A 42,306-nucleotide genomic window follows, 5' to 3' on the forward strand; every position below is an offset into this window, starting at 1 on the left:
AAGCCGTTCCAGGGATTAGTTCTCCTTCCGGTAAGGGCCCAGGTAGACTACCTGGTCGATAGACGGCAGGTGCAAGGCTGGCGACAGCCTCAGCCGAGCCGCACTAATCGCCCGAGCTCTTCCGGAACCGCACCTCGCGGCCCGCGGGACCCAGCGCTCACGCGCGGTCCGGGCACGAGGATGCCCCCGAGTCAGTTCCCTTTCCTATACGCCATGCGGCCCCCAGGGCACGTGTATGCGATACCGGACACCGTAACGGTGGGCGCCGCCCACCGGTCAGCGGCCAGAGCATGGGGGGCACGCCCGGTCCCGTTCCGAACCCGGAAGCTAAGCCCCATCGCGCCGAGAGTACTGCGGGGTCAGCCCGTGGGAGGCCAGGGCGCCGCTGACCGGTGGACGGCACCGAGCCGTCATCCGAAACTGGAGAAGGGGGAGGCCTCGCGGCCTCCCCCTTTTTACGTTATATACACGTTGTACTTTGAGACCTAGTTCCCCCGTATGCGCTCTTACTGTTTGGCTGTATTTTGAGTCCTTCTAGTGTATTTGAGCGATAATTACTCGCATTGGCGTTAGGGAGGGCTTGATGTTTACCGTATTTGTCTTGGGCAATATTGCTTCGGGTAAGTCGACTGCCTGCCGCTATTTCGAATCTCGTGGCGCTATGCTAATCGATCTGGATGAGCTTGCAAAATCGCTGTATGTTCCGGGCTCTGATATCGTCAATGCTCTCGCGGATGAATTCGGTTGGGACATTTTGGATGAGGATGGCGGCATTCGCCGCAACATCCTCGCTTCTCGAGCTTTTGCTTCTCCTGATTCGGTCGCACGGCTCAATGGCATTGTGCATCCCGTTCTGATTGAACAGCTTTCGCTTAGGATTCTCGATCCGGTTTGTTGTACGGTTTCATCTCCTCGTTATCGCTTTGCAGTGGTCGAGGTTTCTGCTCCGACTGGTTTTGAGGATGCATTTGGCTTGGCTGATGAAATTTTGGTCATCAGCGCCCCTTTGTCAGTTCGTCGCGAGCGCGCTATTCAACGTGGCATGGAGCCATCTGATTTCGATGCCCGTTCTGCTTGCCAGCCCGAAGAGTCTGCGCTGTGCAATCTCGCTACAACTGTGATTGACAATGCGGCAGACGATAACTCGCTCTTTGAACAACTGGACGCATGGCTTTCGCGCCATGGGTTCGGGGATGTAGTGGATAAGGAGGAGGCCGATGCCTAAGACACGTTTCCTTACGTGGTATCGCCTTATACCGCTGGCTGCCGTTTTTGCCTTCGGCCTCATCTCATTCGTTTACTCGTATGCTCCTGCCGCTTTCTTTAAGCCGCTGTATCCGATTGACTACGAGGCGTATGTAAAGCAATCCAGTATTTCGCATAATCTGGATCCGTATCTGGTGTGCGCTGTCATTAAGTCTGAATCGAATTGGGATCCCGAGGCCGAGTCGAATCAGGGTGCTCAGGGATTGATGCAGCTGATGCCCGAGACTGCCCAGGATATGATCGCCAAGGGCCTTGTCGACGGTGGCGAGTATTCGGCCGACAACCTTAACGATCCGGCTACGAATATCGAGTTTGGCTGTGCGTATCTCTCGTATCTTCTAGCGTATTTTAACGGGTCGACTGACAGTGCCATTGCCGCCTATAACGCCGGCATGGGCAATGTCGACGGATGGGCGCAGCAGAGTACGTCGCTTCATAATGCAATCACCTTTCCCGAGACGCAGGCGTATCTGATTCGTGTCAATAATGCCTGGGTTCGCTACAAGACCCTCTATCCCGATCGGTTCGTATAGGACTATGCCTGCCGCCTGCGTATACTGCAGATATATGAGTTAGGAGTATCCATGGCGGAATTTGAAGTAGAACGCGTTGGTGGTGAACTTAAGCGCTTTGGCGTTGAAGGCTCTGACGTGCCGTTTAAGGTCGTGTCTCCCTATGAGCCTGCCGGTTCCCAGCCTAAGGCCATTGAGTCGCTTGTTCAGGGCGTGAGGGACGGAGACCGCTATCAGGTTTTGTTGGGCGTGACTGGTTCGGGCAAGACCTTCACGATGGCAAAGACTATTGAGGCCCTGGGAAAGCCGACGCTGGTCATGGCTCCGAATAAAACGCTCGCCGCTCAGCTTGCGAGCGAGCTCAAAGAGTTCTTTCCCAACAACGCTGTGGTCTACTTCGTCTCGTACTACGACTACTATCAGCCCGAGGCGTATGTGCCGCAAAGCGATACATATATCGAGAAAGACTCCTCGATTAACGAAGAGGTTGAGATGCTGCGACATCAGGCGACCGCATCGCTGCTCTCTCGACGCGATGTGATCGTTGTCGCATCGGTCTCGTGTATCTATGGCATTGGCTCTCCTGAGGACTATGCGGGTCTGGCTCCAAACGTCGACAAGAAGGTGCCGCTCGAGCGCGATGACTTTATCCATGCACTTATCGACATTCAATATGATCGCAATGACTATGACCTTGCACGCGGCACGTTCCGCGTGCGCGGCGATGTTGTCGACGTGTATCCGCCTTATGCCGAGCATCCGTTGCGGTTTGAGTTCTTTGGCGACGAGGTCGAGCTGATTGCCGAGATCGATGAGGTCACCGGTGAAATGCTGCGTGAGTACGAGGCCATCCCCGTATGGCCGGCATCGCACTACGTGACCGAGAAGCCGAAGGTCAAGGCGGCTCTGAAATCGATCAGCGAAGAGTGCGAGAAGCGCGTGGCGGAGCTCAAGGCGACCGACAAGTTGCTCGAGGCGCAGCGTCTGCAGCAGCGCACCGATTATGATCTTGAGATGCTCGAGACGATGGGCTTTTGCAACGGCATCGAGAACTACTCGCGTCATCTGGACGGTCGCAAGCCGGGTGAGCCGCCGTTTACCCTAATCGATTACTTTCCCAAGGATATGCTCTGCATCATCGATGAGAGCCATGTGACGGTGCCGCAGATTCGCGGCATGCACGAAGGTGACCGCTCGCGTAAGGTGACGCTGGTGGAACACGGTTTTCGCCTGCCCTCGGCGCTCGATAACCGCCCGCTTCGTTTCGATGAGTTTGAGGCAAGGATACCCCAGTTTATCTATGTTTCGGCCACGCCGGGCGATTACGAGCTGCGGGTGAGCCAAAACGACGTGGAGCAGATTATTCGTCCGACCGGTCTGCTCGATCCCAAGATCGATGTGCGTCCGGTTCGCGGTCAGATTGACGATCTTGAGGACGAGATTCGCGAGCGCGTTGCCCGCAAGGAGCGCGTGCTGGTGACCACGTTGACCAAGCGCATGGCCGAGGACCTGACCGACCATCTGCTTGATGCGGGCATTAAGGTCAATTACATGCATTCTGATACGGCGACAATGGACCGTGTCGAGATCCTGCGAACGCTGCGCGAGGGCAAGATCGATGTTCTCGTTGGCATCAACCTGCTTCGCGAGGGCTTGGATCTTCCCGAGGTCTCACTGGTGGCAATTCTCGATGCCGATAAGGAAGGCTTCTTGCGCAACCGCCGTTCGCTGATTCAGACGATTGGCCGTGCGGCCCGTAACGCCGATGGCGAAGTCATCATGTATGCAGACGTTGTGACCGATTCGATGAAAGAGGCCATCGAGGAGACGCAGCGCCGTCGCGAGATTCAGATGGCATATAACGAAGAGCATGGCATTGTGCCCAAGACAGTGCGCAAGGCCATCAACGACATCTCAAGTTTTATTGCCGAGGCCGAAAAAACCGTGGGTTCCAAGGGGCGCTCGAAGGGCGACTCCCTTGGCCATGGCGCATTCTATACGCCCGATGAGTCGGGCGAGGGCGGCGTGCCGGAAACGGTGGCACCCGAGCAGACACTTGCGGAGCAGTTGGAAGAACTGCCGCATGACGAGCTTGTGCGGATCGTCGAAACCATGGAAGAGGATATGCGCAACGCTTCTGCCGCCATGGACTTTGAGGAGGCGGCGCGCCTGCGCGATGCCGTCGTTCAGATTCGGGCGATGCTCGAGGGCGCGTCTGAGGACGAGACGATCGAGCGCTTACGTTCGCAGGCCCGCAAGGGTTCCACGTTCGCATCGGGCAGAAAACGCCAGGGTGCACGGTTTAAGAAATAGCGAACAGGCCCCGAGTTCCCTGTGGAGCTCGGGGCCTGTGTCTTTTGCGCGCTGGAATTCGTGCGCTAGAGGTCTGCGATCAGGGCTTCGGCACAACGGATGCCGTCGGTGGCCGCGCTCATGATGCCGCCAGCATATCCAGCTCCCTCACCACAAGGGTAGAGGCCCGGGGTCGACACGGCATGGCACGTTCGGTCTCGGGTGACAGTGACAGGTGAGCTCGAACGAGTCTCCACGCCGGTAAGAACGGCATCGGGACGGTCGTAGCCTCGTAGCTTTTTTCCGAGTAGGGGAAGTCCCAGGCGGAGCGACTCGACGATATGCTGCGGCAGGGCTTCGTCAATTGCCGTCCAGGTCACACCGAGCGGATAGGTGGGCTTTACCTTTCCGGGCGCCTTGCTGGCGCGTCCTGCGAGGAAATCTCCGACGAGTTGTGCCGGTGCGTTCCAGTTGGAACCGCCCAGGCGATAGGCGGCCGCCTCGCAGGCACGCTGGAGCTCGATGCCGGCGAGCGGGTCATCGTTGGGAAGGTCCTCAGGCGTGACGTTAACGAGCAAGGCGGCATTTGCGTTGCGTCCGTCGCGGGCATTGAGGCTAGCGCCGTTGACGCACAGGTGGCCCTGCTCGGAAGAGGCGGCGACAACCTGTCCGCCGGGGCACATGCAAAACGAGAACACGCTGCGGCCGTTGGGAAGATGGGCGACGAGCTTGTAGGGGGCTGCTCCGAGGGCAGGATGTCCCGCCAAGGCTCCATATTGGGCTCGGTCGATGTCGCGCTGCGGATGCTCGATGCGAACGCCCATGGCAAAGGTCTTTTGTGCGAGGGCCACGTTGTGGTCCTTAAGGAGCTCAAAAATATCGCGAGCAGAATGCCCGCAGGCGAGGATGAGGTGCTTTGTCTCGATTGGCTCGCAAGCGGCGTCTTGGGACGATTGGACATCAATACCGGTAATGGCGCCAGACGCGTCGATGTGAATGTCGACGAGCTTTGTTCGATAACGGACGACACCTCCGAGCTGCTCGATGCGCTGGGATATAGCGGTGACAACCGTGGGAAGGATGTCGGAGCCAATGTGCGGCTTGGCATCCCACAGAATATCGCGGGGCGCGCCCGCCTCGACGAAGGTTTCGAGGATAAGGCGATGGGCGGGATTTTTGGTTCCCGTATTGAGCTTGCCGTCCGAGAAGGTCCCCGCGCCGCCTAGGCCAAACTGGATATTGCTCTCGGGGTCGAGAATGCGCTCCTTTAGAAAGAGATCGATCGCATGCGAGCGGCGAAATGCTGGGTCGCCGCGCTCGATAAGCAAGGGCTTAAGACCTGCTTTGGCGAGCGTGAGCGCAGCGAAAAGGCCGGCGCATCCGGCGCCGACAACGACAGGGCGTTCTTGAGGTGCGTCGGAGACGGGGGAGGGGAATGAAGGCTCATCGTCTTCTATCGCGCGTACGCGCGAGCGGTCACGCTCGGCAACGCTGTCGACCGCTTCTCGCTCGAGGTGGGGACTAGTCAGCTCAACACGAAAGCTCAGGATAAAATGGACGTCTCGTTTTTTGCGAGCGTCGATTGACTTGCGGTGGAGTTCGATGGACTTGATCTCGGAGTCCTTGCAACGTAGGATGCGCTTGGCGACTCGCTTGCCAACAATGAGGCAGGCATTTTCATCGCCGGCTTCATCGAGCGACGCGTTGACTTGGGTGATTTCGATCATCGAGGTCTCCTTAGAGGCAAGAAAGAGGCCGTCCGGTATTCCAGACGGCCCGAATGCGTTTTTGATTATAGACTGCGCGGCTACAAGCTGCTTGCAGCGCGAATGCCCGAGAGCCAGGCCCACGCAAGGTTAAAGCCTCCGCAATCGGCGTCGATGTCGAGTGCTTCGCCGCAGACGTAAAGCGGGGCGTCGACAACGCAGCGCGCGCGTAGACTGGGTGTTGAGATGCTCTCGACAGATACGCCACCACGCGTGACTTGCGCCGAGCGCTCCTCGGCTGTTCCCTCGACGAGCAACTTAAAGTGCTTGAGAATCGAGACCAGGTGGATGACATCGTTGGAGCCTGGATGGCACTGCTCGAACGCCGTACAGACGACGCGGGAGAGTTGCGGGGCGAGCATGCCGTCGAGCCAACGGGGATCGCGGGGCGAAAAGCCGCCGAGCAGCTTAACGCGCCGGTTGAGCATATCGAGCAACTCGTCTTTAGAGAGGTCGGGGAAAACGTCGAGCAGGATCGTATCGCCGCGCTGGATACGACGGGAGAGGTTGAAGACAGCGACGCCCGAGATGCCGAAGGTTCGAAACAGTACTTCACCGTCTTCGTGCCAGAGCTCACTATGGTTACGGGTGAGCGTCAAGCGGGCGCGGACGCGCAGACCATCCAACGTCTTGAGTGCTGCCCGATCGCCGACGACCGTTGCCGATACGGGGCAGAGGATGGGGCGCAGCGAAGTGAGGGGGAGGCGAAACGTATCGGCGATACCGGTGGGGTTGCCGCCCGTGGCGATAATTACGGCATGCGCCTGCAGGGCCTCGTTCTTGCGAGGGACATCGGCGAGTGCCTTCCGAAGCGAGCGGAGCTCCGATTTTCGGTCGTCGTGCTTTTTTGCCTTGAGCGCCCGCGCAGGACGGTCTATTTGGAGTGCCCAGCCTTCGGAAACTTTGTGCGCCGAGGCAACGTTGGCTCCGCAGATTAAGGTGATACCTAGGCGGTCGCAAACGTTGAGAAGCGCGTCGCGCACCGATTCTGCGCGAAGGGAGCGCGGGTACAGCCGGCCTTCCTCGGAGGTTGTCATGATGCCCAGCGAGGAGAAGAAACCCATAAGCTCTTGTTCGGGTTGGGGGCCCATGACGGATTCGACGAATGCGGGGTGGTTATACCGCTGAGGATCAATCGATTCGTTGGAGAGGTTGCAGCGGCCGTTACCGGTCGCAAGGAGCTTAAGGCCACAGGCGACATCGCGCTCAACGATGCAGACGCTTTTGCCAGCGCGTGCGGCCGTAATGGCAGCGGCGAGGCCTGAAGCCCCGCCGCCGATTACCAGGACGTCATAGAAGGCGCTCGCGTTCACTTAGGCCTCGTCGGTCTCGTGCGGGGTAATGGCCTCGACGGCAGAGACTGCCTTGGGCAACATGTCATCGGGCAGCGCGGTCTCGACCTCGCCCTTATCGCAGGCCTCGGCGAGTGCCGGATTAATGGGAAGCTGGCCCAAGATGTCAAGGTTATAGCGATCTGCGACCTCGGGGAGCTTGCTCTTGCCAAAGACCTCAATCTTCTTGCCGCAGTCGGGGCACTCAATATAGCTCATGTTCTCGACAATGCCCAGAATGGGGACGTTCATCTTCTCGGCCATGTTGACCGCCTTGGCGACGATCATCGAGACCAGATCCTGCGGGCTCGTGACGATGACGATGCCGTCGACGGGCAGTGACTGGAAGACGGTGAGAGCGACGTCGCCTGTTCCCGGAGGCATGTCGACCAACAGGTAGTCGATGGGGCCCCACGAGGTCTCGCTCCAGAACTGCCTAATGGCGCCTGCGATGACCGGACCGCGCCAAAGGACGGGGTCGGTCTCGTTTTGGAGCAGCAGGTTGGAGCTCATGACCTTGACGCCGTGCTCGGAGATTTCGGGCAGCATAAGGTTGCCAAGGGCATGGACGTGGCGTCCACTCATACCGAACATCTTGGGGATAGAGGGACCGGTAATGTCGGCATCGAGGACGCCGACCTTGTGGCCGTGACGGGCAAGCTCGGTGGCGATGGCACCGGTGACAAACGACTTGCCGACACCGCCCTTGCCGGAAAGCACGGCGATGACGCGTTTGACCTCGGACAGCGTGTTCTCCTCAAATTGCGACGGCGACGTTTGTCCGCCGGCGGCCTGTGCGTGCTCGCAACCCATGTATGACTCCTTTGTATATGTTGGGGCCGGGGCCCCGTGGTGTGACACGAGCGTCATTGTACCCTCGTTTGCGAGCGGGAGTCATTTGCGATGCATTTGGGCCGAGCGTGCTTGCAATACGATGGGTCCAAGCGAATGGGCGGGCTTACTGAACTTTGCTGGCGAACTCGAGGTATTGCATGCGCTGCAGCTTGTCGATCGTCGAGGCGTATGGGCTGTCTTCAGATTCCAAGTCGTAGCGCAGCCCGTCGGCACCAAGGTAGCCGGCGACATTGATGGTGGGCACATCTGACCTTGTTGCAAGCAGAGCCTTTTGATAGTCGGTGAGCGGGGCGCCGATCTTATTAAGGGTAATGGCTGCAATCTCGTTTGCCCCGACGGTGTCGTAGACGTTGAGCTCGGTATTGCCGGCGATTTCATAGTTAGCCCAGACGAAATATGTCGACTGATAGATACGGAAAGCGTGGCTTGCCGTATCTTCCTGAGGGTACAGCTCGTCGTTGAGAGTCGTTGCGGCGCTCGGCTGATGGTCGCCAAAAAAGACAAGGACAACCGGTCTGCCGATATTGCGGAGCTCGTTGATAAAGTACTCGAGGTCCCGGTCGGATGCGTTGATGCAGGTAAGATAGGTGTTGAGCGCGCTATTGGCACCCTCGCTGGCTCCCTCGACCCAATAGTTTGTCAGCTCCTCGGCGGGAACGGTGCCATAGTCGTAGCCGCCGTGATTTTGCATCGTGACGTCAAAGATGAACTGTGGGGCTTCGTCGGTTCTAAGCAGGTCGAGTATCTTGTCGTAGGTGGCGTAGTCGCATACGCCGGCATGGTAACAGGGCGCACCTTCGAAATTGCCGATTGAAAGAAAGTCTCCAAAGCCCAGCTGCTGATAGATTTTATCTCGATGGTAGTTGACGGGGTTTTGCGGGTGCATAGCCGTAACGGTATACCCAAGCTCTTTAAGGTCCTTTGCCAGGCTGTTGACGCCATTCATCTGATACAGCTGATAGGGGATTTTGCCCAATCCGACAAAGGCCGTTGTCGCTCCGGTTAAAAATTCGAATTCGGAGTTCGCCGTTCCGCCACCGGCGACCGAAGCGAGCATGGTGCCGCGAACAAGTGTGTCGGGAAGCGAGTTGTAGAATGCGGGGCCGGTGTACCCGGCCGCCTGGAGCTGCTCAAAGCACGAAAGGTCGCTAAAACTCTCGTTCATGACGGCAACAATCGTCGGCTTGATTTCATTGAACTGGGCAACGGCCGCCGCGCGCTGCTCGCTCGAGCCATACGTGCTGTCGTAGGTGGCGGCGAGCTCCTGCTCGATGCTCTGCGCCTCATCGGGCGTATAGTCTTCGGGTTTCTCAATGGGCAACTCGTTGACCATTTCGGTGAACGAAGTGATAAAACCCTGAGACGCATACGTGGTGATGGGCTGCCAACGGTCAAATCCAAAATTCAGCGCCTGCTCCAAGTCGATGCTGGAAAAGCCCGAGAGCCCCACAACGGTCACTAGCAGAAAAGCGCAGAGGTTGGCGGCGATTGCGGGGAAGACATGGGTGGGCGTACGGAGCTTTCTCGGTCGGATAAGCGAAAGAAGCCCCAGGGAAATCTCCAGCAGGGCGAGAGAGGTTACGATTCCGGCGGTAAAGGTAAACTCGTATCCCTCGCTCACCTCCATTGCGGTGCCAAGGGCCAAGATATCGCTTGGCAGGATGGCCTCGCCTTTAAACGTTATGACGAAGTGCTCGGCAATGCCAAGGATGCAACAGGCGACGGGCACGAGGGCCATGACGCCTCCATGACGCTGTCCCAGCAAATAAAGGGAGAGCAGAACCGTCGCGAGCAGCCCGACGGAAAACCCGAATGAGTTGGCGGGAATGCGATAGAACGTTTCGTTACAGGCAATTTCGAGTGAAACGAACGAGAGCGCTGAAACAGCGGCGATGACAAGGATGTCACGGCAAATACAGGCAACCGTTCCCGTCGCAAGATCGGTTTGGTCGATAAGTCCCGAAACCAAGGGTTCGACAAGAAGTATGACGGCGGCAGCACCGAGCGCCGAATAAGAAAGGACCCATAGGGAACTGTCCTCATTTACGAGCAATTGATTCGTAATCCATGCAGCTACCACGCCGAGCGGGATGAGGAGCGTCGCGCACCAAAAGACGCGGGCAATGGGCGGCTTTTCATTGTGTTTGATTGAAAAATACACGCGCACGACGACGGTGGCCACGATAAGGACGGCGATGAATATGGGCAGATTGGCCATGTCGCTCGAAGTGATTTCAAGGGGGATATCTTCGGTCATGGACGTTCCTCTGTTACAGCAAATTAAGTTCAGTATTAGGTTACTGTAACCTTTCCACGGCATTTCGAGAAACGAAGCACCCGATACGCAAAGCTAAAGGTCTGCGAATCTTGTATTACGAACATCTGTGCGCGTCGAGTGCGCTAAACTCATCGGCAGTATGATTCGATGCAATAGGAGGCAAGGAGCTTCCATGTCTGATTCTTCTATCGTTATTCGCGGCGCTCGTGAGCACAACCTCCGTGATATCGATGTTTCCATTCCGCGTGACCAACTCGTGGTCATTACCGGTCTTTCTGGCTCGGGCAAGAGCTCGCTGGCATTTGACACTATCTATGCCGAGGGCCAGCGTCGATACGTCGAGAGCCTTTCGAGCTATGCGCGCCAGTTCTTGGGCCAGATGGACAAACCCGACTTGGATTCAATCGACGGCCTTTCGCCGGCGGTGTCGATCGACCAAAAGACGACGTCTAAAAACCCTCGCTCGACGGTTGGCACCGTAACCGAGATTTATGACTATCTGCGCCTGCTGTTCGCCCGTGTGGGCACCCCGCACTGTCCCGAATGCGGCCGCGTCATTGAGCGCCAGACGACCGACCAGGTTGCCGACAAGGTCTTGGCGGCGGGGGAGGGCCGCCGCGCGTTTGTGCTGGCACCGGTGGTGCGCGGGCGAAAAGGCGAGTTCACCAAACTGTTTGAGGACCTTCGTGCCGAGGGCTTTAGCCGCGTGCGTGTCGACGGTGAAGTGCGCTCGCTCGACGATCCGATCGATCTGGACAAGAAGTTCAAGCACGATATCGAGGTCGTGGTCGATCGCATCGTGATCCGTGAGAACTCTCTGGGCCGTATCGCCGAGTCTGTTGAGCAGGCGACCGCGCTGGCTCACGGCAATGTAAACGTGTACATGCTGCCCAATCGTGATGCTCCCGAGGGGACCGAGGGCGAGCTGCTGGAGTATTCGTTGGCCTTGGCGTGCCCGGAGCATGGTCACTCCATTGACGATCTTCAGCCGCGTGATTTTTCGTTCAACGCTCCCTATGGCGCATGTCCTGAGTGCGACGGCCTGGGCTTTAAGAAAACCGTTGATGCCGAGGCGCTGATCGAGGACCCCTCGAAGTCCATTGCCGACGGAGTCTTTGGTAGCCTGTTTGGCAATTCGAACTACTATCCGCAGATTTTTGCTGCGGTCTGCAAACACATTAAGGTGAGCACCGATACGCCGTGGGAGGACTTGCCCCCTCGCGTGCGTCGTGCATTCTTGGATGGCCTGGGCGATACGAAGATCTCGGTCGACTACCAAAAGCTCGACGGACGTCGCAGCCAGTGGGATACCAAGTTTTCGGGCGTTCGCAACATCCTGTACGAACGCTATACCGAGACGACGAACGAGAACACCAAGGCGCGCTTGGAGAAGTACATTCGCGAGGAACCGTGCTCGAGCTGCCACGGCGCTCGTTTGCGCCCTGAGATGCTCGCCGTCACCGTGGGCGGCAAGTCCATTTACGAGGTTTGTTGCCTGTCGTGCCGTGAGTCGCTCGAGTTTTTTGAGGGCCTGGAGCTCACCGAGCGCCAACAGTTTATCGGCGGGCGCATCGTCAAGGAAATCCTGGAGCGCTTGCGTTTTCTGGTCGATGTTGGACTCGACTATCTGACGCTCGATCGTGCCTCGGCGACGCTTTCCGGTGGCGAGGCGCAGCGTATTCGCCTGGCAACGCAGATCGGCGCGGGTCTCATGGGCGTGCTCTATATTCTGGACGAGCCCTCGATCGGTCTTCATCAGCGTGACAACGAGCGCTTGATTAAGACGCTCGAGCGCCTGCGCGATATCGGCAATACCGTTATCGTCGTCGAACACGACGAGGATACAATCCGTGCCGCCGATTACGTGATCGACATGGGGCCCGGCGCCGGCGTCAACGGCGGACACGTAGTCGCGGCGGGAACGCCTGCCGATATCATGGCGTGTCCTGAGTCGATGACGGGCGCTTATCTGACCGGCAAACGAATGATCCGGGTGCCTGATGAACGGCGCAAGCCCGGTCGCGGCTGCCTTAAAATTACGGGCGCTCGAGCCAACAACCTCAAAAACGTTACTGCCAAGATCGAGTTTGGTACGCTTACGGTTGTTACCGGCGTGTCGGGATCGGGCAAGAGCTCCCTGGTTACCGATACCATTGCGCCTGCCCTTACGAATGCCATTCACCGTTCGACGCGCCCTGTGGGTCCATATAAGAAAATCGAGGGCATCGAGTGTATCGATAAGGTTATCGATATTGACCAGTCGCCGATTGGCCGCACGCCGCGTTCCAACCCTGCTACCTATATCGGCCTGTGGGATGATCTTCGCGCGCTGTTTGCGAGTACGCCGGAGTCGAAGGCGCGCGGCTACTCGCCGGGTCGTTTCTCCTTTAATGTGAGTGGCGGGCGCTGTGAAGCGTGCAAGGGCGACGGACAGATCAAGATCGAGATGCACTTCCTTCCCGATATCTACGTTCCCTGCGAAGTTTGCGGCGGTAAACGCTACAACCGCGAGACACTCGAGGTCACCTACCGTGGCAAGACCATCTCGGACGTACTTGACATGAGCGTGGCCGAGGCACTGGCTTTCTTTGGGAATATCCCGCAGATTAAGCGCAAGCTTCAGACGCTGTACGATGTAGGCTTGGGCTACGTGAGCCTGGGCCAGCCCGCCACGACGCTTTCGGGTGGCGAGGCGCAGCGTGTGAAACTCGCCAAGGAGCTTCATCGACGCCAGACGGGCAAGACGTTCTATATTTTGGACGAGCCGACGACCGGCCTTCATTTTGAGGACGTCCGCCAGCTGCTCGATGTGCTGCAGCGCTTGGTCGATGCGGGCAACACGGTGCTGGTGATTGAACACAACCTTGATGTCATCAAGGTTGCCGATCGTCTGATCGATATGGGTCCCGAGGGCGGTAACGGCGGCGGAACCGTTGTGGTTTCGGGCACACCGGAGCAGGTTGCGGACTGTCCGCAGAGTTATACGGGCAAGTTTTTGGCGCCGTTGCTCAGGCGTGACCGGGAGCGTCAGGCTCAACTTGATGCTCAATAAATAGGCGATTCAGTTTATGGGCGCCATCGACTCCTTGTGATTCGATGGCGCTTGCTGTGTCGAAGTGACGTATGCAGCCGAATTGGACATATACTTAATCTTTACGTCCGAATGCGAGGGAAAGGATATGTCATGGCAAAGGCTGTAAAGACGCCAAAAACCAATGCGATGCGCGAGCTGGAAAGCGCCGGCATTTCCTATGTTCTACATACGTACGAAGACGATGGTGATGAGTCGGTGGGCCTGGGGGTCGCGATTTCGGAGCAGCTTGGCGAGGAGCCCGGTCAAGGATTTAAGACTTTGGTCTGCGTGACACCGTCCAACGACTATGTCGTGTGCTGCATCCCTGTTGCCGACGAGCTCGATCTAAAGTCCGCCGCGCGTGCCGCGGGGGAGAAGTCCTTGGCCATGATGCATGTGAAGGATTTGCTTGCGGCGACTGGCTACGTTCGCGGCGGCTGCAGCCCGGTCGGTATGAAAAAACGCTACCGGACGCTCATTGATGAGACATGCGTCATTTGGGATACCATTTTTATTTCGGGAGGCAAGCGTGGTTATCAGCTCGAGCTTGCACCCGATGATTTAATTGCATTTTGCGGGGCGACGGTTGCCGCGATTACGAGAGAGGACTGAGCGATGCCGCAGGAAGAATTGAAGCGCGGAGCTCATTTTGCAAAAGAATCTGCGCCTCAGACACCCTCATCCGAAGCTTCTTCGTCGCGAGATGACACTGACGACATGGGCTCGTCGGACTACTCCACGGTTGGTCGTTCTGCCGGGCTTATGACCATCCTGACTATCGTGTCTCGCGTCACCGGTTTTATCCGCACGTGGGCAATGGCGGCCGCTATCGGCATGTCGCTGCTCTCGTCCTCCTATCAGGTCGCCAACAACCTGCCCAATATGCTCTACGAACTCGTGATGGGCGGCATGCTCGTGACGGCGTTTTTGCCCGTGTACATGGGCGTGAGGCGTGAGCAGGGTCGCGAGGCCTCGAACGAGTACGTGGGCAACCTGCTCGGCATTCTGCTTTTAGTGCTGGGTGGCATTTCGTTGCTGGGGACCGTGTTCGCCCCGGGCTTTATCTGGACGCAATCGTTCCTTTCGGGTGACGGTGGCAGCATGGATACCGCTGCGTTCATGTTCCGTTTCTTTGCCATCCAGATTCTGTTTTATGGTTTGGGCTCGGTGTTCTCGGGCGTTCTCAACGCACACCGCGACTACTTCTGGTCGACGTTTGCCCCGGTCCTCAACAATGTGATCGTCATTGCGAGCTTTATGGGTTTTGCGCCCGTGTCCGCACAGTTTGGCGAACGTGCCGGCATCATCTTGATTGCGGCCGGTACGACCCTCGGTGTCTTTGTTCAGATGGCATGTCAGATTCCCGCGCTTGGCAAGCACGGCGTGCATCCCCATATCCATATCGACTTTAAGGACCCCGCGCTGCGCCAGACGATTGCGCTCGGTATCCCGACGCTGCTCGCCACGGTGTGCATGTTTGTCTCGACTTCTATCACCAACGCTGCCGCGCTGGTGGTCCAGCCCGAGACGGGTCCTTCCGTCATCGCCTATGCGCGCCTGTGGTACACGCTGCCCTACGCGCTGATTGCCGCCTCGCTTTCGACGGCGCTCTATACCGAGCTCTCTCATGACGCACAGGAGAAGGATTACGACAGCGTTCGCACGGGCATTTCGCGTGGCGTCGCCCAGATGCTGTTCTTCCTGATTCCGTTCGCACTGTACCTGATTGTCTTCGCACGTCCGCTCAATATGATCTACTGTGCTGGCAAGTTCGATGAATCCGGCGTGGCTCTGGTGTCCGAGTACCTTGTCTACCTGGCGCTCTCGCTGCCGCTCTACGGCGTGGTCGTGTTGATGCAGAAGAGCTTCTCTGCCTTGCTCGACATGAAGCCCTATAGCCGCTATTGCCTGTATTCCGCCATCGGCCAGGCCGGCTCGGTTCTGCTGTTTGGCGTTGTGCTGGGCTTCGGTATGCCGGCAATCGCGCTTTCGTATGTCGTCGACTACGTGATCTTGGTCGGCTGTTCGCTGTGGTGGCTGCGTCGTCGCCTGCGTGGCCTTCAGGTCAAATCTATCCTACATGGCGGTTTCTTTGGCCTTTTGCTCGGTGGCCTAGGTGCTGCCGCAGGCGCCGGCGTCATGTGGGCGCTTGAACACTTTGTCGGGGCACTTGGCGGCTCGATTCTGATTACTCTTGGCTACGTTTGCGTTGCGGGTGTCGCCTCGCTTGTTGTTACCTTTGGCCTTGCCGTCGTCCTTAAGATGCCCGAGGTCTCGGCGCTGCTTCGTCGCAAGTAGGTGCGCGTGGCCGGTCACGACAACATACCAACGCTTGCCGAGCAGGTTTCGCGCGTTCCCACACAGCCCGGATGCTACCTTTGGAAGGATGCCAAGGGCGATGTCATCTACGTGGGCAAGGCGAAAAACCTGCGCGCCCGCATGCGTCAATACGTGACACTGCAGGATGAGCGTCAAAAGATCCCGCTGATGATGCAGCTGGTGGCGAGCTTTGACTACATCGTTGTCGAAACCGAGCATGAGGCGCTTGTACTCGAGCGCAACCTGATCGGCCAGTACCATCCGTACTTTAACGTCGACCTCAAGGATGACAAGAGCTACCCCTTTATCGCCATTACAAAGGGCGACCTGTATCCCGCGATCAAATACACGCGTGAGCGTCATAAGCCGGGAACGCGCTATTTTGGACCCTATACCGATAGCCGTGCGGCACGTGAGACGATAGATACGCTGCGCAAGGTTATCCCCATCTGCTCTGCATCCTGTGCGGAGTGGCGTCGTTGTCGCCGTACCATCGAGTCCCACAAGGGCGAGGAAGACATCGTCAATATGATTTGCGCACAAAACGGGCGTCCCTGCTTTGACTACCATGTCGGGCGCGGCCCGGGTGCGTGTGTCGGCGCGATTTCCCCGGCAGACTATGCCAAGAACGTCAAGCGTGTCGAGCGCTTTTTGTCGGGCCATCGCAAGGATGTCGTCGATGAGCTGACCTCCGAGATGACGGATGCCGCCGAGGCGCTCGACTTTGAGCGCGCGGCACGCGTCAAACGTCGTTTGGAGGTCATCAGGGGTCTGGACGATCGTCAGCAAGTCGTTTTTCCCTCCAGTGTCGATATCGATGTCATCGGGTTCTATCGCGAGGAGACCATCTCCGCCGCTTGCGTCTTCGTCGTTCGCGAGGGCCGAACAGTTCGCACCTGCGAGTTCATTCTCGACAAGGGTCTTGATGTTGACGAGGAAGAGCTCCAGTCGGGCTTTCTTAAGCGCTATTACGACGAGACGGCTGATATTCCAGCTGAGGTCAACCTTTCCGTCGAGCTTGAGGATGCGGAGGCGCTGGGGGAGTGGCTTGCGGGCAAGCGTGAGCGTTCCTGCCATCTCCATAGGCCGCAGCGTGGCGAAAAGCACCGTCTGCTCGATATGGCATCCAAAAATGCGCGCCATGCCCTCATGCGCTACATGATGCGAACGGGGTACGCTGACGACCGCACCAATCAAGCGCTCCTGGAGCTCGAAAGTGCGTTGGCGCTGCCATCGCCGCCGTTGCGTATCGAGTGCTTCGATATCTCTACACTGCATGGCACCTTTACGGTCGCCTCGATGGTGGTGTTTACCAACGGGCGCGCCGACAAGAGCCAGTACCGTCGTTTTAAAATTCAGGCCGAATTGGACGAGGCAAACGACTTCGTGTCGATGTCCGAGGTTTTGGGACGACGCTATGCTCCCGAGCGCATGGCCGACGAGCGCTTTGGCTCGCGCCCCGATTTGCTCGTTGTCGATGGCGGTAAGCCGCAATTGACCGCTGCGATCAAGCAACTTGAGGCTCTTGGGCTCGATATACCAGTTTGTGGCTTGGCGAAGGCCGACGAGGAAGTTTTTGTGCCTTGGGACGAGACTCCTGTCGTGCTGCCGACCGGGTCTGCTTCGCTCTATCTAATTAAACAGGTACGCGATGAGTCCCACCGATTTGCCATCACGTTCCACCGTGAGTTGCGCGATAAAGCCATGACGGTTTCGGTACTCGATGACGTTCCAGGCGTGGGACCCACCAGAAAACGTGCCCTTATGCGCCATTTTGGCTCGATGAAGCGTTTGCGCGCGGCGAGCGAGCAAGAGATCGCGGAAGTTCGCGGCATACCTGCCGATGTTGCCAAGGCGGTCCACGAGGCGCTCGTTGCATGGAATGCCGAGCGCGCCGAGGCGGCGGCTGGCCATTCCGATAGCTAAACACGAGCCTAAACAACTGATATACATGATTGCGCGATTTTCAACCATTTATTTCGCCATGATTGCCTGCTGGTTTCGGGTTTTATTAACGCTAAAACGTTTGACTAACCCAAGCGAAAACCCTGCTATCCTGCGGGTTGACGAAGACTGATATCTCACCTCGCCGATACATACTGTCTGGCGAATCATTTGTCAATGAATTCGGTGAACGGTAGTAAATACCGTTCAAGCGTATGTATGTATCGGTCGCCGAGCGCGGCACCTCAGTTGGGTTCGTCGGTAGGTAAGGTATATATCGTCCGCAAGTTGCGCGGGGGCACGTCTAGGTGCTCCCGAGTAAGATTCTCTATTGATAGGAGAAGACATGGCCATCATCAACAAGGGTATGTCCAGGCGTTCGTTCCTCGGCCTCACCGGCAGCGTCGCTGCTGTCGCCGGCCTTGGTCTCACTGGCTGCGGTGGCAGCTCTAGCGACGAGGGTTCCGCTTCCGGCTCCACCGATTCCGCCAACCGTGGCGGCGGCGTGATCACCGCTGGTTCCGCTTACGCTCCGTCCAGCTTCGATCCCGCCAGCACCGGCTCCGCTGTGGGCCTGGGTGCTAACTGGCACGTCGTCGAGGGCCTCTACGGCATCGATTACCACGACTACAGCACCTTCAACGAGCTCGCCACCGACGATCCCAAGTCTGTGGACGACACCACTTTCGAGGTCACCATCCGCAAGGGCGCCAAGTTCTCCGATGGCACCGAGGTCACCGCTGACGATGTCGTTGCCTCCTACACCGCTTGCGCCGCTTCCGCTACCTATGCTCCGTTCTTCCAGCCCTTCGAGTCCATCGAGGCCAAGGACGCCAGCACCGTGACGGTCAAGACTAAGGTCCCCAACTTCTCCCTGCTCAAGGATCGTCTGGCCATCGTCCGCGTTACCCCGGCCACCCAGACCGAGGAGGATCGCGCCAAGCAGCCGATCGGTTCCGGCCCCTGGATGTACGACTCTATCTCCGATACCGAGATCACCTTGGTTCCCAACCCCGAGTACAACGGTGAGTATGCTGCCGAGGATAAGAAGATCCAGTACAGCATCCTGACCGACCCCACCGCTCGCGTTACCGCTCAGCAGGAGGGCTCCACGCTCGTTATGGAGCTCGTTACCGCTGACGCCGTCGACCAGCTCGAGAGCGCCGGCTGCAAGATCGATAACGTTCAGGGTTTCGGCACCCGCTTCATCATGTTCAACGTCGCCAAGGAGCCTTGGAACAACGTCAAGGTCCGTCAGGCTGTCATGTATGCGCTCGACACCGAGAAGATGGTCAGCAACACCTTCGCCGGCCTTGCCACCGCTGCCAGCTGCTACCTGCCCAAGAGCTTCACCAACTATCATGAGGCTTCCACGGTGTACAAGACCGACGCCAAGAAGGCTAAGAAGCTCATCGAGGAGTCTGGTATCACCCCGGGTGCCATCACCCTGCGCACCACCGACAACGAGCAGATTAAGGGCATGGCCGCCCAGGTCAAGAACGACCTCGATGCTCTCGGCTTCGATGTGACCATCCAGACCGATACCTCGCCGGCTACCTACGCTGCCATCGACGGCGGCGAGGCCTACGATATCCTTCTTGCCCCTGGCGATCCTTCCTGCTTCGGCGCCGACCCCGACCTGCTGCTCAACTGGTGGTACGGCGACAACGTCTGGATGCAGACCCGTTGCCCGTGGAAGGAGTCCGCTGAGTGGCAGAAGCTCCACGGTCTCATGGACGAGGCTCTTGCCGCTGAGGGCGACGAGCAGCAGAAGAAGTGGAACGAGTGCTTCGACATCATTGCCGACAACGCCGTTCTGTACCCTGTTGTTCACGTCAAGACCGTCTCCGCTTTCTGGGACGATCCGTCTACTGCGCCCAACGGCGAGGCCCTCGATGGCTTCAAGGGCATCGGCACGACGAGCATGTCCTTCAGGGGCGTTGCGACCGTCAAGGCGTAAGACTCGCTTGAGTCTGTATGCAGGATGTCGGCCGTTGGGACCGTATCCTCATAGTTGAAACAAAGACCCGGGCGGCAACGATGTCGCTCGGGTCTTGTAATGAGTATCCGTACTCATATACCAGTTGGTCCTACCGACAAAAGAAAGGGGAGAGAACGTGAACAACTTGCTACGTTTGATTGGAAGGCGTCTTGTGGCGCTGCCGATCATGGCATTGGGCGTCACCGTCCTGGTGTTCTTCCTTATGTCGTTCTCCAAGACCGACCCCGCCTACACGGCGTTGGGTGACGGTGCCTCGCCCGAGGCGGTTGCCGAGTACCATGAGAAGTATGGTCTGGACGACCCCTGGCCCGTGCGCTACGTGCGCTATATGGGCGATCTGATCCATGGCGACATGGGCACCTATGGTGCTGCTCGCAACTCCGTTGCCAAGCGCATCTCCACGGCCCTGCCCGTCACGATGCAGCTGACCTTTATCGGTCTTGCTATCGGTGCGGTCGTTTCGTTTTTGCTCGGCGTCATCGCGGCACTGTATCGCGACAAATGGCCGGACCAAGTGATCCGCGTCTTTTCCATCGCCGGCTTGGCAACCCCGTCGTTCTGGCTTGCCGTTCTGTTGATCCTGCTGTTCTCTTCCTATCTTAAGGTGCTCCCGGCATCGGGTGCTCTGCCTCACTTCACCACGAATCCGGTTGGCTATCTGGGACGTATGATCATGCCCGCTATCGCCTTGGCATTTCCGCTGACGGGCCAGATGACTCGTATCGTGCGTACCGCCATGGTCGAGGAGCTCGACAAGGATTATGTCCGTATGGCTCGCGGCGCCGGCGTTCCCGAGAAGGTCGTCGTCGGCATCAACGTTCTTCGCAATGCGCTGATCACCCCGGTCACCACCCTCGGTCTTAAGATCGGTTACCTCATGGGCGGCGCCGTCGTCATCGAGGTTATCTTCAACCTCCCCGGCATGGGCACCGCGATTCTGCAGGGCGTTCAGGGCAACGAGGCGAACCTGGTTCAGGGCGTCGTCATCGTCGTTGCTCTTGCCTTCATCATCATCAACATCGTGGTTGACATGCTCTACCTGCTCATCAACCCGCGCATCAGGACGGTGTAGATTATGGTAAAGATTCGAGAGAAGCAAACCGAGCAGCTCGAGAAGGCTGCCTCCAAGGGGCTCAAGCTCGGTGGCTGGAAGAAGATGACGCTGTCTTCTAAGATTGCCGCCGTCGTGCTGGTGCTGGTCGCCCTGACTGCGATTCTGGCGCCCCTTCTTGCCCCCTATAGCCCGGTCGAGATCTTTACGGCTCGCCAGGCTCCCGGCAACGGATTTATCTTCGGTACCGACGATAAGGGTCGCGACATTCTGTCGCGTATGCTCTACGGTGGTCGTTACTCGCTGATTATCGGCTTTGGCGCCACTGCCATGGCTCTGGTCTGCGGCTCGGTCGTGGGCGCCCTTGCAGCGGTTTCGCGCAAGGCCGTCTCCGAGACGATCATGCGTATCTTGGACATCATCATGTCCATCCCGGGCATCGCCCTCGCGGCCGTCTTCGTCTCCATCCTGGGCAACTCCGTGCCGTCGATCATCTTCGCCATCGGCTTTATGTACACTCCGCAGATTGCCCGTATCGTGCGCGCCAATATCGTGTCCGAGTACGGCGAGGACTATGTCCGCGCGGTCATCGTTTCCGGCGCCAAGGCTCCGTGGATTTTGATCAAGCATGTTCTGCGTAACTGCATCGCTCCGATCATGGTCTTCACCGTTACCCTGGTCGCCGACGCCATCATCTTCGAGGCCTCGCTGACCTTCATCGGCGCTGGTATCCAGGAGCCCACCGCTACCTGGGGCAACATCCTCGCCGACGCCCGCGGCGGCGTGCTCGCCGGTCGTTGGTGGCAGGCGCTGTTCCCGGGCCTGGCCATCATGATCACCTGCCTGGCGCTCAACATCCTCTCCGAGGGCATTACCGACGCCATGGCCGCTGCTCCCTCCGCCGCCCTGGATCCTACCGATTCCTCCAAGCGTCGCGAGGCCGATCTGCTGGTCTCCGACCCCGTTCGCGCCTACAAGGAGCAGGCCCAGTCCCTCTCCGCTCGCCTTGGCGCCCTGCGCGATGTCGAGCTCAAGCGTGACGATCGCCACGTGCCCGACGAGTCCGTTGAGCCGATTCTCTCGGTCCGTGACTTCTGCATTCAGTTTGAGCATCACGGTGATATCAACGTTGTCGACCATGTCAACTTTGACGTCCGTCCTGGTCAGACCATGGGCCTGGTGGGCGAGTCCGGTTGCGGTAAGTCCATCACCACGCTGGCCATCATGGGCCTGACCGATGAGGACGAGCACCTTTCCGGCGAGGTCCTCTGGGAGGGCCGTGACCTGCTCAAGATGAGCAAGAAGGAGTGGTTCGGCCTGCGTGGTACCGATATCGCTATGGTCTATCAGGATGCCCTGTCCTCGCTCAACCCCTCCATGCTCATCTCTGCCCAGATGAAGCAGCTCACCAAGCGCGGCGGAACCCGCAGCGCCGAGGAGCTCCTGGAGCTCGTCGGCCTCGATCCCAAGCGCACGCTCGAGAGCTATCCACACGAGCTTTCCGGCGGCCAGCGTCAGCGTGTCCTGATCGCTATGGCCCTTACCCGCGACCCCAAGCTGGTCATCTGCGACGAGCCCACGACCGCTCTGGACGTTACCGTCCAGAAGCAGGTCATCAAGCTGCTCAACGATCTTCAGGCCAAGCTCGGCTTTGCCATGATCTTCGTTTCGCATGACCTGGCTCTGGTCGCCGAGGTCGCCCATAACATCACGGTTATGTACGCTGGCCAGGTTATCGAGCAGGCGCCCACCAAGGAGCTGCTCACTAACCCGATCCACGAGTACACCCGCGGTCTTCTGGGTTCCGTTCTGTCCATCGAGAGCGGTTCGGGCCGCCTGCACCAGGTGCCCGGCGCCGTTCCGAGCCCGCGCGATTTCCCCAAGGGCGATCGCTTCGCGCCCCGCTCGAGCCACCCGCGTATTGGCCTGGACACCCGTCCGGTCTTCAAGCGCGTGCCCGGCACCGAGCACTTCTATTCCGAGCTCCCCGACGAGGTGCTCAAGGCAAATGGTTTGACCCCTCACGCGGAGGTGATGTAGATGAGCGAGACCGCAGTAAACGGCGTCGAGCCGATCATCTTCCTTGATGACGTCCACGTCACCTTTAGGACCCGTACCGGCTCGATTCTGCACCCCAACCTGGTTCACGCCGTCCAGGGTGTAACGATTAAGCTCATGCCCGGTCAGACGATTGGCATCGTCGGCGAGTCCGGTTGCGGTAAGTCCACCACCGCTAACGTCATGTGCGGCCTGCAGGCCCCCACGAGCGGCAAGGTCTACTTTAAGGGCAAGGACGTTACCAAACGTACCGCCGAGGACCGTCGCCACATGGGTCGCGTCATCTCGGTCGTGTTCCAGAACCCGGCCACGGCGCTCAACCCCCGCATGGTCGTTCGCGAGCAGCTGCTCGACCCCATGCGCGTCCACAACCTGGGTACCGAGGCCGAGCAGGAGAAGCGCGTCAAGGAACTCTTGGAGCTCACCGGTCTGCCCAGCTCCGCTGCCGAGGTTCTTCCCGGCCAGCTTTCGGGCGGCCAGCGTCAGCGCGTCGCAATTGCCCGTGCTCTGTCGCTGAACCCCGATGCCATCATCGCCGACGAGCCCACCTCGGCTCTGGACGTTTCGGTCCGCGCGCAGATTCTGAACCTGCTGACCGACCTTAAGAAGGAGCTCGGCCTGGCCATGGTGTTCATCAGCCATGACATCCAGACGGTCCGCTATATCTCTGACGACATCATCGTTATGAATGGCGGCAAGATCGTCGAGCAGGGCGAGGCCAAGCAGGTCTTCCAGCACCCCCAGGACCCCTACACCAAGATGCTGCTCGGCGCTGCGCCGTCGCTGCTGCATCCCAAGCTCGGCGAGTAGCCTCGCTTTCCCTCCCGTGCGCCCGGCCCCCTTGCCGGGCGCACCTCCGTTGCGATTTCGAAAGGTTGGGTTCACGAGCCATGCCAAGTGCTCAGGAGCTACAACATCAATTTGGTGAATATCGAGGCGCCATGCCCCGTCCATCAGATTTCGATCTCTTTTGGAAGGATCGCATGGCCGAGGCCGACGCTGTCGGGCTTGACTACGCGATCGAGACGGCATCGGTCACCGATGCCGCGACCTGCCAGCTTTTCGACCTCTGGTATACCGGTATGTGTGGCGCTCGCCTGCATGCCAAGTACCTTAAACCCGTCTCGGACGAGCCCGTGCCATTGGTACTTCAGTTCCATGGGTATCCGGGTGCAAGCCGCAGCTGGTTTGAGCAGGCGTCGTTTGCGGGCATGGGCATGGCACTCATCGCCCTCGACTGCCCCGGCCAAGGAGGTCCCTCCGAGGACATTGGTGGATTTGAGGGCACAACGGTTGCCGGGCATATCGTCGCCGGTATCGACGGCGACCCGGCCAACCTCTACTATGTCCGCTTGCACCAAGATATTCGCATCCTGTGCCGTATCGTTCGCGAGCTCGAGGGCATCGATCTTGCCCGTGTGTTTGTGAACGGCGCGTCGCAGGGCGGCGGTTTGGGCATTGCGACCTGTGCACTTAACAGCGAGCTTATCAATCGCGCCGCCATCCTCTATCCCTTCCTGTCAGATTTCCGCCTGGTCTGGGATTTGGATGCCGACGACATTGCCTACGAGGGCCTGCGCTATTGGTCTCGCTGGTTTGACGAGGACTCGACTCGTATTGACGAAGCCTATGCCAAGCTGGCGTACTTCGATTCCAAGAACTTTGCCCCTATGGTCAAATGCCCCGTGCTGTTTGGCACCGGCACAGCCGATATCGTCTGTCCGCCAGCGACGCAGTTTGCGGTCTATAACAATCTGACCTGCGAAAAGCGTCATGAGTTCTTTGAAGGCTTTGGCCACGAGGAGATTCAGGATTTTGACGATCTGATCATTCCGTTTTTCTGCAAGGGAGGGGAGACTCATGTCTAAGTGCGAGAGCAATGTTGACGAGCTGATTGTCCCCGGACTCGTGGGAATTCCTGGAACGGTTTCGTCAAGGCTCGCAGAATATCGGGACTGGCGCGGTGATGTCCAAGCAGATGTTTCTGATTTAGAGACATGCGCTTCGAATCTTAAGATTAAAGGCCTGGCCATTACGGCGATTGACTTTGTTAACCCCTGCGCCCGTTACTCGGAGGTGTCCTTTGAGCGCGGTGACGATGCGATTCACGCTCGTTTGATCGAGCCTGTCGGTCGTGCCCGAGTATCTGAGCGCGTGCCGTTGTGCCTGATGTTCCACGACATCGATCGGCCTGTGCGCGGCTGGCATCACATGACGAGATTTGCCGCCATGGGGTATGCCGTCCTCGCGCTGGATGACGATGTTGCTGGTGCGGACGACCTGCAGCGGGAGATTTCTTCGCCCGCTTTTGTCGAGCGCGTCCGTTGGGGTTGCGCGCTGGCGAAGGTGGCGCGCAATCTTGATGGCATGGACCCCGACCGCATCTTTGCATGGGGCGAGGGTCTTGGCGGCGGAGTCGCGCTGGCGGTTTCTGCTCTGGACGAGCGGGGCCTCGCCTGCACGGCGGTTGCCAATCCGCTTCCTGGCGGCCTCGAGGCGCTGTCGTCTCGGGTGCGCGGATCGGTGCTCATGGGCACATCGCTTATGGATACCGTGAGCGATCCCAAGGATCAGTTTGCCGTATTCAACGGTCTTGAGTGTGACCGGAGGCATATCATCTATGCAAAATACGCTCACGAGCGCATTAATGCGTTCGAAAACGAAGTCGTCGACTTTTTTAACCAAACGTTCTACTCGTGTTCTTTGGCCTAGACGGCCTGGACACTGCCAACAAGAGTGGGTGGCATAGGGTCGCCCGCCAGACAGCTAAGGAGATTCTTGTGGCAACTCAGAAATTCACCGGCGTTATCCCTCCCGTCGTTGTTCCCGATACCGAAGATCACCAGCTCGACGTTGCCTCCTTTGAGCGCAGCATCAACCGCATGATCGACGCCGGCGTCGATGGCCTGTTCTTCTTGGGATCCTCGGGCGAGGTCGTCTTCTCCACCGACGAGCGCCGTCGCCAGATTATCGCCGAGGCCGTTCGTATCGTCGACCACCGTGTGCCTGTTCTGGTCGGCATCATCGATACCGAGACCGAGCGCATGATCGAGCACGGCAAGGTCGCCCAGGAGCTGGGCGCCGATGCTCTCGTCGCCACCTGCCCGTTCTATGCCCTGCAGGGCATGACCGAGGTCGAGGAGCACTTCCGCATCCTGCACGAGGAGCTCGACCTGCCCATCTTTGCCTATGACATTCCCGTCTGCGTTCACACCAAGCTCCCCTGGAAGCTCCTTGCCAAGCTCGGCGCCGAGGGCGTTCTGGCCGGCGTCAAGGATTCCTCGGGTGATGACATCTCGTTCCGCTACCTCGTTCAGGAGAACGAAAAGAACGGCCATCCGATGAGCATTCTCACCGGCCACGAGGTTGTTGTCGACGGCGCCTACCTCGGTGGCGCCGACGGTTCCGTCCCGGGTCTCGCCAACGTTGAGCCCGAGGGCTACGTGCGTCAGTGGAAGGCCGCTCAGGCTGGTGACTGGGCTACCGTCAAGGCCGAGCAGGATCGCCTCAATGAGATTTCGCACATCTGGGATGTCACCTCGGGCGTCCAGGGCTATGCCGGTGGCGTCGGCGCCTTCAAGACCGCTATGAACCTCATGGGTATCTTCGACAGCCCGACCATGCCGCGCCCGGTGAAGGCCATGACCGGCGAGAACGTCGAGGCGATTAAGAAGGTCCTCCAGGACAACGGTCTCCTGTAAAGCTTCCCCGGGCACCCGACCTCGCCGTTCAACCGTGCGGCCATGACCCATTAGATCAATGGTCACACGGTTTCTTGGCGATCTCGGGCACCTGGAAAACCTTTTCCGCGCTGTGACGGCTAGCCTGACGGCGCATTTCCTGTAGTTGTTTTTTATCTCCTAAGGAGAGCGACATGGAGAACAAGTACGTCTGCTCTGTCGATATCGGCGGAACTAAGATCGCGACTGCCATCATGGAGTACCCGGCTGACGGTAGTGTGCCCCATCCTGTTTTTGAGGCCGAGGTTCCCACCGAGGCCCAAGAGGGCGGCGAGGCCGTCTTCCAACGTATCGAGGCGTCCATCAAGGCTGCTCTCGAGGCGAATCCCGATGTCGAGGTCCTTGGCGTCGGTATCGGTGCCGCCGGCGTCGTCGATCCCAAGACGGGCGCCATCGCGTATGCCAACGAGATCATGCCCGGCTGGTCCGGTGTTCAGTTGGGGCCGCGCCTGCGCGAGGACCTCGGTCTTCCCGTTGCCGTTGTAGGCGACGTGCAGGCTCATGCTCTGGGCGAGGCCCACTGGGGCGTCGGCAAGGGCAAGTTCTCCGTCTTGTGTCTTGGCATCGGTACGGGCATCGGTGGCGCATATGTCGAGAACGGCCGCGTGATGCAGGGTTTCCATGGTGCTGCTGGCCATATGGGCCACATCGAGTGCTCGGCTGCCGCCGGTATTCCCTGCGCCTGCGGGCGTTCCGGCCATCTGGAGTCGGTTGCTTCGGGCACTTCCATTGGTCGTATGTACGATGAGCGCTTTGGTCGCGTCGACCCCAGCCGTCCTTCGGTCGGTCGCGATGTGAACGACCTGTGCCGTGCGGGCGACGCAAAGGCGACCGAGGTCATCCATGACGCCGGCTTTGCGCTGGGTGCCAGCTTGGGCTCGCTCGCTAACATCCTGGACCCTGAGGTCATCGTGCTTTCGGGTGGCGTGATTCACCAAGGTCCCGATTGGCGTTCACAGACGTGGAAGGATTCGGTACACGAGGGCTATGCCAGCCAGGCGCTCGATCCGCTTCAGGACACGCCGATCCTCATCGGTTCTCTGGAGGGCGATGCTCCGCTCATCGGTGCCGCTGAGCATCTTCTTGCCTCGTTGAAGTAAACGTATCTTCTGTAGGAGCCTCCCGAGACAACACGCCTCGGGAGGCTGTTCTGAGAAAGGTTACAGCCTTATGACCGTCGATCCTTTGATTCAATCCCTGAAGGGCAAGCTCGTCGTGAGCGTTCAGGCGTATATGGGCGAGCCGCTTCGTACGCCTGAGACCATGGCTCAAATGTCTCGCGCTTGCGAGCTCGGCGGCGCCGCCGCCATTCGCTGCCAGGGCCTTGCCGACATTGCCGCCATTAAGGGTCGCTGTGAGGTTCCTGTTATCGGCCTGTGGAAGGATGGGCACGAGGGCGTTTACATCACGCCGACGCTGCGCCACGCTCGCGCCTGCGTTGCTGCGGGTGCCGATATCGTGGCGATCGACGCCACCGATCGTCCGCGTCCCGATGGCAAGACCGTCGAAGATACTTTCCGTCCGCTGCACGAGGAGGGCGTGCTCCTGATGGCCGACTGTGCCACCATCGAGGATATTCGTCGTGCTGTCGACATGGGCTTCGACCTGGTGTCCACCACGCTGTCTCATGGTGTTGCCGCCATCGACTGCACCATGGCCGATGGCCCCGATCTGCCGCTCCTGCGTCAGGCGACCGAGGAATTCCCCGGCCTTCCCATCATTTGCGAGGGTCGCGTGCATACGCCCGAGGAGGCTCGCGCCGCGATCGATGCTGGCGCCTGGGCCGTTGTCGTCGGCACCGCCATCACGCACCCCACGAGTATTACGAGTTGGTTCAAGGCTGCGCTTGAGGCGTAAGACAGGCCTCGTATCCGCTCGGGGCGGTATACTCAATATAGGCAATTGACCGCGCGGGATCCGGGTTGCTGGGTCCCGCGCTTGTTTTCGGGAGGCAACACATGCAAAAGGGAGATGCCATGGATGCGGCGGAGCGCTCGGAGCGCATCCCCGATATCGTCATCATCACCGGAATGTCCGGATCAGGCCGCACACAGGCCATGCACGTGTTCGAGGACATGGGCTATTTTTGCATCGATAACCTGCCTCCGCGTCTCATCGCCCAGCTTGCCGAGCTCGTCGGCATCAATACGGGCGTGGGCAGGCATCTCGCCGTCACCTGCGATTTGCGTAGCCAGGGACTGTTTGACGAGTTGCTCGATGCGGTCGCCGCTCTCGAAGAGCGCGAGATGAGCTGCGACATCGTGTTCCTGGAGGCTTCTGACGAGGTGCTGATTCGTCGCTACAGCGAAAATCGCCGCCGTCATCCCATTGCCAAGCCGGGGGAGACTACGGCCGATGCCATTCAGCGCGAGCGCCTTCAGCTGCAGGGCGTGCGCGACCGAGCCGATATGATTATCGACACGAGCCGTCTGCGCACCTCTGCGCTGCGCAACAAGCTGCGTATGGCATTTTCCGAGCTGTCCGACCAGCAGCTTATGGATGTCCACGTGTTCTCGTTTGGCTTTAAGCACGGCATGCCCGTCGAAGCGGATATTATGATCGACGTCCGCTTCCTGCCCAATCCGTTCTACGATCCCGAGATGCGCACGATGACCGGTCTCGATAAAAAGGTCTCCGATTTTGTTCTGGACCATCCCAAGACGCAGGAGTTTTGGAAGGCTTGGACACAGCTGCTCGATACGGTCATGCCCGGTTATATCGCGGAGGGTAAGCCGCAGCTTTCTATCGCCATCGGCTGCACGGGCGGCCAGCACCGCAGCGTTGCCATTGCCGAGGCCACGGCCCGTTACCTGGAAGGCGCTCAGTATCATGTGAGCATCTCCCACCGCGACCTGTCGCGCGCCAACACGAAGGCATAGGCCTGCATGTCGTTTACCGCTGAGGTGCGCGACGAGCTTGCGCGCTGCGAACCCGAATGTGAATACTGCGACTTGTCGACGCTTGCCGCCCTCACGCGCGTGAGCGGTACGCTCTCGCTTACCGGCTCTGGGCGGTATCGTTTGACGGTTGCGACTGAGACGGGAGCCGTCGCGCGCACGATGATCACGCTGACGCATCGTATCCTTAAGCTCAAAACGGAGTTCACCGTCCGTAAATCTGTATTGCATAAGGTTCGAAACTACCTCATCACCTTGCCTGATCAGCCAGACCTGGATAAGGCCTTGGTTCTGCTGGGTATCCTCGAACGTAGGGGAGGACTTGTCGCCGGCGTACCCCGACATATCGTTGCCCGTCCTTGCTGTAGACTTGCCTATATCCGCGGCGCGCTCATCGCGGGCGGCTTCGTGGCCGATCCACGCGGCGATTTTCATTTGGAGATTGCTGTGCAGGGCGAGCAATATGCCAAGGGGCTTTGCGATCTGTTGGAGCAGATTGGGGTCCATGCTCGTGTTAATGCACGGCGGGGGTCATATGCCGTGTACATTAAGAGCGCCGAGGAAATCGAGCATCTATTAAAGCTGATTGGCGCCAAGCGCAGCGTTGCCGAGATTGAGGAGGCGCGCGCGGTCAAGTTGGTTAAGAACGATGTGAACCGTCGCGTGAACGCCGAGCTCGCCAACCAGACCAGAAGCGCCGGTGCCGCCCAACATCAGCTTGCGCTTATCGATGAGCTCGAGCAGCGTGGCCTTCGTGATGCGCTTCCGGATGCCTTGGCGGTCTTTTGCGACCTGCGCGAGCGCTATCCCGATCTGTCGCTGCGTGATTTGGGGGAGATGGCTGACCCTCCCTTGTCGAAGTCAGCCCTCTACCATCGTGTTTTACGGCTTGAAAAGCTCATTGAAGCAAACAGGTAGTTTGAAGTAACGACTTATATATGGATTTAGCTGCTATTTTAGTATTTAAAACGTTTTAACTTAAATTTGATTTTCAATTTCGAGCATTCTCGTGAAATTCAAGTCAAAAAAAAGGTATATTAGGCGAGTGGTTAGTTTGTGGGCCTCAACGGCGGGCGCTGTAGCTCGCGGGGGCCTTACGAAAGGAGACACAATGGCAGTAAAGGTTGCTATTAACGGCTTCGGTCGCATCGGTCGTCTGGCTTTCCGTCAGATGTTCGGTCATGAGGGCTCCGAGATCGTCGCTATCAACGACCTCACCTCTCCCGATATGCTCGCTTACCTGCTGAAGTACGACTCCACGCAGGGCAACTACGCTCGCGATCACGAGGTCGTTGCTGGCGAGGATTCCATCACCGTTGACGGCAAGGAGATCAAGATCTACAAGGAGGCCGACGCTAACAACCTGCCTTGGGGCGACCTTGACGTCGACGTCGTTCTCGAGTGCACCGGCTTCTACACCAGCAAGGCTAAGGCTCAGGCCCACATCAACGCTGGCGCCAAGAAGGTCGTCATCTCCGCTCCGGCCGGCAGCGATCTGCCCACCATCGTGTACAACGTCAACCATGAGACGCTGACCGCTGAGGACAACATCATCTCCGCTGCTTCCTGCACCACCAACTGCCTCGCCCCGATGGCCAAGGGTCTGAACGACTTCGCTCCCATCGTGTCCGGCATCATGACCACCATCCACGCCTTCACCGGCGACCAGATGCCGCTCGACGGCCCGCAGCGCAAGGGCAACTTCCGTCGCTCCCGCGCCTGCTCCGAGAACATCGTCCCGAACACCACGGGCGCTGCCAAGGCCATCGGCCTGGTTCTCCCCGAGCTCAACGGCAAGCTCATCGGTGCCGCCCAGCGCGTCCCGACGCCGACCGGCTCGCTGACCAACCTCTACGCCGTCGTTGACAAGAAGGTCACCGTCGACGAGGTCAACGCTGCCATGAAGGCCTACGCCGAGACCATCCCCGAGACCTTCGCCTACAACGAGGACCAGATCGTCTCCCGCGACATCGTCGGCGAGACCCACGGCTCCATCTTCGACGCCACTCAGACCATGTGCTCTGACCTCGGCAACGGCCAGACCCTCGTTCAGGTCACCTCTTGGTACGACAACGAGAACTCCTACACCTCTCAGATGGTCCGCACCATCAAGTACTTCGAGAAGTTCGTTGCTTAATTTAGCTTTTAGCGAATAGCTCGTTGAGCGTCTAAAGAAGGGCGCGGCCTTATAGGGCTTACACCCTAGGGTCGCGCCCTTTTTATAAGAAATCGTCTGCCGTAATGGGAGGCAGACACGTACGAAAGGTAGAAGCAAACATGGCCTTTACCAAGAAGACCGTCCGCGACATCGATGTCGACGGAAAGCGCGTTCTCGTCCGCGTTGACTTTAACGTGCCTATCAAGGATGGCGTCGTTGGCGACACCACCCGTATCAAGGCTGCCCTGCCCACCATCAACTACCTCGTTGAGCACAACGCTCGCGTCATCCTCATGAGCCACCTCGGCCGTCCCGAGGGCACCGGCTTCCAGCCCGAGCTGTCCCTCGAGCCCGTCGCCAAGAAGCTCGCTGAGCTCTCTGGTCTCGACGTTGCCTTTGTCGCTGACACCTACGGCGAGAAGGCTGCTGAGGCTGTCGCCGCCGTCGAGCCGGGTAAGGTCCTCGTTCTCGAGAACGTCCGTTTTGACAAGCGTGAGAAGAAGAACGATCCCGAGATCGCCAAGAAGCTCGCTTCCTATGGTGACGTCTTCGTTCTCGATGCCTTCGGCACCGCTCACCGCGCCCAGGGTTCCGTCGTGGGCCCCGCCGCTTACCTGCCTGCCGTCGCCGGCTTCTTGCTCGAGAAGGAGGTCGACACGCTGACCGGCATCTTCGCCGAGCCCGAGCGCCCCTTCGTCGCCATCGTCGGCGGTTCCAAGGTTTCCTCCAAGATCGGCGTTCTCGATCACCTCATCGACTCCGCTGACACCCTGATCATCGGTGGCGGCATGGCCTACACCTTCTTCCTGGCTCAGGGCCTGTCCGTTGGTCAGTCCCTCAAGGAAGAGGACTGGGTCGAGCGCGCCGGCGAGATGCTCAAGAAGGCCGAGGAGAAGGGTGTCAAGATCCTACTCCCCATCGACAACCGTGTTGCCGATCACTTTGGCGAGGACGCTGTCCCCGAGGTTGTTGCTTCCGACGCTATCCCCGACGATCGTGAGGGTATGGACATCGGTCCCAAGACCGAGGAGCTCTATGCCGAGGCTGTCAAGGGCGCCAAGACCGTGTTCTGGAACGGCCCCATGGGCGTCTTCGAGTTTGACAACTTTGCTCACGGCACCCAGGCTATCGCCGAGGCTCTCGCCGAGGCTGACTGCACCTCGATCATCGGCGGTGGTGACTCTGTCGCAGCTGTCAACAAGTTCAACCTGGCCGACAAGATGAGCTGGATCTCCACCGGTGGTGGCGCTTCCATGGAGCTCGTCGAGGGTAAGGCCCTGCCCGGAGTGGAGGCGCTTCTCGATGCCTAATCGCACCCTTCTTATCGCTGGTAACTGGAAGATGAACAACGACGTCGCCGAGGCCGCCAAGCTCGCCGACGAGCTGGCTCAGGCTCTGCCCGAGGTTCCGGCTGGCGTCGAGGTGCTCGTCTGCCCTCCGACCATCGACATCACCACGGTTCATGACCGCATTCAGGCTGCCCCCATCGCCCTCGGTGCACAGAACGTGTACTGGGAGGCCAAGGGTGCCTTCACGGGTGAGTCCTCTTGCGACATGCTCAAGTCCGCTGGCTGCACCTACTGCATCATCGGTCACTCCGAGCGTCGCGACTACTTCCACGAGACCGACGAGGACCAGAACAAGAAGGCCAAGGCTCTCGTTGCCGCCGGCCTTGTTCCCGTCTTCTGCTGCGGCGAGTCCCTTGAGGTCCGCGAGGCCGGCACCTATGTCGAGCACGTCGTGAACCAGGTCAAGGCTGGCCTTGCTGGTCTTGAGATCACCTGCCCCAAGCAGGTCGTCGTCGCCTATGAGCCCATCTGGGCCATCGGCACCGGCAAGACCGCTACCGCCGAGGATGCTCAGGAGGTCTGCAGCGCTATCCGTGAGACCCTCAAGGAGATGTTCGGCGAGGAGCTCGCCAACGGCATCCGCGTTCTCTACGGTGGTTCCGCCAAGCCCGGTAACATCGCCGAGCTCGTCGCCAAGCCCGACGTTGACGGCGCCCTCGTGGGCGGCGCTTCGCTCAAGGCTGCCGACTTCGCCTCTATGGTCGTCAAGGCAGGCGAGTAGGACATATGGCACAACGTCATCTTCCTGCACTCCTGATTATCATGGACGGCTGCGGCCTGGCTCCGGCTGATGGCGAGAACGCCGTCGCCGCTGCCAAGACGCCCTTCCTTGATGGCCTGTACGAGAAGTATCCTCACACCACGCTCGGTGCTTCGGGCGAGGACGTGGGCCTTCCCGACGGCCAGATGGGCAACTCCGAGGTGGGTCACCTCAACATCGGTGCCGGTCGCATCGTGTTCCAGGAGCTTTCGCGCATCAACAATGCCATCAAGGACGGCTCCATCGCCAAGAACGAGGTTTTCGTCAAGGCCATGGACGATGTCAAGGCTGACGGCAAGACTCTCCACCTCATGGGCCTTATGAGCCCTGGCGGCGTTCACTCCCACATGAACCACGTCGAGGCTCTGGTCAAGATGGCTGCCGAGCACGGTGTCAAGACCGTTCGCGTCCACGCCTTCATGGATGGCCGCGACGTTGACCCGCAGTCCGGTGCCGGCTACATGAGTGAGTTCTGCGCCTTCCTGGCTAAGATCTCCGAGGAGACCGGTTGCGACGCTCGCGTTGCCACCGTCTCGGGCCGTTATTGGGCCATGGACCGCGATAATCGTTGGGAGCGCATCCAGCGCGCCTACGACGTCATGGTCAACGCGTCCGATGCTGATACCGACCCCGTTGCCGGTATCAAGGCCTACTACGAGAAGGACCCGCGCGGCGACGAGTTCGTCGAGCCCTTCGCTGCCCACAACGAGGGCATTCACGAGGGCGACGCGGCCATCTTCTTCAACTTCCGTCCCGACCGCGCTCGTCAGATGACCCGCGTGTTCACGGACAAGGAGTTCGACGGCTTTGAGCGCGAGCAGATCAAGCTTTCGCACTTTGTGACGATGACCGAGTACGATCCGACGTTTGACGTCGAGGTCGCCTTCCCCAAGACGTTCCCCGAGAACGTCCTGGCCGACGTTATCGCCGCCAACGGCCTGAAGCAGCTGCACACCGCCGAGACCGAGAAGTACGCCCACGTGACGTTCTTCCTCAACGGCGGCATCGAGGAGCCCAAGGAGGGCGAGGAGCGCGTGCTCGTCGCTTCCCCCAAGGTCTCTACCTACGATCTGCAGCCTGAGATGAGCGCTCCCGAGGTTACCGAGAAGCTCGTCGCTGCCATCAACGAGGATCGCGCTGATTTCTACATCGTGAACTTCGCAAACTGCGACATGGTTGGTCACACCGGTGTCTTCGACGCCGCCGTTAAGGCCGTCGAGGCTGTTGACGATGCCCTGTCCAAGGTTGTCCCGGCGATTCTCGCCAAGGGCGGCTTTGCGCTGATTACCGCCGACCACGGCAACGCCGATCACATGTTTGACGTTGCTTCTGACGGTTCCAAGCATCCGTTCACGGCTCACACCACCAACCGTGTGCCGTTCATCATCGTTGATGAGAAGGCGCAGCTCACCGGTATCGAGGACGGTCGTCTTTCCGATATCGCTCCGACCATGCTCACCATGGCTGGTATTGAGCCTTCCGCCGAGATGACGGGTCGCGTGCTCGCCACCGAGGCCTAAGAGAAAACTCCAAGCGTTTTCTTGCAGGGGGTTGCCCATATTCGGGCAACCCCCTTTTTGGTATTTCTGCCATTTCCGCACCGTCCCCGAGTGGCAGGTAGGGGAGAGCGGGGGATTGTGGTACAGTACTGGAGTTTGAATTGTTCTATTAAGGAGCTTATCTATGGGTCCGTTCCAGATTCTTCTGTTTGTCGTTTGGGCTGTTTCTGCCGTGGCGCTGACGATTCTCGTCCTGATGCATTCCGGTAAGGGTACCGGCGTTTCGGATATGATCGCTAGCTCGCTGTATAACTCCAGCTCTGCCACAGGTGTTATGGAGCAGAACCTCGACCGCCTGACCGTCATCATGGGTGTCGTGTTTGCCGTGTGCGTCGTGCTGTGCATGTTCTTCTTCCCGCAGGGCATCGTGGGCTACTAATCACGAGCCGCATAAGTACTTGTAAAGGGTTCCGCAAGTGCGGGACCCTTTTTTGTTTACATATTCGTAACAGAGTCAAAAATATCACCACATACTGCGCCCAACTAAAGAAATTCTTGACCGTTAACCGGAATTAGCCCCAAATCGTGCATAATATGCGCTACTGTATTGCAAAACGTTGGCCTGTTGTGCATAACCAGCCATAGCAGCGGGCAGCGTTTTGATGGTTCGGATCGGATTGTCTCGACATGTGTCCGACTGAACATTTCTTTGTCCTATCTCATAAGGAGGATGGCATGGCTGATTCTATGTTCCACCAGCCCGTTATGGGTCGTCGCGCCTTTGTTGGCGGCACCCTTGCTGCGAGCTCCATGGCTTTTCTTGCCGCATGTGGCAAGAAGGGCGGCGACGCTTCCGGTTCTGAGTCCGGTTCGACGCTGAACTTCTACATCAACAACCCGGTCTGCATCGACCCCTACAACGTCCAGGAGGACCAGGGTACTCAGGTCGAGTATCAGCTCTTTGACGCTCTGACCTCTTACGACGCCGAGAAGGGCGAGATCGTTCCGCTGGCTTGCGAGTCCTTTGAGTCCAACGACGACGCCACCGAGTTTACCTTCAAGATCAAGAAGGCCAAGTTCCACAACGGTGACGACGTTACCTCTAAGTCCTTCAAGCTCGGTTGGGAGCGTCTGGTCAACACCAAGTCGGCCATCGCTACCGAGTATGGCCCTTCCGAGGTCTCCTATCACCTTTCCATGGTCGAGGGCTATGACGATCTGCTTGCCGGTAACGCCACCGAGCTCAGCGGTGTTACGTGCCCTGACGATGAGACCCTCGTCGTCAAGCTGTCTTCCGCTTACGCCGACTTCCCCTTCGTCGCCTCTCACCCGGCTCTGGCCCCGGTTCCCGAGTGCGCCGAGTCCGATGTCAAGAGCTTCTACCTTGCCCCGGTCGGTAACGGCCCGTTCATGATGGACGGCAAGTGGGAGGATGGCCAGGAGATCAACGTCAAGAAGTTCGACGATTACTATGGCGACAAGGCCAAGATCGATGGCATCCACTTCCAGGTCATCAAGGACATGGAGACCGCTTACAAGGAGTTCCAGGCCGGTAACCTCGATGTCTGCGACGTTCCCGTCGCTCAGATCGATGCCGCCAAGAAGGATCGCGGCGTGTCCAAGGACGGCTACACCATGGGTGACGGCGAGCGCATGCTGCTCGGCGCCGAGCCTTCCACCTACTACCTGACCTGCAACAACACGGCCGAGCCGTTCAACAACGCTGACCTGCGTAGGGGTATCTCCCTGGCCATTAACCGTGAGGCCATCTGCAAGACCATCTACAAGGGTACCCGTACCCCCGCCGACGGCATTGTTCCTCCGGGCATCGATGGCTACAAGGAGGGCGCATGGGAGTTCTGCGCCTACGACGTCGACAAGGCTAACGAGTACCTCGACAAGGTTGCTCCTGCCGGTGCCAACGGTGACCGTGGCATTAGTGTGACCCTTTCCTACAACCAGGACGGTGGCCACAAGGAGATCATGGAGTCCATCATCGGCGACCTCGCCAAGGTTGGCGTTACCGCTGTCTCCGATACCCCCGAGTGGTCTGCCCTGCTCGAGCAGTATCAGAACTTCAACTATCAGTTCGGTCGTCTGGGCTGGATTGCCGACTACCCGATCATGGACAACTTCCTGTATCCGCTGTTCCACTCCGACTCCCTCGGTGGCGACAACCGCTCTGGTTACAACAACCCCGAGTTCGACGCCAAGGTCGACGAGGCTCGCACTACGGTTGACGACAAGGAGCGCGTCGCTAAGATGCAGGAGGCCGATGCAATGGTCGCTGCCGACTGCCCGGTCATCCCGGTGATGTTCTACACGCACACCATCGCCGGCTCCGATCGCATCAAGCACCTCTATGTCGATCCGCAGAAGCACGCCGATCTGGGTACCGCTGAGCTCGCTTAAGAGTTTGCAGCTTCCGTGAGGGTCAAGTATTTACGTAGACCTCATGGGAAACATACAGTTCTCCCTAACCTGGGGTAAACTGGCTGATGGTAATTTTGGGATGCCGGTCTGGCGATCGGCATCCCATTTAGGTTAATCCCTAGATAGGGGAGTGGTATGGGTAAGTACATCGTTAAACGTGTGCTTCAGTTCATCCCGGTGTTTTTGGGCGTTACGCTGATTCTGTTCGCCCTCCAGAATATCGTGCCGGGAGATCCGATCAAGCTGATCGGTGGAGACAAGGCTCTGTCCCCCGAGGTGGAGCTTCAGCTTCGTGTTCGCTATCACCTGGTCCAGACGGACGAGGACGGCAACGCGATCCTTGACGAGAACGGCGACCCCGTTCAAACGTCGCTCGTGGACCGTTACTTGTATTACATGAACGGCCTGCTTCATGGCGATCTGGGCAATTCGTATCAGCGCAAGCTGCCGGTTACGGAAATTTTTGCCCAGAAGTATCCGTATACGGTCAAACTTGCCGCGTGCGCCATCGTGCTCGAGGCAATCATGGGTATCGGTGCGGGTATCATTTCGGCGGTAAAGCGTTATTCCTTCTGGGATATTTTGGTAACGCTCACCACGTCGATCCTCGTTGCGGTCCCGGCCTTCTGGCTCGGTATGTTGCTGCAGCTGTTCTTTGGCGTCATCCTCAAGGACGCTACGGGCGGTGCAATCTCCATGCCGATCTCGGGTGCCGGCGGTTCCAGCTCTCAGTATCAGGATTGGATGCACTATGTGCTTCCGACCATTACGCTGGCTTCGGTTTCGACCGCTTATGCCGCCCGCATTATGCGCTCGCAGCTGCTTGACGTCATGAACCAGGATTACATCCGTACGGCAAAGGCCAAGGGTCTCTCCAATCGCGCGATCATCGTCAAGCATGCGCTTAAGAATGCACTCATCCCCGTCGTTACCTATATTGGTGTCGACTTTGGTGGCATGCTTTCGGGCGCCATCCTGACCGAGACGGTTTTTAACTGGCCCGGTATCGGCTATGAGGTCTATCGCGCCATTAGCATGCGTGACTGGCCCATCGTTATGGGCGGCGTTACGCTCATCGTCGTCGTCGTCATGGTGATTAACCTGCTCGTCGACATTAGCTATGCATTCCTCGACCCGCGCATCCGCCTTGGCGGTCCGTCGGATAAGGCCTAAGGGAGGTACGTCTCATGCAGGAAACTGATTCTCAGTCTCAGGAGCAGGCTACCGCCACCAAGGCCGCATCTGCTCCCGCCAAGTCCCGCACGCTGTGGGGTGACGCTTTTAAGCGTCTTCGCAAGAACAAGCTCGCCGTTATCGGTGTCTGCTGGATCATCATCGTCGTTTTGGTTGCCCTGACCGCCGATCTGTGGGCTAAGCCCTGGCTCGGTTCGCCGACGGCTTCCGACTCGACCACCATGGCCGAGACGTCGCTGTTGGCTCCGTGTGCAGAGCACCCGTTTGGCACCGACGCCCTTGGTCGCGATATTCTCGTCCGCGTTATCTACGGTGCACGCGTTTCGCTTTCCGTCGGCATCATGGCCACTGCCATCTCCACGGTGATCGGTCTGGTCATGGGCGCCCTCGCCGGTTTCTATGGCGGCATTTGGGATACGATCATCATGCGCTGCGCGGATATCTTCCTGGCGTTTCCGTACGTGCTGTTCGTTGTCGCTATGATCGCCGTTATCGGCCGTGGCCTCCAGAACGTCTTTTTCGCTATCGGTATTCTTGGCTGGCCTTCGATTGCGCGCGTCTTTCGATCTGCGATCCTAACGGTCAAAGAGAACGACTATGTTGATGCCGCTCGCGCTATGGGTGCATCCGATGCCCGTATCGTTATGCGCCACATCTTCCCGAACTCCGTTGCTTCCATCGTGGTCTACGCGACCATGAACATTGGTGGCGCTATTTTGACCGAGTCCGCTCTGTCCTTCCTCGGCATGGGCGTTATCCCGCCTACGCCTTCGTGGGGTTCCATGATTCAGGACGGCCAGCAGTATCTTCTGACCGCCCCCTGGATGATGATCATGCCCGGTCTGGCAATTCTCTCGACGGTGCTCGCCTTCACCCTGCTGGGTGACGGTCTGCGCGACGCCCTCGACGTCAAGATGAAGGACGCATAAGGATGAAGAAGAACAAGAACTATGTGGACCTGAAGGACCAGCCGGTTCCCGAGGGCCAGCATCTGCTCGAGGTCGATGACCTTAAGATGTATTTCCATACCGAGGATGGTGTCGTTCGCGCTGTCGACGGTGTGTCCTACACGCTCGATCGCGGCGAGACCCTGGGTGTCGTCGGTGAGTCCGGCTCCGGTAAGTCCGTGACCGCCATGACCATCATGGGCCTCATCTCGATGCCTCCGGGAAAGATCGAGGGCGGCGACGTTCGCTATCGCGGTCGTTCTATCCTCGAGATGACCGAGGAAGAGATGCAGCACATTCGCGGAAACGACATCGCGATGATCTTCCAGGATCCTATGACCTCCTTGAACCCGGTCTATAAGATCGGCAAGCAGGTGGGCGAGGGCCTTCGTCTGCACCGTGGCTACTCCAAGCAGGAGGCGCTCAAGCGCGCTACCGAGCTTTTGGACCTCGTGGGTATCCCCGAGCCCGAGAAGCGCGTCAATGAGTATCCGCACCAGTTCTCCGGCGGTATGCGTCAGCGTGTCATGATCGCTATGGCTCTTGCCTGCGATCCCGATATCCTGATTGCCGACGAGCCCACGACGGCTCTGGACGTTACCATTCAGGCTCAGATTATCGAGCTCATGCAGGAAATGCAGGAGAAGAACGGCAACGCCATCATCATGATTACCCATGACCTGGGCGTCGTTGCCGATATGGCCGATAAGATCATGGTTATGTACGCCGGCCGTCCCGTCGAGTTCGGTACTGCTGAGGAAATCTTCTACGAGAGTCGCCACCCCTACACCTGGGGCCTTATCCGCTCCATCCCGGAGCAGGCCATCGAAGAGAAGAAGCCGCTTACGCCGATTCACGGCAACCCGCCTTCGCTCATGAACCTGCCTGAGGGCTGCGTGTTCTCGCCTCGTTGTCCCTATGCGACGGACAAGTGCCGCAAGCAGCGCCCCGAGCGCGTTGTCACCGAGTCTGGTCATTACTCTGCGTGCCACTACTCCGGTGACCCCGAGTTCCTCAAGAACGCTCCTGAGACGTCCCGTACGCGCAAGGATTCCAAGAAGGGAGGCGAGGCGTAATGGCAGATACCAACGAGCGTACTCCGCTGCTGAAGGTCGAGCACCTCTCTAAGGAGTTCCCCGCTGAGTCCGGCATGTTCGCCAAGCGCTTCTCCAAGCGTGTTGTCTCTGCAGTAAATGACATTTCGTTCGAGATTTATCCGGGCGAGACCTTTGGTCTGGTTGGTGAGTCTGGTTGCGGTAAGTCCACGACGGGTCGCACCATCATGCGCCTGACCAAGCCGACCGCCGGTAAGGTGTTCTTCCAGGGTAAAGATGTTGCCGAGATGAGCAAGCATGAGATCAAGGACATGCGTCGCGAGATGCAGTTCATCTTCCAGGATCCCTATGCTTCGCTCAATCCCCGTATGACCATCGGCGAGATCGTCTCCGAGCCCATGACCATTCATGGCGTGGGTACCAAGGAGGAGCGTATCGAGCGCGTCCGCGAGCTGCTGGACGTCGTCGGTCTGAATCCCGAGCACATCAACCGCTATCCGCACGAGTTCTCGGGCGGCCAGCGCCAGCGTGTCGGCATCGCCCGCGCGTTCGCTCTGAAGCCCAAGCTGATTATCTGCGACGAGCCTGTCTCTGCACTTGACGTATCCATTCAGGCCCAGGTTCTGAACCTTCTTAAGGAGCTCCAGGACAAGTTCGGTACCGCGTATCTGTTTATCGCTCACGACCTGTCCGTCGTGCAGCACATTTCCGATCGCGTTGCCGTTATGTATCTGGGTAAGATGGTTGAGGTTTCGGACTGGAAGACGCTCTACAGCGAGCCTCACCATCCGTACACGCAGTCGCTGCTGTCTGCCGTGCCGGTTCCCGATCCTGATATCCAGAAGACCCGCAAGCGCATCATCCTCGCTGGCGATCCGCCGTCGCCGCTGGATCCGCCGACCGGTTGCCGTTTCCACACTCGCTGCCCGATCGCTCAGGGTATCTGCTCTGAGAAGCTTCCCGAGTTTAAGGAAGTTGCACCTGGTCACTGCTGCGCGTGCCACTTCGCGGAGCCGTTCCCGATCAAGGAATCGCACATCGACCTGTAGTAGGTTGTTTGTCCGGGCCCGTGCTGGTGTTACTTTTCAGAACGTCCTCGGACATGTCGGAAGCCCCGCTGCGCGCTACGCGCTGCGGGGCTTCCTCCGTCCTGACGCTCCTATTTGGCAAGGTGTCTTTTAGAATCCATTTTGCGCTCGGCCTCGAAGGCCTGCCTGTCCCAATCGAGCGGAAGTCCGGCCTCGACCCATGCCTCGTAGGCCCTCCTTATGGGCTTGAGCTCCCTTTGGCCCCTCTCCAGCATCGAGATGTACTTCTCGCTGGTGCCCAGTATGGACGCCGCCCTCACCTGGCTGACCCTCGCCGCGCGCCTGGCCGCCACGAGCTCCGAGGCGTCCTCGGGCCTCCTGACCTCGTGCGGGCGCATCAGCGCCCGGTACGCCTCCCTGGCCACGTAGCGCTTGAGGCACCTCATGACCTCCCTGTCGCTCTTTCCCCGCGCCCTGGCCCTCTCGGCGTACTCGGCGG

The 42,306-nt window shown here is 58.9% G+C and carries 33 protein-coding genes and 2 rRNA genes; 30 read left to right on the plus strand and 5 right to left on the minus strand.

Annotated features, from left to right (window positions below):
- From AB5202_RS06910 to uvrB, 5 genes are all read left to right on the plus strand, one after another.
- Positions 1-128 (plus strand): 23S ribosomal RNA (locus tag AB5202_RS06910); the annotation flags it as partial.
- Positions 129-275: 147 nt separating this feature from the next.
- A 5S ribosomal RNA gene (gene rrf / locus AB5202_RS06915) occupies positions 276-391 on the plus strand.
- Positions 392-583: 192 nt separating this feature from the next.
- Positions 584-1,225, plus strand: a complete 642-nt coding sequence (gene coaE / locus AB5202_RS06920) for a dephospho-CoA kinase (RefSeq protein WP_161145582.1) — start codon at positions 584-586, stop codon at positions 1,223-1,225.
- A complete protein-coding gene (locus tag AB5202_RS06925; RefSeq protein ID WP_022093787.1) occupies positions 1,218-1,799 on the plus strand; it encodes a lytic transglycosylase domain-containing protein in 582 nt (193 codons plus the stop codon). Before coaE ends, AB5202_RS06925 begins: the two co-directional genes overlap by 8 nt.
- Positions 1,800-1,850: 51 nt before the next feature.
- Positions 1,851-4,091 carry an excinuclease ABC subunit UvrB gene (gene uvrB / locus AB5202_RS06930; RefSeq protein WP_035138903.1) on the plus strand — a complete coding sequence of 747 codons (2,241 nt, stop codon included), beginning with the start codon at positions 1,851-1,853 and terminating at the stop codon, positions 4,089-4,091.
- A gap of 65 nt (positions 4,092-4,156) precedes the next feature.
- Here the strand turns inward: uvrB and AB5202_RS06935 are convergent, their stop codons facing one another.
- The 4 genes from AB5202_RS06935 to AB5202_RS06950 all read right to left on the minus strand — a co-directional run bounded on the left by AB5202_RS06935 (position 4,157) and on the right by AB5202_RS06950 (position 10,279).
- Positions 4,157-5,797 (minus strand): NAD(P)/FAD-dependent oxidoreductase, encoded by a 1,641-nt coding sequence (locus tag AB5202_RS06935; RefSeq protein ID WP_368144046.1) that lies wholly within the window; start codon positions 5,795-5,797, stop codon positions 4,157-4,159.
- 80 nt (positions 5,798-5,877) lie between these two features.
- Complete coding sequence (locus AB5202_RS06940) at positions 5,878-7,149, minus strand: NAD(P)/FAD-dependent oxidoreductase (protein WP_368144044.1); 1,272 nt, start codon at positions 7,147-7,149, stop codon at positions 5,878-5,880.
- Positions 7,150-7,980, minus strand: coding sequence for an Mrp/NBP35 family ATP-binding protein (locus tag AB5202_RS06945; RefSeq protein WP_117743842.1), 831 nt, complete (start codon positions 7,978-7,980; stop codon positions 7,150-7,152).
- Between the two features lie 145 nt (positions 7,981-8,125).
- The gene (locus tag AB5202_RS06950; protein ID WP_368144042.1) at positions 8,126-10,279 is read right to left on the minus strand and encodes an LTA synthase family protein; all 2,154 of its coding nucleotides are present in this window, start codon (positions 10,277-10,279) and stop codon (positions 8,126-8,128) included.
- 193 nt (positions 10,280-10,472) lie between these two features.
- Here AB5202_RS06950 and uvrA point away from each other — a divergent pair, with 193 nt between their 5' ends.
- From uvrA to AB5202_RS07075, 25 genes are all read left to right on the plus strand, one after another.
- On the plus strand, positions 10,473-13,352 hold the full coding sequence (gene uvrA / locus AB5202_RS06955) for an excinuclease ABC subunit UvrA (protein ID WP_368144041.1): 2,880 nt from the start codon (positions 10,473-10,475) through the stop codon (positions 13,350-13,352).
- Between the two features lie 132 nt (positions 13,353-13,484).
- Complete coding sequence (gene ybaK / locus AB5202_RS06960) at positions 13,485-13,985, plus strand: Cys-tRNA(Pro) deacylase (RefSeq protein WP_368144039.1); 501 nt, start codon at positions 13,485-13,487, stop codon at positions 13,983-13,985.
- Positions 13,986-14,090: 105 nt separating this feature from the next.
- Positions 14,091-15,671: a murein biosynthesis integral membrane protein MurJ gene (murJ, locus tag AB5202_RS06965; RefSeq protein ID WP_117848727.1), complete on the plus strand. Its 1,581-nt coding sequence runs from the start codon at positions 14,091-14,093 to the stop codon at positions 15,669-15,671.
- A 6-nt stretch (positions 15,672-15,677) separates the two neighbouring features.
- Complete coding sequence (gene uvrC / locus AB5202_RS06970; protein ID WP_324249602.1) at positions 15,678-17,618, plus strand: excinuclease ABC subunit UvrC; 1,941 nt, start codon at positions 15,678-15,680, stop codon at positions 17,616-17,618.
- 364 nt (positions 17,619-17,982) lie between these two features.
- On the plus strand, positions 17,983-19,596 hold the full coding sequence (locus AB5202_RS06975; protein WP_117746690.1) for an ABC transporter substrate-binding protein: 1,614 nt from the start codon (positions 17,983-17,985) through the stop codon (positions 19,594-19,596).
- Positions 19,597-19,753: 157 nt separating this feature from the next.
- The gene (locus AB5202_RS06980; protein WP_035138896.1) at positions 19,754-20,710 is read left to right on the plus strand and encodes an ABC transporter permease; all 957 of its coding nucleotides are present in this window, start codon (positions 19,754-19,756) and stop codon (positions 20,708-20,710) included.
- Positions 20,711-20,713: 3 nt separating this feature from the next.
- Positions 20,714-22,729 (plus strand): dipeptide/oligopeptide/nickel ABC transporter permease/ATP-binding protein, encoded by a 2,016-nt coding sequence (locus tag AB5202_RS06985; RefSeq protein WP_099431432.1) that lies wholly within the window; start codon positions 20,714-20,716, stop codon positions 22,727-22,729.
- Positions 22,730-23,557: an ABC transporter ATP-binding protein gene (locus AB5202_RS06990; RefSeq protein ID WP_006236159.1), complete on the plus strand. Its 828-nt coding sequence runs from the start codon at positions 22,730-22,732 to the stop codon at positions 23,555-23,557.
- An 80-nt stretch (positions 23,558-23,637) separates the two neighbouring features.
- On the plus strand, positions 23,638-24,615 hold the full coding sequence (locus tag AB5202_RS06995) for an acetylxylan esterase (protein ID WP_368144036.1): 978 nt from the start codon (positions 23,638-23,640) through the stop codon (positions 24,613-24,615).
- On the plus strand, positions 24,608-25,459 hold the full coding sequence (locus AB5202_RS07000) for an acetylxylan esterase (RefSeq protein WP_368144035.1): 852 nt from the start codon (positions 24,608-24,610) through the stop codon (positions 25,457-25,459). The genes AB5202_RS06995 and AB5202_RS07000 overlap by 8 nt, the downstream gene beginning before the upstream one ends.
- Before the next feature lie 68 nt (positions 25,460-25,527).
- On the plus strand, positions 25,528-26,448 hold the full coding sequence (locus tag AB5202_RS07005; RefSeq protein ID WP_035138887.1) for a dihydrodipicolinate synthase family protein: 921 nt from the start codon (positions 25,528-25,530) through the stop codon (positions 26,446-26,448).
- A gap of 173 nt (positions 26,449-26,621) precedes the next feature.
- Positions 26,622-27,587, plus strand: a complete 966-nt coding sequence (locus tag AB5202_RS07010) for an ROK family protein (RefSeq protein ID WP_022094876.1) — start codon at positions 26,622-26,624, stop codon at positions 27,585-27,587.
- A 70-nt stretch (positions 27,588-27,657) separates the two neighbouring features.
- Entirely contained in the window at positions 27,658-28,344 is a 687-nt protein-coding gene (locus AB5202_RS07015; protein WP_022094877.1) for an N-acetylmannosamine-6-phosphate 2-epimerase, read from the plus strand.
- Between the two features lie 101 nt (positions 28,345-28,445).
- On the plus strand, positions 28,446-29,366 hold the full coding sequence (gene rapZ / locus AB5202_RS07020) for an RNase adapter RapZ (RefSeq protein ID WP_022094878.1): 921 nt from the start codon (positions 28,446-28,448) through the stop codon (positions 29,364-29,366).
- A 6-nt stretch (positions 29,367-29,372) separates the two neighbouring features.
- The gene (gene whiA, locus AB5202_RS07025) at positions 29,373-30,302 is read left to right on the plus strand and encodes a DNA-binding protein WhiA (protein ID WP_195503714.1); all 930 of its coding nucleotides are present in this window, start codon (positions 29,373-29,375) and stop codon (positions 30,300-30,302) included.
- 193 nt (positions 30,303-30,495) lie between these two features.
- Positions 30,496-31,521: a type I glyceraldehyde-3-phosphate dehydrogenase gene (gene gap / locus AB5202_RS07030; protein ID WP_055286941.1), complete on the plus strand. Its 1,026-nt coding sequence runs from the start codon at positions 30,496-30,498 to the stop codon at positions 31,519-31,521.
- 140 nt (positions 31,522-31,661) lie between these two features.
- Entirely contained in the window at positions 31,662-32,852 is a 1,191-nt protein-coding gene (locus AB5202_RS07035) for a phosphoglycerate kinase (RefSeq protein WP_035138885.1), read from the plus strand.
- Positions 32,845-33,612, plus strand: coding sequence for a triose-phosphate isomerase (gene tpiA, locus AB5202_RS07040; protein ID WP_368144032.1), 768 nt, complete (start codon positions 32,845-32,847; stop codon positions 33,610-33,612). Before AB5202_RS07035 ends, tpiA begins: the two co-directional genes overlap by 8 nt.
- Before the next feature lie 5 nt (positions 33,613-33,617).
- Positions 33,618-35,171 (plus strand): 2,3-bisphosphoglycerate-independent phosphoglycerate mutase, encoded by a 1,554-nt coding sequence (gpmI, locus tag AB5202_RS07045; RefSeq protein ID WP_368144030.1) that lies wholly within the window; start codon positions 33,618-33,620, stop codon positions 35,169-35,171.
- A gap of 163 nt (positions 35,172-35,334) precedes the next feature.
- Complete coding sequence (gene secG, locus AB5202_RS07050) at positions 35,335-35,589, plus strand: preprotein translocase subunit SecG (protein ID WP_368144029.1); 255 nt, start codon at positions 35,335-35,337, stop codon at positions 35,587-35,589.
- Positions 35,590-35,885: 296 nt separating this feature from the next.
- Positions 35,886-37,562 (plus strand): peptide ABC transporter substrate-binding protein, encoded by a 1,677-nt coding sequence (locus tag AB5202_RS07055; RefSeq protein ID WP_368144027.1) that lies wholly within the window; start codon positions 35,886-35,888, stop codon positions 37,560-37,562.
- A gap of 156 nt (positions 37,563-37,718) precedes the next feature.
- Positions 37,719-38,756, plus strand: a complete 1,038-nt coding sequence (locus tag AB5202_RS07060; RefSeq protein WP_117746680.1) for an ABC transporter permease — start codon at positions 37,719-37,721, stop codon at positions 38,754-38,756.
- 14 nt (positions 38,757-38,770) lie between these two features.
- The gene (locus AB5202_RS07065; RefSeq protein WP_368144025.1) at positions 38,771-39,706 is read left to right on the plus strand and encodes an ABC transporter permease; all 936 of its coding nucleotides are present in this window, start codon (positions 38,771-38,773) and stop codon (positions 39,704-39,706) included.
- A gap of 2 nt (positions 39,707-39,708) precedes the next feature.
- A complete protein-coding gene (locus AB5202_RS07070) occupies positions 39,709-40,800 on the plus strand; it encodes an ABC transporter ATP-binding protein (RefSeq protein ID WP_022094887.1) in 1,092 nt (363 codons plus the stop codon).
- The gene (locus tag AB5202_RS07075) at positions 40,800-41,828 is read left to right on the plus strand and encodes an ABC transporter ATP-binding protein (protein ID WP_022094888.1); all 1,029 of its coding nucleotides are present in this window, start codon (positions 40,800-40,802) and stop codon (positions 41,826-41,828) included. Before AB5202_RS07070 ends, AB5202_RS07075 begins: the two co-directional genes overlap by 1 nt.
- Before the next feature lie 110 nt (positions 41,829-41,938).
- Here the strand turns inward: AB5202_RS07075 and AB5202_RS07080 are convergent.
- A partial coding sequence (locus AB5202_RS07080; protein WP_438265665.1) for a hypothetical protein occupies positions 41,939-42,306 on the minus strand: 368 nt, incomplete at its 5' end.

It is taken from the genome of Collinsella aerofaciens (assembly GCF_040915545.1).
Lineage (GTDB): Bacteria > Actinomycetota > Coriobacteriia > Coriobacteriales > Coriobacteriaceae > Collinsella > Collinsella aerofaciens_BE.

Excerpts from the sequence above, each read along its gene's own strand:
- coaE (WP_161145582.1), top strand. The coding sequence starts at position 584 with ATGTTTACCGTATTTGTCTTGGGCAATATTGCTTCGGGTAAGTCGACT.
- AB5202_RS06925 (WP_022093787.1), top strand. The coding sequence starts at position 1,218 with ATGCCTAAGACACGTTTCCTTACGTGGTATCGCCTTATACCGCTGGCT.
- uvrB (WP_035138903.1), top strand. The coding sequence starts at position 1,851 with ATGGCGGAATTTGAAGTAGAACGCGTTGGTGGTGAACTTAAGCGCTTT.
- AB5202_RS06935 (WP_368144046.1), bottom strand. The coding sequence starts at position 5,797 with ATGATCGAAATCACCCAAGTCAACGCGTCGCTCGATGAAGCCGGCGAT.
- AB5202_RS06945 (WP_117743842.1), bottom strand. The coding sequence starts at position 7,980 with ATGGGTTGCGAGCACGCACAGGCCGCCGGCGGACAAACGTCGCCGTCG.
- AB5202_RS06950 (WP_368144042.1), bottom strand. The coding sequence starts at position 10,279 with ATGACCGAAGATATCCCCCTTGAAATCACTTCGAGCGACATGGCCAAT.
- uvrA (WP_368144041.1), top strand. The coding sequence starts at position 10,473 with ATGTCTGATTCTTCTATCGTTATTCGCGGCGCTCGTGAGCACAACCTC.
- ybaK (WP_368144039.1), top strand. The coding sequence starts at position 13,485 with ATGGCAAAGGCTGTAAAGACGCCAAAAACCAATGCGATGCGCGAGCTG.
- murJ (WP_117848727.1), top strand. The coding sequence starts at position 14,091 with ATGGGCTCGTCGGACTACTCCACGGTTGGTCGTTCTGCCGGGCTTATG.
- AB5202_RS06975 (WP_117746690.1), top strand. The coding sequence starts at position 17,983 with ATGGCCATCATCAACAAGGGTATGTCCAGGCGTTCGTTCCTCGGCCTC.
- AB5202_RS06985 (WP_099431432.1), top strand. The coding sequence starts at position 20,714 with ATGGTAAAGATTCGAGAGAAGCAAACCGAGCAGCTCGAGAAGGCTGCC.
- AB5202_RS06990 (WP_006236159.1), top strand. The coding sequence starts at position 22,730 with ATGAGCGAGACCGCAGTAAACGGCGTCGAGCCGATCATCTTCCTTGAT.
- AB5202_RS06995 (WP_368144036.1), top strand. The coding sequence starts at position 23,638 with ATGCCAAGTGCTCAGGAGCTACAACATCAATTTGGTGAATATCGAGGC.
- AB5202_RS07000 (WP_368144035.1), top strand. The coding sequence starts at position 24,608 with ATGTCTAAGTGCGAGAGCAATGTTGACGAGCTGATTGTCCCCGGACTC.
- AB5202_RS07010 (WP_022094876.1), top strand. The coding sequence starts at position 26,622 with ATGGAGAACAAGTACGTCTGCTCTGTCGATATCGGCGGAACTAAGATC.
- AB5202_RS07015 (WP_022094877.1), top strand. The coding sequence starts at position 27,658 with ATGACCGTCGATCCTTTGATTCAATCCCTGAAGGGCAAGCTCGTCGTG.
- rapZ (WP_022094878.1), top strand. The coding sequence starts at position 28,446 with ATGCAAAAGGGAGATGCCATGGATGCGGCGGAGCGCTCGGAGCGCATC.
- whiA (WP_195503714.1), top strand. The coding sequence starts at position 29,373 with ATGTCGTTTACCGCTGAGGTGCGCGACGAGCTTGCGCGCTGCGAACCC.
- gap (WP_055286941.1), top strand. The coding sequence starts at position 30,496 with ATGGCAGTAAAGGTTGCTATTAACGGCTTCGGTCGCATCGGTCGTCTG.
- AB5202_RS07035 (WP_035138885.1), top strand. The coding sequence starts at position 31,662 with ATGGCCTTTACCAAGAAGACCGTCCGCGACATCGATGTCGACGGAAAG.
- tpiA (WP_368144032.1), top strand. The coding sequence starts at position 32,845 with ATGCCTAATCGCACCCTTCTTATCGCTGGTAACTGGAAGATGAACAAC.
- gpmI (WP_368144030.1), top strand. The coding sequence starts at position 33,618 with ATGGCACAACGTCATCTTCCTGCACTCCTGATTATCATGGACGGCTGC.
- secG (WP_368144029.1), top strand. The coding sequence starts at position 35,335 with ATGGGTCCGTTCCAGATTCTTCTGTTTGTCGTTTGGGCTGTTTCTGCC.
- AB5202_RS07055 (WP_368144027.1), top strand. The coding sequence starts at position 35,886 with ATGGCTGATTCTATGTTCCACCAGCCCGTTATGGGTCGTCGCGCCTTT.
- AB5202_RS07060 (WP_117746680.1), top strand. The coding sequence starts at position 37,719 with ATGGGTAAGTACATCGTTAAACGTGTGCTTCAGTTCATCCCGGTGTTT.
- AB5202_RS07065 (WP_368144025.1), top strand. The coding sequence starts at position 38,771 with ATGCAGGAAACTGATTCTCAGTCTCAGGAGCAGGCTACCGCCACCAAG.
- AB5202_RS07070 (WP_022094887.1), top strand. The coding sequence starts at position 39,709 with ATGAAGAAGAACAAGAACTATGTGGACCTGAAGGACCAGCCGGTTCCC.
- AB5202_RS07075 (WP_022094888.1), top strand. The coding sequence starts at position 40,800 with ATGGCAGATACCAACGAGCGTACTCCGCTGCTGAAGGTCGAGCACCTC.